The sequence below is a fragment of the Nocardiopsis baichengensis YIM 90130 genome, assembly GCF_000341205.1.
Classification (GTDB): Bacteria; Actinomycetota; Actinomycetes; order Streptosporangiales; family Streptosporangiaceae; genus Nocardiopsis_A; species Nocardiopsis_A halophila.
The window spans coordinates 56639-112522 of sequence record NZ_ANAS01000005.1 but is presented as its reverse complement, the minus strand read 5'-3'; the positions used below and the strand labels follow the sequence as shown (position 1 = coordinate 112522).

Below are 55884 nucleotides of genomic sequence, written 5' to 3'. Positions count from 1 at the left end.
CCGCCCCTTCGGCCCCGCAGCCGCCCTGTCCTGCCGTGAGTGCGGCGAGCGCTACGAGCTCGGCCCCCGCTTCGCCTGTGAGTTCTGTTTCGGCCCCCTCGAGGTCGCCTACGACTTCGGCGAGGTCACCCGCGAGGGGATCGCGGCCGGCCCGAACAACGTCTGGCGCTACGCCCCCCTGCTGCCCGTCCCCGCGCGCGTGGCCGAGCTGCCCAACATGAACCCCGGCCTGACGCCGCTGGTGCGCGCCGACCGCCTCGCCTCCGAGCTGGGGATGGAGGCGCTGCACGTCAAGGACGACTCAGGCAACCCCACGCACTCCTTCAAGGACCGCGTTGTGGCCATGGCCGTCGAGGCCGCCCGCAACTTCGGCTTCACCACCCTGTCCTGCTCCTCCACCGGCAACCTGGCCGGGGCCGTGGGCGCGGCCGCCGCGCGCGCCGGCTTCGAGTCCTGCGTGTTCATCCCGGCCGGCCTGGAGGAGGGCAAGGTCGTCATGGCCGCGGTCTACGGCGGCCGCCTGGTGGCCCTCGACGGCACCTACGACGACGTGAACCGCTTCTGCTCGGAGCTGATCGGCGACCCGGTCGGCGAGGGCTGGGGCTTCGTCAACGTCAACCTGAGGCCCTACTACGCCGAGGGCTCCAAGACGCTGGCCTACGAGATCGCCGAGCAGCTGGGCTGGCGCCTGCCGGAGCAGATCGTGGTGCCCATCGCCTCGGGCTCCCAGCTCACCAAGATCGACAAGGGCTTCCGCGAGCTCATCGCGCTGGGCCTGGTGGAGGACCGCCCCTACAAGGTGTTCGGCGCCCAGGCGACCGGCTGCTCCCCGGTCGCCCGGGCCTACGAGGAGGGCCACGACGTCATCCAGCCGGTCAAGCCGGACACCATCGCCAAGTCGCTGGCGATCGGCAACCCGGCGGACGGCCCCTACGTGCTGGACGTGTGCCGGCGCACCGGCGGCGCGGTCGGCCACGTCGGCGACGCCGAGGTCGTCGAGGCGATCTCCCTGCTGGCGCGCACCGAGGGGGTCTTCGCCGAGACGGCCGGCGGCGTGACCACCGGCGTACTGCGCAAGCTGCTGGCCGAGGGCGCGGTCGACCCGGCCAAGGAGACGGTCGTGCTGAACACCGGCGACGGCCTGAAGACCCTGAACGCGGTGGACGCCGGCGTCACCGCCACCATCAAGCCCTCCCTGGGCGCGTTCCGCGAGGCCGGGCTGGCCTGACCCGGCCGGACCCGCCGCCCCGAGAACCGCCGCACCACCGACACCCGAGGAGTACCCGCACCATGAGCGTGAGCGTTCGCGTCCCCACCATCCTGCGCACCTACACCCAGGACGCCTCCCAGGTCACCGCCGAGGGCGCGACCCTGAAGGAGGTCCTGGCCGACCTGGACGCCAACCACCCGGGCATCCGCGCCCGCATCCTGGACGACGCCGGGAAGATCCGCCGTTTCGTCAACGTCTATGTGGGGGACGAGGACGTGCGCTTCGCGGAGGGCTTGGACACCGCCACCAAGGACGGCGTCGAGGTCTCCATCATCCCGGCGGTGGCCGGGGGCTGACCCGACCGGTCGACCGCGCACGGGCCGCGTCCGGCACTGCCGGGCGCGGCCCGTTCATGTGCTGTTTGACCTGCGGGTCATCAGGAGAGGAACCTTGTCCGGGGCCGTTTGCACTCGCCATGGGGGAGTGCTAAAAAGGGGATCGTTAGCACTCCGATCGAGTGAGTGCTAACCAGGATCGAGACGATGAGGCCGCGGGCGCCGGCGGCCGGACAGCCGGCGGACCGCGGTCGTCCGTCGCGGGCGTCGGCTCGTTCCCTTCGCGTATCAGCCCGTCCCGGGAGGACAGGAAGTCTATGGCAGCCAAACTGATCGCGTTCGACGAGGAAGCCCGTCGCGGCCTTGAGCGCGGCATGAACACGCTCGCTGACGCCGTGAAGGTCACGCTCGGCCCGAAGGGCCGCAACGTCGTTCTGGAGAAGAAGTGGGGCGCCCCCACGATCACCAACGACGGCGTCTCCATCGCCAAGGAGATCGAGCTCGAGGAGTCGTACGAGAAGATCGGCGCCGAGCTCGTCAAGGAGGTCGCCAAGAAGACCGACGACGTCGCGGGTGACGGCACCACCACCGCCACCGTCCTGGCCCAGGCCATGGTGAGCGAGGGCCTGCGCAACGTCGCCGCGGGCGCCAACCCGATCGGCCTCAAGCGCGGCATCGAGTCCGCCGTCTCCCGCATCAGCGAGGAGCTGGCCAAGCTCTCCAAGGACGTGGAGACCAAGGAGCAGATCGCCTCCACCGCCTCCATCTCCGCCGGCGACGCCCAGATCGGCGAGGTCATCGCCGAGGCGATGGACAAGGTCGGCAAGGAAGGCGTCATCACGGTCGAGGAGGGCCAGACCTTCGGTCTGGAGCTCGAGCTCGCCGAGGGCATGCGCTTCGACAAGGGCTACATCTCGCCCTACTTCGCCACCGACCTGGAGCGGATGGAGACGGTCCTCGAGGACCCCTACATCCTGATCGTCAACTCCAAGATCTCCAACAACAACGAGTTCCTTCCGGTCGTCGAGAAGGTCCTCCAGGCGGGCAAGCCGCTGATGGTGATCGCCGAGGACGTCGAGAGCGCCGCCCTGCAGACGCTCATCGTCAACAAGATCCGCGGCACCTTCAAGTCGGTCGCCGTCAAGGCCCCCGGCTTCGGCGACCGCCGCAAGGCCCAGCTCAGCGACATCGCGGTGCTCACCGGCGGCCAGGTCATCACCGAAGAGGTGGGCCTGAAGCTGGAGAACACCGAGCTGGAGATGCTCGGCCGCGCCCGCAAGGTCGTCGTCACCAAGGACGAGACCACCATCGTGGACGGCTCCGGTGACGCCACCGCGATCCAGGGCCGGGTCAACGAGATCCGCGGCGAGATCGAGCGCACCGACTCCGACTACGACCGCGAGAAGCTGCAGGAGCGCCTGGCCCGCCTGGCCGGCGGTGTCGCGGTCATCAAGGCCGGCGCCGCCACCGAGGTGGAGCTCAAGGAGCGCAAGCACCGCATCGAGGACGCCGTCCGCAACGCCAAGGCGGCCGTCGAGGAGGGCATCCTGCCCGGCGGCGGTGTCGCCCTGCTGCAGGCGGGCGTCCCGGCCTTCGAGAAGCTGGACCTGTCCGGCGACGAGGCGATCGGCGCCGACATCGTCCGCCGCGCCATCGAGGCCCCGCTGAAGCAGATCGCGATCAACTCCGGCCTCGAGGGCGGGGTCGTCGCGGAGAAGGTGAAGAACCTGGAGGCCGGCGTCGGCCTGAACGCCGCCACCGGGGAGTACACCGACCTGTTCAAGGACGGCGTCATCGACCCGACCAAGGTCACCCGCTCGGCTCTGCAGAACGCGGCCTCCATCGCCGGCCTGTTCCTGACCACCGAGGCCGTCATCGCCGAGAAGCCGGAGAAGCAGGCCGCCGGCGGCGGCGACCCGACGGGCGGCATGGGCGGCATGGACTTCTAGTCCCCGTCCCGGCCTTCCGGGTACGCGGCGAACAGCCTGCGACGACGAGGGCGGTCCCCGGCCACCGGGGGCCGCCCTTTCGCATGTCCTGGAGGCACGGGGCGAATCGGCGGCCGGTCCCGGGGAACCGGGGCCCCGTGAACGGCGTCGGAGCGGACGGCGCCCCTCGCCGGCCCTCTCGGGCGCCGCCCCGCCGATCACCGATTTGGAGTTCCCCCATGCCCGTCCGATTCGCTCCGGCCGCCCAGCGGACCGTCGCCGCGCTGGCGCTCGCCGGTGCGGCCCTGACCGCCTCCGGGTGCGGCACGATCCTGGCCAATCTGGAGGAGGCGGCCGACCGGGCCGCCCGCGAGCAGGGGAGCGACACGGCCCCGCCGGAGTCCGCGGCCCCCGCAGAGGAGCCGGAGGAGCCGGAGGAGGACGCGCCCGCGTCCTCGCCGCCGCCCGCCGAGGAGGAGGACGTCGCCGCCTTCGACATCTCCGTCGGCGACTGCCTCAACGACGAGACCCTCGAGGGCGAGGTCTCCGAGGTCCCCAAGGTCGACTGCGCGCAGCCGCACGACTCGGAGGTCTACGCCGCCACCGTCTCCTCGGAGCCGGAGTGGCCCGGCGAGCAGGGCATCCTGGACGAGGCGCAGGAGTTCTGCCAGGAGGAGTTCGCATCCTTCATCGGCGTGCCCTTCGATCAGCAGACGGACTACGAGTTCAGCTTCTACACGCCCACCCGGGGCGCCTTCGAGGACCTGGACCGGGACATCTCCTGCGTCGTCTTCGAGCCGGGCGCGCAGACGACCGGAACCCTCAGGGGCGCCGGGGCCTGAGTAGGCTTCCGGCATGGACATGCGCGAGATCGACGCGGCCACCGGGCGCCTGGTGCGCACGGCCGAACGGCTGACCCCCGAGGAGGTGGCCGCCCCCTCCCTGCTCCCGGGCTGGACGCGCGGCCACGTGCTGACCCATGTGGCCCGCAACGCCGACGCCGTGGCGGGCGTACTGGAGGCGGCGCGGGAGGGCCGGGAGGCCCCCATGTACCGCAGCGAGGAGGCCCGTGACGCCGACATCGCGGCCGGCGCCCCCCGCCCCGCCCCCGAACAGGCCGCGGACCTGCGCTCGTCGGCCGACCGGCTGGCCGCGGCGGTGGCCGCGATGCCGGAGGAGGCGTGGGCCTTCGAGGTGCGGCACCGGTCGGGCGCCGTGTTCTCCGCCGCGGAGCTGCTCGGGATGCGGTACCGGGAGCTGGAGTACCACCACGTCGACCTGGACGCGGGCTACACCCCCGGGCACTGGCCGGAGGGCTTCGTCTCCCGCGAGCTGGAGTCCCTGGTCGGGCGGCTCGCCGGCGCGGACCTGCCGGCGGTGGAGATCGCCGGGGCGGGCACCATCGGCTCGGGGCCCGCGGCGCTGCGCGCCGAGGGGCCCGGGGCGGCCCTGCTGGCCTGGCTGTCGGGCCGCTCCGGTCCGGACGGCCTGACCGTGACCCGCGACGGGGAGCGCGTCGGTTTCGAAGCGCTGCCCGTTCCCCCGCCCCTGGCCTGAGAGGGGCGGCCGGACTCAGGCGCGCCGGTAGAGGGTGTAGTCGGCGCCGCCGTCGAAGCGGTGGCTCTCGACCGGGGTGAACGCGGCGGGGGCGAACCCCGCCCCCGCGAACAGGGGCAGCCCTACGCCCGCCACCACCGGGTACCGCTTGAGGAAGACCGCGTCGATCTCCGGCAGCAGCGCCCCGGCCAGCGTCGGGCCGCCGACCAGGCAGACGCCCAGCCCGCCCTCCTCCCGCTTGAGTTCGCGGACCGCCTCCAGTGGTCCTGCTCTACCTGGCGATGACCGGTCTGGCGGTCGAGCAGCTCACGCTGCCCGGCGTGCTCGACGGAGAAGGGGACCCGGACGTGCTCATCGGCGCCCTCGTGCACCGGATCCTGTCCGGTGGCGGGGACGGAGCGGACGGCGTGGACGGCGCCTGAGGGGCGTGGGAACCGTGGCGCCCGCGCGCGCGTCGAAAGCGCTCGTGGACCTCTTCAACACAGTGCCCATCGTGGTGAAGCAGCCGAAGCGCTTCCTCATCGACGAGTCGGAGTACTACTGCTACGACGCGCACGGGCGGCCGGTGGCGCACATCCACGAAGTCGGGCTGGACGGCGGGATGAAGGCCCTGCGCTTCATCGCGGACAACACGGCCGGGTTCGCGCGCAAGCTGATGGTGAACGACGCCTGGGGGTACCCGCGCCTGTACATCGAGAAGTCCTGGGCGATGTTCACCGCAACGACCACCATCGCCTACCCCGACGGCAGGCCGATCGGCTACATCGACCAGGACTTCAAGCTGTTCAAGGCGAGCTTCCGGCTGCTCGACGCCTGGAAGCAGCCGGTGGGCGCGGTCAAGGGCAACTTCGGCGCGTTCGAGTTCCAGATCACCGACAACCACGAGCACGAGGTCGGGCGGGTCGACCGCAACTTCCCCAGCTTCGGCGAGTTCTTCACCGCCGCCGACAGCTACCAGGTCTGGCAGCGCTACCCGAACCTGCCCGACCCGCTCAAGACGCTGGCCGTGGCCTCGGGCATCGCGATCGACCTGGTGCTGCTGGAGGGCAAGCGCTGACCCGGACCGCACACGGGTCGGCCCCTCAGGCCAGGCGGGACATGGCCTGGCGGTCCTCCTCCCCGAAGCGCTCCTCCAGGTCCTCGGGGGAGGCGTCCAGGTCGATGCGGGCCACCGGGACCCCGCGCGCGGTCTCGATCGCCCCCAGCCGCCGCAGGGCCCGGTCGGTGGCGTAGCCGAGCAGTTCCCCCTGCGGAAGCTGGTACTGCTGCTCCTCACCGGTCATGGGCTCGTCGTCGCGCTCGACGGTGGCCTTCAGGTGCGGCATCAGCTCCTCCAGCCGCTCGGTGACCACCGGCCACAGCGCGTCGTCGGCGGCGACGTGCCGGCGGCAGGTGAACGTGCCCCAGGCCATGTGGCGGCGCTCGTCGTCGCCGATGCGGCGGATGATCTCCCGCATGCCGGGGAAGATGCCGCGCACCGTGCAGATGTGGTTCCAGGCGTAGTAGCCGGTCAGGGCCAGGGCGCCCTCGATGACGTGGTTGTAGGTGACCGAGGCGCGCACCTGGTTGTGCGGGCTCGGGTCCTCCAGCAGCGCGTTGAGCGAGGCCGGGAGCTCCTCGTAGAAGAGCGCGCGGTAGCCCTCGTTGCGGTCGACGTGGGCGTGCAGGTCGTGGGTGACGCCCAGGGCGTCCAGCCACAGCCGGAAGGCCTGGACGTGCTTGGCCTCCTCGAAGGCGAACTGGGTCAGGTACATCTCGTCGCCCAGCCGCCCCTCGGCGGCCATGGCGCGCACGAAGGGCTGGATGTCCTCGGTCACCGCCTCCTCCCCGGCGGCGAACTGCGCGCACAGCCGCAGGATCCGCTCCTGGGCCTCGGTGCTCAGCGACTTCCAGTCCTCGGTGTCCCGGGTCAGGTCCACGGCGGCGGGGTCCCAGAACTTGGCGTTGCCCTTGGTGAAGAGCCGGAGCGGGAAGGAGTCCCAGTTCAGACCGCCTCCGCCGATGGAGCGGAAGCCGGTGCGCCCGGACGGGTCGGCCATGGGGGGGTACCTCCTCGGGTCGGGGTGCCCCCTCATGATTCGACGCAACGCGGTGCGGTGTAAAGCGCTCCCGGCGGTATTTCCCCGCCGGGAGCGGTACGGTGCTGGGGCACCCGACCTTCGGACCAGGAGACGACGTGTTCTGTGGCGACCCCGGGGCGCCGGGCTACGCGGAGTGCGCGCACCAGATGACGATCTTCGCCATCGCCTCCACGATCCCCGCGATGCTCGCGATGATCCTGATGGTGGCCGCGTTCGCGACCCCCGCCATGCGCGTCGACGCGGCCCTGCGCTCGCGCACCCTCGTCTACGCCCTGCTGGCCTGGGCGATCGCCGGGGGAACGCTGCTGATGGGGGCGCTGCCCTCGCTGTGAGGGGCGCGACCCCTCCGGGGCGCCGGTCAGTACGCCCCGGCCGGCACGGTGAACGCCGCGATCACGAACGGCAGGATCAGGATCGCCGCGAACAGCAGCACCATCAGGACGATGCCGACGATGGTGGCGATCCAGGAGTACTTGGTGAAGCGCCGGACCTTGTCCGCGTCCTGCTTCTCCACCAGGGCCAGGATCCCGAAGACGATGCCGATGATCCCGCCGAGCGAGCCGCACAGCATCAGGCTGATCGCGCTGGTCACCAGGGCGGCGATGGCCCCGCCCCGCAAAGGCTCGATCTCCGGGTTCTCCATCGGCACGCCGTAGGGCGCGGGCGGAGGCGGGCCCGCCGGCTGCTGCCCGTAGGGGTACTGCGGCTGCCCTCCGGTCGGGTAGCCGGGAGGGGGACCGTACCCGCCGGGCCGGCGGTTCGGGTCGTTCTCCTGGCCGGGCCAGGGTGCGCTCATGGGATGCCTCTCTCGCGGTTCGGGTCGTCGGTGGTCGGCCGGGGCGGTCAGGGCGTGAGCGCGGTGATCAGCGCGGCGATGGCCAGCAGGACGAGCGCGATCAGCAGCAGGTAGCCCAGCGTGCAGGCCCAGGTGCGGGCGATGTTGCGCTCGACCGCCTCGGGGTCGTGCCGGTTGGCCACGGCCAGGGCCCCGAAGACCAGGCCGGGGATGTTGGAGAGCACCGCCAGCACCGGCAGCCCCGCGAGTACCCCCAGGGCGGGGAAGGCCAGGGTCAGCACGGCGCACAGCAGCGCGGCCGCGGCGGCCCCGGTCCGCGGAGGCGGCCCGGCGGGCGGCGCGTGCGGTGGGGCGAAGGGGGCGGCCGCGGGGCCCGGCCGGTGCTGCGGCGGTGGAGGGATGGAGGCGGGCGGTGCCTGCGGCACCGGTGGCGCGTTGTGCGCGGCGGGCGCGCTGTACACGGGGGACGGGTTCGGCCCGGAGTCCTCCCAGAAGCGCTCGATGGCCGAGCGGTGTCCGTGCACGGTCGGTTCCCCCTCCCCCGCGGCGCCGTCGGTGGGCGGCCGTTCCCCCCACGATAACCACGACGCGGTCGGGCGCCCACGGGTTCCGGCCGGGCGTCAGTACCCCACCGGCACGGCGTCCTGGACCCAGGACCCGGCCTGGGTGAAGAGCCAGAGCGTCAGCACGGACATCACGACGAACATGACCGCGGCCGCGCCCAGGCAGTACCAGGAGTACCGGGTGAGGGTCTCGGCCTGCTCCGGCCGGCCGCGGTCGCGCATGTGGGCGGCGCGCACGGCGAACACGATGCCGACGGTCCCGAAGATCCAGTTGGCGCAGCACAGGAAGGTCAGGGCGTGCAGGATGAGCGCCATGGTGGAGCTGGACGCGCCACCGGTCCGCGGGGCGTCCGCGGGGGAGGCGGCGGCCCGCTCGGCCGGGGGGCCGTGGTCGTCGCGGGGGGACGCGGCACCGGGCGGCAGCTGGGGTTCGCTCATGGCGGCCGGGCGATCCTCTCTGGCCTCTCAGGCGTCGGGAGCGTCTGCAGCCTAGCCGCAGCGGCTCCCGGCGGGCCATGCGGGCGCCGCGCCCCCGGTGCCGCGTCCCCGACCGGGGTCAGCCGAAACGCACGTCGACCGAGCGCACCCCCCACAGCGGCGGGATCCACTGGGAGTCGTCACGGCCGCTCCCCACGGGGGTGCCGGTGCAGTCCGGGCCGGGGTGGAAGACGTAGTCGGCGGCGGGTTCGGAGTCGGCCAGGTTCACCATCCGCTTGTCGGGGAAGGTGTGGCAGCCGCCGCCCTCCAGGGTGGTGTGGCCCAGTCCCGGGCCCGAGTACAGGTCCAGGGTGCCGGGGCCGCCGTCCGCGGCCGCGGGGGCCGCGGTCGCCAGCAGCCCGGCCAGGGCGGCGGCCAGGGCCGCCGTTCGGCGTGCGCGCATGCTCTGCCTCTCGCTGTCGGTGGTGGTGGTGCCGCACCGGGGTGCGGGCGGCGGCCTCCATCTATACCTCTCGGAGGGCGACCGTGTGGCCACTTTCGGTCACCGAGTCGTGGATGCGGTGCCCATCCGCAATCCGATGGCCGGGACCGGGCGGCGCGGGCGTTCCGGGCGGTGCACCATGTGTCCATGAGCGAGCAGCCCGACCGCCTTGTGTTGGACTTCCTGTCGCGGGTGGGGGAGGCCGCCTACGGAGCGGTCCCCTCACGGCGGCGCGCCTCCTTCCTGGCCGACGTGCGCCGCCGGGTGGAGGAGGCCCGCCGCGCCTCGGGGGCCCGCACCGCCGAGGAGGTGCGGCGGGTCCTGGAGTCCTTCGGCGACCCGGACGACCTGGTGCGCGCCGAGCTCGACGCCGAGCGCGGCCCGGAGGACGGCGACGGAGAGGACGGGGACGGAGCCGACGGGGACGGAGCCGACGGCGGGGAGCGGGCCGATACCGGCCGCTCGGTCCTGCGCAAGCGCACACCGCCGCCGTGGCGGGGCGGGCCGGACCCCGGCTGGCTGGGCGCCCGGGGCGCGCGGGCGGTGTCGGTGCGTCCGGAGAGCGGCGGCCCCATCACCCCGACCACCCGGATCGCGGCGCAGGGGGACGGCGGGGACGCCGGCCGCCGCCTCCGGCGCTGGTCGGCCACTGCGGCGGCCTTCCGTGACCACCCCTCCGAGCTGCTGGTCCTGCTGCTGTACGCGGCCGGCGCCCTCGCGGCCGAGGCGGCGTTCCTGTGGATCATCGGCGGCGCGATGGTGGTGCTGAGCAAGGTCTGGACGCGCCGCGACAAGTGGGTCCTCGCGGGGGCGCCGCCGGCGGCCACCCTGGTGGCCATGGCGTTCTGGCCGGGGGAGGCGCCCTACATCGACCAGATCGTCCTGGAGTCGCTCACCTCGACCGGGGTGGTCGGGCTGCGGCTGGCCGCGGCGGCCTGCGCGGTGTACCTGGTGGTCCGGATCGCCGCGGTCGCGCCCGCCTCGGGTCATCGGCCGTTAAATCCTCCGGAATATCCTGCTTGACCAGGGGTTTTCGACGCGTTGCGGGCTCGCGGCGCGGGTAATCATGACGGTGCGCCACCGGGTTCGGCGCCGGTCACCGGCCGGGGGCGCAGGGGGATTGACGCCCGCCCCGGTCCCGCCGGGTCCCGTCCCGAAACTCCGCAACCAGCGGCGACGGGGGCGGTCGTCAAAGGAGAGGCCCGGAGATCCGCGTCCGGGCCTCTCGCATGCGCGGGGTGGCCGGTTACGGCCCTCGGGGTTTATCGGCATTTCGGGGAACATGTGGCCTTCGGCCCCTCGCTCGGCGTGTTCGTCGAGCATTAGCCTGGAAAGCCCCCTATGGAAAGATGGATCCGAGAGGCCGAGCGGACATTCGCCCCCATTCGCGGCGGATTCCCCGGCCTCGCCCCTTAGGGTCCGACGGCGAGAGCGTGAGGTCACACGTGCCCACCGGCAAGGTCAAGTGGTACGACGGCGACAAGGGATTCGGCTTCCTCACCCGTGACGACGGCGGCGAGGTCTTCGTGCACTCCTCGGCGCTGCCGACGGGGACCACGTCCCTGCGCTCCGGCCAGCGGGTGGAGTTCGGGGTGGTCGAAGGGCGCAAGGGCGCCCAGGCGCTGCAGGTCAAGCTGCTCGACGCGCCGCGCTCGGTGGCCAAGGCGATGCGCAAGAAGCCCGACGAGATGGTCGTCATCACCGAGGACCTCATCAAGCTCCTGGACGGCGTCTCCTCGACCTACCGCCGGGGCAAGCACCCCGACCGCAAGGAGGCGGCCAAGATCGCCCAAGTGCTGCGCGTGGTCGCCGACGACCTGGAGGCCTGAGCGAGCGCCGCGGTGTGGTCCCCGCCACAGATCGCCTGCGGGGGCGGCGGAGAATCCCCCGTACCTCCCCAATCCGACGTAACGGTCGTCTATCGAGTCGGTGTCGTGGACTCGGCGGTGGTTCCCATCGGCGAAGATGGGGAGTGTGAGCCCTAGCCGTCGTAACCCCGCACCAGACAAGGCATGCATCGAGGCGGTCGACCTCGCGCGGAGCGCCGCCGTCGAGATCTCCCGTCCGGAGTGGGTTGGCGATCACCTGTCCGCGCACGTGGAGGGCGACCGCCTGGTCACCCACCTGTTCGAGTGCCGCGACGCCGCCTACCCGGGTTGGCACTACGCCGTGACCGTCGTGCGCGCGGCGCGCGCCAAGGTCGTCACCGTCAACGAGGCGGTGCTGCTCCCGGGCCCCGAGGCGCTGCTGGCGCCGCAGTGGGTTCCGTGGAAGGAGCGGCTGCGCCCGGGCGACCTGGGCGTGGGCGACCTGCTGCCCACCTCCGCCGACGACGACCGGTTGGAGCCCGGCTTCGCCTACGCACCCGCCGACGCCCTGGAGGAGGAGGCCGACGACCGGACCGCCCCCTGGGAGATGGGGCTGGGCCGGCCGCGCGTGCTGTCCCGGGAGGGCCGCGACGCCGCCGCCGAGCGCTGGTACGAGGGTGAGGCCGGCCCGCGCAGCGCGATCGCCGCCGCCGCTCCGGCCACCTGTTCCACCTGCGGCTTCATGACCCCGCTCGCCGGCGGCCTGCGCCGGATGTTCGGCGTGTGCGCCAACGAGTACGCCCCCGACGACGGCCGGGTGGTCTCCTACGACCACGGCTGCGGGGCGCACTCCGAGGCCGTCCGGGAGGCGGTGCGCAGCGAGCCGTCCCCCGTGCCCGTCATCGACGAGCTCGGATACGACCACATCGTCTTCGACGACACCAGCGAGTTGGAACTGGTCTCCACCGAGGGCTGACCGGGCCGGACGGCACGGCCGAAAACCCCTCCGACGCCCCTCCCGCCGTCGCGTACGGTAGTCCCGCACCCACTCGGGAGGAGCCCCCATGGCCGCCAAGCAGACCGACCCGTTCGGCACCTCGGAGCTGCGGCGCCGTGTGCTCGACGGATGGGCGGCCGCGCCCGCGCGCTTCCGGGAGGACGCCAACGCCGAGGAGGACCACGCGCTCGGCGGGTACCGGGACCGCGCGGTCGTCGAGCTGGCCCAGAACGCCGCCGACGCCGCCGCGCGCGCGGGCGTTCCGGGACGCCTGCTGCTGCGCCTGAGCGGTGACGTGCTCACCGCCGCCAACACCGGCGCGCCGCTGACCGCCGACGGCGTGGAGTCGATGTCCACGCTGCGCGCCTCCGCCAAGAGGGACGGCGAGGGGCACGGGGCGGTGGGTCGGTTCGGCGTCGGATTCTCCGCCGTCGCGGCCCTGTCGGACGAGGTCACCGCCGCATCGGCGGACGGGGCGGTGCGCTGGTCGCGCGCGCTCGCCCGGGAGGAGGTGCGCGCCGGCCTCCTCGGGCCCGGGCGCGCCGACCCCGGCCTGGCCGAGGAGCTGGAGCGGCGCGGCGGCGACCTGCCGCTGCTGCGCCTGCCCTTCCCCGCCGACCCGGCCGCGGGCCAGGGGGCGGTGCCGGAGGGGTACACCACCGCCGTCACCCTGCTCCTGCGCGACGCCGACACCCGGCGGCGGGTCGCCGAGCTCCTGGAGGAGACCGGTGAGGCCCTGCTGCTGGCCCTGCCCGCGCTGAGTGGGGTGCGGGTGGAGATCGAGGGCCGCCCGGCCCGCGTGCTGAGCAGGCGCGCGGCCCCGGACACCGGGGACCGGGCTGAGGAGGACGCCGCGGACGGCGGTGCCGTCGACGTGGTGACCACCTCCGCCGAGGAGGGCGGCCCGGAGCGCACCACCCGCTGGCGCACCGTCACCCGCACCGGGCGCTTCGAGCCCGCCCTGCTGGCCGACCGCCCCACCGAGGAGCGCTCCCGCCTGGAGTGGACCCTCACCTGGGCCACCGCGGTCGGAGAGGACGGCTCGGCCGGCCTGCCCGACGGCGTTGCGCGCGTGGTGCACGCGCCCACCCCCGGCGATGCCGAGCTGGCCCTGCCCGCGCTGCTGATCGGCTCCTTCCCGCTGAGCCCCGACCGGCGGCGGATCGCCGAGGGCCCCGCGGCCGAGGCGCTGGTGGGCGAGGCCGCCGAGGCCTACGCCGACCTGCTGGCCCGGCTGGAGCCGCGCGCCGCGCTGGACCTGGTGCCGCTGCCCTCGCTGGGCCACGGGTCCTTCGACGGGCGCCTCCGCGCGGCGGCGGCCAAGCCGCTGCAGGAGGCGCCGTTCCTGCGCACCGTGCGCGGGCGCCCGGTGCGCCCGATCGACGCGGTGCTGGTCGAGCCCGGCCCGCAGGTCGCCGAGGTGCTCGCCGACGTGCTGCCCACCGCGCTGGGCGCCGGGGCCGACCCGGGCCACCCCGCCCTGGCGCAGCTGCGGGTGCGCTGGGTCGGCCCCGCCGAACTCGCCGACCTGCTGGGCGACCGGGAGGCCGAGCCGTCCTGGTGGGCGGGGCTGTACCGGGCGCTGCGCGCCTCGGCCGCCCGCGGCACCGACCTGGACGAGCTGGGGGCGCTGCCGGTGCCGCTGGCCGACGGCCGCCTGGTCCGCGGGCCGCGCGGGCTGCTGCTCCCGGTGGGGGAGTCCTTCGGGGCGGGCGTGCTGGATCCGGCGGTGCTGGCGCCGCTGGGGGTGCGGATCGTGCACCCGGAGGCCGCCGAGGAGCTGCTGGTGCGGCTCGGCGCGGTGGAGGCCGGTGCGCAGGCGGTGCTGGACGACCCGTCGGTGCGGGCCGCGGTCGGCGGCTCGCTGGACGCCGACGACCCCGAGGCGGTGAGCGGGCCCGTGCTGGCGCTGGTCGCGGCGGTCGGCCCGGGGAGCGGCCCGGACCGGGGACGGCCCTGGCTCGCGGAGCTGGCGCTCCGCGACGACGAGGGCGGGTACTCGGTCGCCGGGGAGCTGCTGCTGCCGGACAGCCCGCTGCGGGAGGTGCTCGCCGCCGACGCGCCGTTCGGGGTGGTCGCGCCGGACCTGGTGGAGCGGCACGGCCGCGCGGTGCTGGCGGCGGCGGGCTGCCTGGACGGCTTCGCGGTGCTGCGCGCCCACGACGTCACCCTGGGCGAGGCGCTGGAGGACTCCCTGGACGACCTGCCGGTGGACGGGCTGGAGGAGTGGGCCGAGGAGGCCGTGCGGCGCGCGGGCGAGGAGGACCTGCCGCCGACGGTGCCCGAGCTGACCGCCGTGGCCGACCTGGAGTTCGTGCGCTCGGACCGGTGGCAGCGCGCGCTGGAACTGATCGCCGGCTCGCCGGCGCGCCGTGCCGTCACCGAGCCCGCCCGGCTGCTGCTGGAGGGCGGGCGCGCCGCCGACGTCCCGTCCTACACCGCCTGGTGGCTGCGGACCGGCGCGCTCATCGGCGGCTCCCGGCCCGGCGACCTGCGTCTGCCCGGCGCCGACCCGGTGCTGGAGGGGCTGTACGAGCAGGCGCCGGAGGGGCTCGACACGGAGCTGGCCCGGGCGGTGGGCGTGCGCGCGTCCCTGGAGGAGCTGCTGGCCGACCCGGACGGCCCGGACGACCTGCTGGAGCGGCTGGCCGACCCGGAGCGGCACGTGGAGCACGCGGCGCTGCGCCGGATCTGGGCGGCGCTGGCCGGGGTGCCGGCCGAGCGCGTGGTGCCCCCGGAGCGGGTGCGGGCGGTCGACGGCGGTGCGATCGTGGTGGCCGACGCCGAGGACGCCCTGGTGGTGGACGCCCCCGACCTGCTGCCGCTGGCGCAGGGGCGGCCGCTGCTGCTCGCCCCGGCCGAGCAGGCCGAGGCGCTGGCGGACGTGCTCGACCTGTCGCTGCTCTCGGAGGCGGTCGAGGGCCGCGTGGAGTCCTCGGGCCGGGTGCGCCCGGTGCCCGACGAGGTCCTGCTCTTCGCCCCCGCCGGGGCGCTGACCTACGTGCACCACGACACGCTGACGGTGGACGGCGCGGAGACCGAGTGGCGCGTGGCCGACGGGGTGGTGCACGCGTCCACCCCCGACGGCCTGGCGCGGGCCCTGTGCTGGTCCGCGGGCACCTGGGCCCGGCGCCACCTGGTCGCCGCGGTCCTGCGGGACCCGGACCGCGCCCCGTTCCTCCTGGCCGAGGCCGACCTGGAGTAGGGCCGCGCCTACCGGGCGACCCGGAAGAAGCCCTCGGCGATCAGGGAGCGCAGCACGTCCGGGGCGTCCTTGCGGACCTGGGCCGCGTCCTGTTCGGTGAGCTGGGCGATGGCGTCCAGCAGCGGGCCGACGGGCATCGTCCCGTCGCACACCCCGGCCAGGGCCGCCTCCACCGTGCCGACCTGGGCGGCGCGGTGCAGCCCGTTCTCCTGGCGGAGCACGATGCGCTGCGGGTCCGGCGCCCCCGGCACCCCGATGCGCTCCTCCACGACGCCGGGCGCCAGGGCCACGTGCGCCGAGAGCAGCGCCGCGTCGGTGAGGCGGTGGGCGGTCATCGCCCCGTCCACCACGCCGGGCAGGTACGGGCCGACCGGCTGCTCGATCTCGTGGCGCAGCTCCTCCACCCGCACCGCCGCGTCCTGGGCGCCGTCGTTGCGCAGGCAGATCCAGCCGAAGCCGACCCCCTTGACGCCCTCGCGCTCGAAGTAGTCCAGCCAGGCGTCGTAGCGGCGGGTGTACTCGGGGCCGCCGTGCTCGCAGGAGTCGCGCAGCCACAGCTCCACGTACTCGGCGGGGTCCTGCACGTCGCGCTGGACCACCCAGCCCGAGCAGCCCGTCCCGGCGACCCAGCCGCCGACCCGGTCGCGCCAGTCCTCCCCCTCCACGTGCAGCCAGTTGCCCAGGAGCTGGCACCAGCCCCCGTCGGTCAGGTGCTCGGGGGCGCGGCGCACCAGCTCGGCGCAGAGCGCGTCCCCGCCCATGTCGGACTCGCGGTAGGTGTAGCGGGCCGGCTCGGGCGTGATGACGAAGGGCGGGTTGGAGACGATCAGCCCGAAGCGCTCGCCTTCGACGGGCTCGTACAGCGACCCCCGCCGCATGGCCGCGTTGTCCACGCCCGACAGGGCGCAGCTGATCTCGGCCAGGTGCAGCGCACGGGGGTTGAGGTCGGTGCCGACCACCTCGCCGGCGCGGGAGGAGAGGTGGAGCGCCTGGACGCCGCACCCGGTCCCCAGGTCCAGCGCACGCTCGAACGGGCCGTCCACGATGAGCTTGGAGAGGGTGGAGGAGGCGCCGCCCGCGCCCACCACGTGGTCGGGGCGGGGCACGCCCTGTCCGGGGCGGACCGTCGGGTCGCTGACGACATAGCCGGGACGGCCGTCCTCCAGTTCCCACGGCCCCAGGTGGACCCGCGCGCGCACCTCGCCGCCTGCGGCCGAGAGCAGGCCGTGCTCGGCGAGTTCGTCGACCGGGAGCAGGGCGCGCGCGGCCTTGTCGGCGATGGGCTCCTGGAGCCACCACAGGCGCAGCAGCAGTCCCAGGCCCTCTTCGCCGCCGGTGGCGCGCAGCGCGGGCACCAGCTGCTCGCGGGCCAGGGCCCGGGCGGCGGTGCCGCCGAGCCGGTCGCGCACACCGGAGACGGTGTAGTCGGCGTCGATCAGGATGCGCCGGAGCCGGTCGGCGAGCCGGCGCGGGAAGGGGCGGAGCGATTCAGGCACGGGGCCCATTATCGGTCGCCTCAGAGCCGCTCGCACGTTCCCCGTCGCGGCGGCGCTCGGCGGCCTCCCGCCTGCCCAGCAGGAAGGGGACGTAGAAGAAGCCGAACACCCCCAGGGCGATGCCCGCGGCGCAGACCCAGATCCACCACCGCTCGCCGTCCGCGAGGCCCTCGCCGCGGACGAGCAGCACGACGAGCGCGACCGTCCAGGCCAGCGTGCCCAGCGCGGTCGGGACGCGGTAGTCGCTCTCCATGACCTCGGGGTCCGGGCGTCGGGGTGTGCGCACGCCTCCAGGCTAGGACACCGGGGAAGGGGGCCGGGCGCCCGGCGGCCGCCGGGCGGCCCCGCCCGGGAAGGGGAGAGACGGGTCACAGCGGCGGTTCCCGAACCCGTGCCGCTGCGGCGGGCTTGGAGATTCCTATGAATCTCGCTCGCCTGAGATGTCCGCATTCGTGTGAATATGCAACTAATCTGATTCCGTCAGGCAACCCAGGAGCCATCCCCGACATGCCAAGGTCGAGCGAGTGAACGCACCACCACCCCCGGCGCCCTCCGCCGCAGACAGCCCCACCGCCCCGAGCGGCCTCCGCGGCCGCATCGACCGCTACTTCGAGGTCAGCGCGCGCGGGTCCACCTTCGCCCGGGAGATCCGCGGCGGACTGGCCACCTTCTTCGCGATGGCCTACATCATCGTGCTCAACCCGCTGATCATCGGGACCGCGCCCGACGCGGCCGGCGACGAGCTGGGCATCGCCCGGGTCGCCGCCACCACCGCGCTGGTCGGCGGCGTGATCTCCATCCTCATGGGCGTGGTCAGCCGCTACCCGTTCGCGGTGGCCGCCGGCATGGGGCTGAACGTGATCGTCGCCTACTCGCTCGCCCCCCAGATGACCTGGGCCGACGCCATGGGCCTGGTGGTGCTGGAAGGCATCGTGCTGCTGGTGCTGGTGCTCACCGGCTTCCGCACCGCCGTCTTCCGCGCCATCCCCGCCGGGCTGAAGACGGCGATCGCGGTCGGCGTGGGCATGTTCCTGGCCTTCGTCGGCTTCGTGAACGCCGGGTTCATCACCCGCGTGCCCGACGCCGCGAACAGCACCGTCCCGGTGCAGCTGGGCGACGGCGCGCTCTCCGGCTGGCCGATCGCGGTGTTCGTGCTGGGCCTGGCGCTGACCATCGCCCTGATGGTGCGCCGGGTCAAGGGCGCCATGCTCATCGGGATCGCCGTGGCGACCGCGGTGGCGATCGTCGTGGAGACCACCGCCCGGCCCGAGGGGTGGTCGCTGACCGCGCCCGCGGTGCCGTCCTCGCTCGGCGACGTGCTCTCGGTGCCCGACTTCAGCCTGGTGGGGCAGTTCAACCTGTTCGGCGGCTTCGCCGATGTCGGCGCGGTGCTGGTGATCCTGCTCGTCTTCACCCTGCTGCTGGCCGACTTCTTCGACACCATGGGCACCATGGTCGGCGTCGGCGGGCAGGCCGGGATGCTCGACGAGGACGGCAACGTCCCGCGCGCCCGCGAGGTGCTCGTGGTGGACGCGCTGGGCACGGTCGCCGGCGGCGGCGCCTCGGCCTCGGTCAACACCGTCTTCGCCGAGTCCTCGGCGGGCGTGGGCGAGGGAGCCCGGACCGGCATCGCCCCGGTCGTGACCGGCCTGCTGTTCCTGGCCGCCACGCTGTTCGCCCCGCTGGTGGAGCTGGTGCCCTTCGAGGCCGCCACCCCGGTGCTCATCATCGTCGGCTTCATGATGATGACCCAGGTCACCAAGATCGACTTCTCCGACCTGGGGATCGGCGTCCCGGCGTTCCTCACCATCGCGACGATGCCCTTCACCTACTCGATCACCAACGGCATCGGGTTCGGGTTCATCGCCTACACCTTCATCCGCACGGTGCAGGGGCGCGTGCGAGAGGTGCACCCGCTGCTGTGGGTGGTCTCCGCGGCCTTCCTGGTCTTCTTCTGCCTGGGGCCGATCGAGGCGCTGCTCGGGCTGTAGGGCCGGTGGCGGGGCGCCGTGGGGGTAGGGTGCCCTGTCCGCCCGAAGGGAAGACACGGGCGCGCGATTTCGTTAGCAAGAGTAATGAGTCCCGCTGATGACGAACCCCGACCCCTCCGAGCGGATGGACGATCAGACACCCGGCCTGGAGGCCGACCTGCGCGTGGCCGTGGGGCGGCTGGCCCGGCGGCTGCGGGCGCAGCGCCCGGACACCTCGCTGTCCCTCGGACAGGGGGCCGTCCTGTTCGCGCTCGCCCGGCAGGGCCGGATGACCCCGCGGGCCCTGGCCGACCACGAGAAGGTCCAGCCGCCGTCGATGACCCGGATCATCAGCGCGCTGGAGGAGCGCGGCCTGGTGCGCCGGGAACCGCACCCCCAGGACCGGCGCCAGCAGCTGGTGGACCTGACGGACCAGGGCCGCGCCCTGGTCCGTCAGGACACGCGGCGCCGGGAGGAGTGGCTGGCCCGGAGGCTGGGCGAGCTGGAGCCCCACGAGAGACAGGTGCTGCGGGAGGCGGCGGAGATCCTGGACCGGCTGAGCCGGAGTTAGCCGGACGCCGCGGGCCGGCGATGTTCCGATCCCTGGCGGTGCGCAACTACCGGCTCTTCGCGGCCGGCCAGGTCGTCTCCAACACCGGCACCTGGATGCAGCGCATCGCCCAGGACTGGCTGGTGCTCCAGCTCAGCGGCGGCAGCGGCATCGCCCTGGGCGTCACCACCGCCCTGCAGTTCCTGCCCATGCTGCTGCTGGGCCTGTGGGGCGGGACCGTGGTCGACCGGGCGGGCAAGCGGCGGCTGCTCATCGCCACCCAGGCCGCCATGGGCGTGCTCGCCCTGGGGCTGGGTGTGCTCGCCACCGCCGGGGCGGCCCAGGTCTGGCACGTCTACGTCTTCGCCCTGGGGCTCGGACTGATCACCGTGCTGGACAACCCGGCCCGGCAGACCTTCGTGGTGGAGATGGTGGGCAAGCGCGACCTGCCCAACGCCATCGCCCTGAACAGTGCCAGCTTCCAGCTGGGGCGCGTGGTCGGCCCGGCCGTGGCAGGGGTGCTCATCGCCGCCGTCGGCAGCGGCCCGGTCTTCCTCATCAACGCGCTCTCCTTCCTGGCCGTGCTCACCGGGCTGTGGATGATGCGCCCGTCGGAGCTGGAGACCACCGAACCCGCCCCCCGCTCCAAGGGCCAGACCCGGGAGGGGCTGCGCTACGTGGCCGGGCGCCCGGACCTGGTGCTGCTGCTGGTGATGACCGCCTTCCTGCAGATGTTCGGGTCGAACGTGCAGAACCAGATCGCGCTGATGACCAACAACGTCTTCGCCGCGGGGGCGGCCGCGTTCGGCGTCTCCGCGGCGGCGCTCGCGGTGGGCGCGCTGGCCGGGGCACTGCTGTCGGCCCGGCGGGAGCGGCCGCGGCTGCGCACCGTGCTGGTCGGCGCGTTCCTCTTCGGCGCCACGGAGGTGGTGGCCGCGCTGGCGCCCGGCTATGCCTGGTTCACGCTCGCGCTGCTGCCGATGGGGATCGCCTTCCTCACCTTCACCGCCACCCAGAACGCGTTCTTCCAGCTCAGCGTCGACCCTCAGCTGCGCGGGCGGGTGATGAGCATGTACATGCTGGTCTTCCTCGGCATGGCCCCCATCGGCGCGCCCATCGTGGGGGTGCTGGCCGACACGCTCGGCCCGCGGGTCAGCCTGGCGACCGGCGGCGCCGTCACCCTGGTGGTCACCGCCGTGGTCGGGGTGCTTCTGGCCCGCCGCCTGAAGGCCCGCGTGCGGCTGAGCGGCCGGAGCCCGTTCGTCGCGGTCACCCGCGCCCCCGTGGGGCCCACGGCTGACAGGGTGGCGACATGCGCCTGTTCATCGCGGTGACCCCTCCGGAGCACGTGCTGGACGCGGCCGAAGAGGCCGTCCGCGAGGCCCTGGGCGAGCATCCCGACCCGGGACTGCGGTGGACGCGGCGCGAGGACCGGCACATCACCCTGCTGTTCCTCGGGGAGACCGCCCCCGGACGGCTGCCCGCCCTGGAGCAGGCCTTCACCGACGAGCTGGCCCGCCACGGCCCCGAACGGGTCGCGCTGCGCGGGGCCGGGACCTTCCCCGGGGACGACTCCGCCGCGACCGTGCTGTGGGCGGGCGTGCAGGGCGAGCACACCGCCTCCCCGCTCGCCGGGCCCGCCGCCGGCCTGCGCCGGGCGGCCCGCACGGGCGGGGTGCGGGTCGAGCGCCGCCCCTTCGTGCCGCATCTCACCCTGGCCCGCAGCCGCCGCCCCGCGCACCTGTCGGCGCTGCGGACCGCCCTGGGCGCCCTGGCCACGCCGTTCTGGGAGGCCGGCGAGGTGCACCTGGTGGAGAGCCGCCCCCGGGACCGCGGGCGCCGGTACCGGACCGCCGCGACCTGGGCGCTAGGCTGATGAGTGCCATGAGCATGCTGACCAACAACAGAAAGCAGCGCTGGCTGCTGCCGACGATCCTCGCGGCGATCATGCTGATCGTCGTCATCGGCGCGCTCGTGAGCTGACCCGCTCCGCCGCCGCCTGCACCAGCGCCGCGTTGCCGGCCGCCTCCCCGCCGTCCGGTCCCCGCAGCGTGTCCTCCAGCCCGATGCGCACGTCGTGCCCGGCCGCGGCCGCCGCCTCCAGCACGGGCCAGGCCGCCTCCCCGACCCCGTGCAGCAGGCGCGGCAGGCCGATCCCCGCCCGGTCCAGCACCGCCTCGATGCGCTCGGCCTCGGCCAGCGCCCGGTCCGGGTCGGTGTCCTGCGGCGCCACCAGCACCCGGCCGAACTCCGCGGCCATCCCGATCGCCGCCAGCAGCCGGGCCGCGTCGACGTCCGCCACCCCGGCCTCCACCCGCACCCTGCGGTCCACCAGCATCCGCGCCACCTCCACCGCGCCCGGCTCGTGCAGGTTCACCGTCGCCGAGTCCGGCAGCGAGCCCCAGCGCTGCACCAGGTCGTAGCGGCGCCAGGGGTCCGGTTCGGCGCTCAGCGCGGTGGTCACGCTCACCGGCACGCCCGGCACGGCGGCGTGCAGCCGCTCCAGCATCGGGGACAGCACCTGCGGCTCCAGGGCCCCGCCCCCGGAGCCGTCCCTGGGGTGGACGTGCACCTCGTCGGCCCCGGCGGCCACCGCGGCCGCGGCGTCCAGGGCGATCTGCTCGGCCGAGACCGGCAGCGCCGGGTGCGCGCCGGGCCTGCGGTCGCCGTTCAGGCAGGCGATGATCCTCATGGGGGCCTTCCTCTCCGGCGGAGGCGACGGTGGTACGCGGAACATGCCCGCAACCGGACCCGTCCTCACCCGGGGTGCTCACGGGATGCGCCGCGGCGGTGATGGCAGGATGGCGGCATGCACCACCGCGCCGCCGCCGCGGCCTGCGCCCTGCTCACCGCGGCGGCCGGGGCCGCCGCCGTCCCCGCCGCCCCGCCCGCGGCGGCCGAGCCGTCCCCCGACCCGTCCGCAGTGCCGGGGGGTGCGCAGGTCCGCTTCCGGATCCAGGACCCCCGCATCGCCGAGTCCAGCGGGCTCGCCGCCTCGGCCGCCCACGAGGACGTGTACTGGACGCACAACGACAGCGGGGACTACGCGCCCGAGGTCTTCGCCGTGGACGGCCAGGGCAGCACACAGGCCGTCCTGACCCTGACCGGGGAGGGCGTGGAGCTGCGCGACTGGGAGGCGGTGGCGGTCTCCGAGGGCCCGGACGGGCGGTCCGCCGTGCACATCGGCGACATCGGCGACAACTTCGAGGGCGGATGGCCCAGCATCCGGGTCTACCGCTTCCCCGAGCCCGGGGACCTGGCCGACGCGACCGTCGAGGCCGAGGTGTTCACCTTCACCTACGCCGACGGCGGCCGCAACGCCGAGGGCATGATGATCGACCCGCGCGACGGCCGCCTGTACGTGGTGAGCAAGGAGGTCGCCGGAGGACTGTACGCCGCCCCGGAGGAGCTCGACCCCGACGGCACCAACAGCTTGGAGCGCGTGGACTCGGCGCCGCTGTACGCCACCGACGCGGCCTTCGCCCCGGACGGGTCGCACTATGCCATCCGCACCTACTGGGGCGTGACGTTCTACGACGCCTCAGAGGGCGTGCCGGGAAAGAGCGTGGGGCGGATCGGGCTCCCCGAGTCCGAACAGGGCGAGTCGCTGACCTTCACGCCCGGCGGGGAGTCGGTCCTGGTCGGGACCGAAGGCCTGGAGAGCCCCGTCTGGGAGGTGCCCGTGCCCGGCCACATGCGCGGCGCGGGCGGACCGAGCGCCGACGATGCCGAGAGCTCCCCGTCCGGGGACGCGTCCTCGGAGGCCGACGGCGCCACCGCCGACACGACCCCCGGAGCGCTGACGTTCATCCTCAGCGGCGCCGGCGTGGCCGCCGCGGTCATCGCCGGAATCGTCCTCCTGGTCCGCAGAACCTGAACACGCGGCTCAGCCCTGGTCGGCGTGGATCTCGCGGGCCAGGAAGGCGTGCCGGGAGAAGTCGGTGAACACCCCGTCCACGCCCGCGGCGAAGAACGCCGCGTACTCGGCGGCGAAGGAGCCGTAGTCGCGCTCGGAGCCCTCCGAGCGCAGGTCCGCCGGGAGGAAGTGGTTCTCACTACGGAAGGTGTAGGGGTGCACCAGCAGCCCGGCCTCGTGCGCGGCCTCCACCAGGCCGGTCGGCTCCCCGAGCGAGCCGTCCTCCTCTCGGGCCACCACCATGTTCTTCTCCGGGCCGATGGCGTGCGCGAAGGACGCCGCCTCGGCCAGGCCGGCCTCGTCGGTGTAGGCCCGCCAGGGCTCGGCGTCCTCCATGAGGAAGACCAGCGGGACCTCCAGTTCGGCGAGCTTCTTCAGGCTGCCGCTCTCGAAGGACTGCAGGAAGACCGGGACCTCCGGCTCCGGGCCGGCCAGGCCGTGCGCGCGCAGCGCCTCGCCCAGCGGCGGCTCCAGCTCCAGGCCGGCGGCCTCGTGGTAGGCCGGGCTCTTGGTCTCGGGGTAGATCCCGATCGGCCGGCCCAGCTCCGCGGTGAGCTCCTTGGCCAGCGCGATGATCTCCTCCAGTGTGGGGACGGCGAACTCGCCGTCGTAGGAGGCGTTCTCCGGCCGCACGCCGGGGATGCGCTCGGTGGCGCGCAGCGTCTTGAGCTCGGCCAGGGAGAAGTCCTGCACGAACCAGCCGGTGTGCTCGGCCCCGTCCACCGTGCGGGTGGTGCGCCGGTCGGCGAACTCGGGGCGGTCCGCCACGTCGGTGGTGCCGCCGATCTCCGGCTCGTGCCGGGCCACCAGCACCCCGTCGGCGGTGGCCACCAGGTCCGTCTCGATGAAGTCGCCGCCGTGCCGCGCCCCCAGCCGGTAGGAGGCCAGGGTGTGCTCGGGCCGGTGCCCCGGCGCGCCGCGGTGGGAGACGATCAGCGTGTCGGGCTGCCGCTTGTTCCTGCGCACTGGGCGATCCACTCCCGGCCTGGGGCTTGTCAGGGAAACGAAGGGGGCCGGCCCCGGACGGGCCGACCCCCATGTCTACCGGGTCCGCAGAGCCTAGGCCAACTCGCCGACCACGTGCTCGATGCAGGAGGTCAGCGCCTGCACGTCGGCCGGCTCCACCGCCGGGAACATGCCGATGCGCAGCTGGTTGCGGCCGAGCTTGCGGTAGGGCTCGGTGTCCACGACGCCGTTGGCCCGCAGCGCCGCGGCGACCTCGGCGGCGTCCACCGACTCGTCGAAGTCGATGGTGCCCACCACCTGCGAGCGCTGCGCCGGGTCGGTGACGAACGGGCTGGTGTAGGAGGTCTTCTCCGCCCAGGTGTAGAGGGCCTGGGAGGACTCGGCGGTGCGGGAGACCGCCCAGTCCAGCCCGCCCCGGGCGTTGATCCACTCGATCTGCTCGGCGAAGAGCAGCAGCGTGCCCACCGCGGGGGTGTTGTAGGTCTGGTCCTTGCGGGAGTTGTCGATCGCGGTGGTGAGCGAGAGGAACGTCGGGATGTAGCGCCCCGAGTCGGCGATCGCGGCGGCGCGCTCCAGCGCCTTGGGGGACATGATCGCGACCCACAGCCCGCCGTCGGCGGCGAAGCACTTCTGCGGGGCGAAGTAGTAGACGTCGGTCTGGGCGATGTCGACCGGCAGGCCGCCGGCGCCGCTGGTGGCGTCGACCAGCACCAGGGAGTCGGCGTCGGCGCCGTCCGGGCGGCGGATCGGGGCGGCCACGCCGGTGGAGGTCTCGTTGTGGGTGAGCGCGTAGGCGTCCACGCCCTCCTCGGCGCGGGCCTCGCCGTGCGTGCCGGGGTCGGTGGTGATGACGGTGGGCTCGCCCAGCCAGGGGGCGCCCTGGGCGACCTTGGCGAACTTCGAGGAGAACTCCCCGAAGTTCAGGTGCTGGGAGCGCTCGCGGATCAGGCCGTGCGCGGCGATGTCCCAGAACGCGGTGGTGCCGCCGTTGCCGACCACCACCTCGTACCCCTCGGGCAGGGAGAACAGCGACGCCAGTCCGCTCCGCACCCGCCCGACGAGCGACTTGACCGGCTTCTGCCGGTGCGAAGTGCCGAAGTAGGCGGATCCGGAATCGGCGAGGGCCTTCAGTTGCTCGGGGCGGACCTTCGAGGGGCCGCACCCGAATCGTCCGTCTGTGGGCAGCAGGTTCGCGGGGATCTGAATGTCGCTCACCCGGGTCATGGTAGTGGGCGGGCCGATCGCGCCGCAGGTGAGGGGTGTCCCTCGGGAAATCCGCGCTCTGACCGGCGGATGTGATCAGACCCCCTGGGCGAGCGCCGCCTCCGCGCCCGCGACGTCCTCCAGCGGGCGCGGAGGCGGCCCGGTGTACTCCGCGCTCGGCCGCACCAGCCGGCCGGTGAGGCGCTGCTCCAGGATGTGCGCCGACCACCCGGCGACCCGGGCGGCGGTGAACATCGGGGTGAACAGGTCGGCGGGGACCCGGGCGACGTCGAGCACGACCGCCGCCCAGTACTCCACGTTGGTGGCCAGCACCCGGTCCGGCTTGCGCTCGGCCAGTTCGGCCAGGGCCGCCTCCTCCAGCGCAGCCGCCGCCTCGTAGCGGGCCGCGCCCAGCTCGCGGGCGGTGCGCCGGAGCACCCGGGCGCGCGGGTCCTCGGCCCGGTAGACCCGGTGCCCGAACCCCATCAGCCGGTCGCCGCGGTCCAGGGCCCGGCGCACGTAGGTGCGGGCGTCGCCGACCCGCTCGGTCTCGTCCAGCATGTGCAGCACCCGGGCCGGGGCGCCGCCGTGCAGGGGCCCCGACATCGCCCCCACCGCCCCGGACACCGCCGCGGCCACGTCGGCCCCGGTGGAGGCGATCACCCGGGCGGTGAAGGTGGAGGCGTTCATCCCGTGCTCGGCCGCCGAGGTCCAGTAGGCGTCCACCGCCCGCACGTGGTCGGGGTCGGGGTCGCCGCGCAGCCGGATCATGAACCGCTCCACCGCGGTGGCGCCCTCGGCCACGCGCGCGTCGGGGACCCGGGTGCGCTCGCCCGAGCCGGCGCGGGCGGCGTCGGCGATCACCGACAGAGCCGTGGCGCCCACCCGCGCCACGTCCTCGCGCGCCTGGGCCGGGTCGGTGTCCAGAAGCGGCCGCAGCCCCATCGCGGGGGCGAAGGCGGCCAGGCCGGCCTGCACGTCCACCCGCACGTCGCCGGTGTCCACCGGCGGGGGCAGCGGGTCGGCCGAGGGCAGGCCCGGGTCCAGGGCGTCGTCGACCAGCAGCCCCCAGACGCGGCCGTAGGTCACCCGCCCCACGAGCTGTTCGATGTCGACCCCGCGGTAGCGCAGGGCCCCGCCGTCCTTGTCCGGCTCGGCGATCTCGGTCCGGAAGGCCGTGACTCCTTCGAGTCCGGGCGTGAACTCGGGCATGGCGCCATCCTTTGCGCTCGACGGGCGAACCGTGGAGGATGCACGATCGTGAACCATTGTGACCCTGCTGAACTGCGCGAACCCTATTCCGGTGAACCGCTGGGCCGCTCCGGTCTGCCGGGACGTCCGATGGACCTGTTCGACCTGTGGTTCTCTCAGGCCGCGGAGGCCGGACTGGCCGAGCCCAACGCGATGGTGCTGAGCACGATCGACCCCGGCGGGGCGCCGCGCTCGCGCACCGTGCTGCTGAAAGGGTTCGACGCGTCGGGGCTGCGCTTCTTCACCAACCGCCGCTCGCGCAAGGCGCGCGCGCTGGAGCGGGAGCCGCGCGCGGCCCTGCTCTTCCCCTGGCACGCGATCCGTCGCCAGGTGTCCTTCATGGGGCGCGTGGAACCGCTCGGGGACGCGGAGAACGACGTCTACTTCCGTTCGCGTCCCCGGGGGTCCCAGATCGGTGCGTGGGCGAGTGCGCATCAGTCCTCCCCTGTCAGCGACCGTTCCCTGCTGGAAGAGCGGTATGCCCATTGGGCGGCGGTTTGGGAGGATGAGGAGGAGGTGCCGCGCCCCGACTACTGGGGCGGCTACCGGCTCGTCCCCGAAGAGGCCGAGTTCTGGCAGGGAGGGACCGACCGCATGCACGACCGGTTCCGCTACCTTCGCACCGGCCAGGGTCAGGACGGCCGCTGGAGCATCGACCGGCTCTCGCCGTGAGGGCGCCGAGGCCCGGAACCGGTTCCTTTCCGGACGCTATGATGGAGGCCATCGGCAGGCAGTTCGACTCCGCTCGGTGCGGGGAATCCGTCGCCGCCGAACGGTGTTGAGAGTCCTGCGGCGGCCGGCTCTCAACGGCCGACCGAGGGGAGGAGAGCGTTGACCGCACACGGGCTCATCGACACCACGGAGATGTACCTGCGTACCATCTTCGAACTGGAAGAGGAGGGCATCGTCCCGCTCCGCGCGCGCATCGCGGAGCGTCTGCACCAGAGCGGCCCCACCGTGAGCCAGACGGTGGCGCGCATGGAGCGCGACGGCCTCCTGCGCGTGGAGAACGACCGGCACCTGGTGATGACGGACGAGGGCCGCCGGCTGGCCATGCACGTCATGCGCAAGCACCGCCTGGCCGAGCGCCTCCTTGTCGACGTGATCGGCCTGGCCTGGGAGGACGTGCACGTGGAGGCGTGCCGCTGGGAGCACGTCATCTCCGAGGCGGTCGAGGAGCGCCTGGTCGGCCTGCTCAACGCCCCGTCGGTGTGCCCGCACGGCAACCCCATCCCGGGCCTGGACGAGCTGGGCCTGGCCGATTACGCGCCCGAGCCCTTCTCCGACGAGTCCATCGCCCCCATGACCGAGATCGCCAACGGGGCCGAGACCAGCGTCACCGTCCGCCGGATCAGCGAGCACCTGCAGACCGACACCGAGGTCATGCGGGAGTTGAAGGACGCCGGGGTGCGCCCCGGCGGCGAGGTCCGCCTGACCGCCACCGAGGACGGCGTGCGGGTGCTCCCCGCGCCCGGCGACGGCACCGCCAGTGAGCTGTCACGGGAGGTCGCCGGCCACGTCTTCGTCGCCAAGCACTGACCGTGCCCCCGCGCGGCGACCGGGGCGCCCCTGTCCCCGAAATGTCGCGTTGCTCTGCGGATTTTCGCCCTGTGGGGCTATGCTCGGGCGAAAGCGGGGGCGATCCGGAGGACGCGCGGGTCGGCATGGTGCGGATCCTTGACGGCAAGGTGGCGGCTGAATGAAGCGGTGGGGGGAAGCCTTTTACGACGACAGCGCGATCACCGGGGAGACGGTCGTCGAGCAGGCGCAGATCGCCGTCATCGTGGCCGACCGCTTCAGCCACCTGCGCTACTGGAACGGCTATGCCCGCCGGCTGTTCGGATTCACCGGCCGCGCCGACCCGATCGGCTCCTCCCTGCTCGACATCGGGGTGCACGAGGCCGACCGCGAGCGCGCCTCGCAGCTCGCCCGTCAGGTGCTGCGCGGGCAGACCTGGGAGGGCACCTTCGCCGTGGTGCGCGCCGACGCCGCCTGGATGCACGTACGCGCCCAGGCGGTGCCGATGTGCGACGCCGACGGCGCCGTCGAGGGCATGGCGATCTTCGCCTACGAGGCGATGCGCAGCGGCCGTGTGGAGGAGCAGTACGGGCTGCTGGAGCGGATCGGCGCCCGGCTGGCCGGGTCGCTGCAGTTCGACAGCGCGCTGAAGGCCGTCGCCGAGACCCTCGTCCCCCAGTTCGCCGACCACTGCTTCATCGACCTCTACGACCACGACCGGCTGGTGCGCCGGGTCTCGGTGCACGCCGAGGGCTGGTCCCCTCCCCCCGGCACCTGGCCCGACGTCGGGCAGGAGGTGCGCTATGCCGAGCGGCACTTCGCCGCCCGGGCCATGCGCCGTCTGGAGACGGTGGCCGTCGGGGACCTGCGCCACCCGCCCGGGATGGTGGACGAGCGCTCGGCCCGGGTCGCCGACCAGGTGGGGGTGGCCTCGGCGGTGGCGGCGCCGCTGCGCGCCCGCGGTGAGCTGCTGGGCGTGCTCACCCTGGCGCTGTCCCGGCTCACCCCCCGGGACAAGGCCGCCTACGACGGCTTCGACTGCGACCTGGTGGGGGCCCTCGCCTCCCGGGTGGCGCTGGCCATCGACAACGCCCGGCTCTTCGAGGAGGAGCGCAGCACCGCGCTGGCCTTCCAGAACAGCCTGCTGCCCGCCTCCTTCCCGCCCTTCGACGGGCTCTCCATCGCCCACCGCTACGTACCGGCCAAGCCGCTGGAGGCGCACGGGCACGGCATCCAGACCCAGGTCGGCGGGGACTTCTACGACGTGGTGCCGCTGTCGGCGGGCCGGGTGGGCATCGTCGTGGGCGACGTGGAGGGGCGCGGCCCGCACGCCGCGGCGGTGATGGGCCAGCTGCGCGCCGCGCTGCGCGCCTTCGCCCAGGCCGACCGCGAGCCCGCGGACATCCTGCGCGAGCTGGACGAGTGGGTGCGCAGACTGGGCCGCCCGGACGGCCGGGGCGGCACCTGGGTGCCCAGCGTCAGCTGCCTGTACATGGTCTACGACGCCTGGTCGCGCCGGCTGTCCTACGCCAACGCCGGCCACCAGTCGCCGCTGCTCATCGCCGCGGGCGAGGTCGGCGAGCTGGCGCTGGAGGTCACCGACTCGCTGCTGGGCGGCAAGGCCCGCGGCGTCCCCTACGACGAGGCCGTCTACCACCAGGCCGACGTGACCCTGCCGCCCGGTGCGGCGCTGCTGCTCTACACCGACGGGCTGGTCGACCGCCGCCCGGTGGGCGGGCAGGCCGACCCCCGCCGCTCCCTGGAGCGGCTGCGCGACCGGGTGCGCCGGGTGGCCGACCGGGACGTGGAGCGGATCGCCGACACCGCGCTGGCCGCGGTCCCCGGGGAGAGCGACGACGACGCGGCGCTGCTGGTGGTGCGCACCCACCCCGAGGAGCTGGCGCTGCGCGAGGAGCGGTACCGGGCCGAGGCGCCCACCGTGGCCCAGGCGCGGCACCTGGCCGCCTCCACCTTCGCCGAATGGGGCATGGACGCGGGCCAGGCCGAGCTGGCCTGCCTGCTGGTCTCCGAGATCGTCACCAACGTGGTCATCCACGCCGCCCCGCACCCGGTGCGCCGCGAGTTCACCTCCGGAGGGGTGCGCGACTCCTCCTCGGTGGAGGCGGCCGCGCCGGGCGGGGGCGGCGCCGACGGGGCGGTCGAGGACTTCTCCGAGGACTGGTCGGACCTGCTGGAGGAGCTGGCCGAGGAGGAGCCCGAGGAGCCGGAGAGCACCTTCTGGCTGCGCCTGCGGCGCGGCGCCGCCTCGGTGTGGGTGGAGGTCTTCGACAACGACCTGCGCCTGCCCCGGATCCGCAGCGCGGGCGCCGACGACGAGGGCGGCCGCGGGCTCTACCTCGTCGACCAGCTCGCCTCCCGCTGGGGCTCGCGCCCCACGCCGACCGGCAAGGCGGTCTGGTTCGAGATCCCGATGAAGGCCGAGTAGGCGCCCCCGCTCAGCGCCAGGACCAGGCCCACAGCAGCAGGACCAGGAACACGAAGAACAGCACGATCCCCCCGGTGGTCCAGGGGATGTGCATCCTGGGGCGCAGCCTGCGCACCCCGATCACCAGGAGGAGGACGAGAAGGCCGAGGACGATCAGGCCGTCCCATGCACCGGTCATGCCGCCGATCCCTTCCCTAGGGGGGTGGTGCGCACCGGGGGCGGTCGGCCCCCGGCGGCGCCCCCGGAGTCACAGGCCCAGCGACCGGCCCACGATCTCCTTCATGATCTCGGTCGTGCCGCCGAAGATCGACTGGATCCGGGCGTCCTGCCAGGCCTTCGCCACGGGGTATTCCATCATGTACCCGTACCCGCCGTGCAGCTGCAGGCACCGGTCCATCACCTTGTTGGCCAACTCCGAGCACCACCACTTGGCCTTGGCGGCGTCCTCCACGGTCAGCTCGCCCCGGTTGAGCAGGGTGATCGCGCGGTCCACGTAGGTGCGGGCCAGGTCCACCTCGGTGGCCAGCTCGGCCAGCAGGAACCGGGTGTTCTGGAAGCGCGAGATGGGCCGCCCGAAGGCGGTGCGCTCCTTGCAGTACGCGATGGTGGCGGCCAGCATCTGCTCGGCCCCGGCGGTGGAGGCCACCGCGATGGACAGCCGCTCCTGGGGCAGGCGCTCCATGAGGTGGACGAAGCCCTGGCCCTCCTCGCCGAGCAGGTTGGCGGCGGGCACCCGCACGTCGGTGAAGCTCAGCTCGGCGGTGTCCTGGGCCTTGAGCCCGATCTTGTCGAGGTTGCGGCCGCGCTCGAAGCCGGGCATGCCGCGCTCGACGGCCAGCAGCGAGATGCCGTGCGCCCCGGCGTCGGGGTCGGTGCGGGCCACCACCACGACCAGGTCGGCGTTGATGCCGTTGGTGATGAACGTCTTCTGGCCGTTGAGCACGTAGTCGTCGCCGTCGCGGACCGCGGTGGTGCGCACGCCCTGCAGGTCGCTGCCGGCGCCCGGCTCGGTCATGGCGATCGCGGTGATCAGCTCGCCGCTGCTGAACCCGGGCAGCCAGCGCCGCCTCTGCTCCTCGGTGGTCAGCTCCACCAGGTAGGGGGCCATCACGTCGTTCTGCAGGGTGAAGCCCAGGCCGCTGGCGTGGGCGCGGCAGATCTCCTCGGAGACGACCGCGTTGAAGCGGTAGTCCTTCACCCCGCTGCCGCCGTACTCCTCGGGCACTCCCAGGCCGAGCAGCCCCACCTTGCCCGCGGCGGTCCACACCTCGCGGGGGACGATGCCGTCCTTCTCCCACCGGTCGTGGTGCGGGACCACCTCTCGGGCCAGGAATGCGGCGACCGACTCGCGGAAGAGGTCGTGCTCCTCCTCGAAGATCTCCCTCTGCATGGGCGTGCTCCTCCTCAGGGCGGTGGCCGGATGGCACCACGGTAACCGAATCAGATTCGGTTTTACAGCGCCGGGTCCGGCCCAAGGCACCGTAAAGTCCGGCGGGGCGGCGGAGCGGCAGCGTGCGCCACCGGTGCCGCCGTCCCAGCCTTGGGGGCATGGGCAGGCACGAGGCTCCGTCGCGCACCCGCGGCCGCCAGGGCGAGGGCGCGCCCCGGCTGGCCGTCATCCTGGCGGCCCTGCTGCTGGCGGTGGCGCTGGCCGCGCTCGACCAGACGATCGTCGCCACCGCCCTGCCGGTGATCGCCTCGGAGCTGGGCGGGCTGAGCCACATCTCCTGGATGGTCACCGCCTACCTGCTGGCGGTCACCGCCACCACGCCGCTCTGGGGCAAGCTGGGCGACCTGCTGGGGCGCAAATGGGTGCTGATCACCTGCCTGGGGGTGTTCCTGCTCGGCTCGGCGCTGTGCGGCACCGCGCAGACCTTCGTGCAGCTCGTGCTCTTCCGCGCGGTGCAGGGCATCGGCGGGGGCGGGCTGATGGTGCTGGCCCAGTCGGTCATCGGCGACGTGGTCCCGCCGCGCCGCCGCGGCCGCTACATGGGGTTCTTCGGCGCGGTGTTCGGGGTGACCAGCGTGGCCGGGCCGCTCATCGGCGGGTTCATCGTGGACCACCTGTCGTGGCGGTGGGTGTTCTACGTCAACCTCCCGCTGGCGGCGGTGGCGCTGGTCGCCCTGGTGGCGGCGCTGCCCCGGGGCGGCGGGCGGCCCACGGTCCGGGTGGACTACGCCGGCATCGCCCTGGTCGCCCTCGTGGCGGTCTGCCTGGTGCTGGTGACCTCCTGGGGCGGGACCACCTACGACTGGACCTCGTGGCCGATCCTGGCGCTGGTCGCGGCGGCGCTGGCGGGCGGCACCGCCTGGTGGTTCAGCGCCCGCCGCGCCGCCGACCCGGTGCTGCCGCTGGGGCTGTTCCGCAGCCCGGTGGTGGTCGTCGGCGGGCTGGTGAGCTTCGCGGTCGGCTTCGCGATGCTGGGCGCGATGACCTACCTGCCGCTGTTCCTGCAGATCGTGCACGGCTACACGCCCACCGAGTCGGGCCTGCACCTGCTGCCGATGGTGGCGGGGATGCTCCTGTGCTCGATCGGCAGCGGGCAGCTGGTCACCCGCACCGGGCACTACAAGATCTACCCGGTGGTGGGCACCGCGCTGGTCGCGGCGGCGCTGTACCTGCTGTCGACCCTGCGCCCGGACACCCCCTTCGGGGTGATGGCCGCCTACCTGTTCCTGCTCGGCGCCGGCCTGGGGCTGACCATGCAGGTGGTGGTGCTGGCGGTGCAGAACGCCGCCGCCCAGCGCGACCTGGGCGCGGCCACCTCGGCGGCCACCTTCTTCCGGTCCATCGGCGGCTCCTTCGGCGCGGCGGCGTTCGGCGCGGTGTTCGCCTCCCAGCTCGGCGGGAACATCGCCGAGCGGCTGCGGGGCGTGCCGGTCCCGCCGGGGTTCGACGCCTCGGTGCTGGAGTCCGACCCGCAGCGGCTCCGGGAGGCCCCGGCGGCCGTGCGCGATGCGGTGCTGGCGGCCTACGCCGACTCGGTGGACACAGTCTTCCTGTACGCGGTCCCGGTGGCGGCGGCCGCGTTCGTGCTGGCGCTGTTCCTGCGCCAGGTGCCGCTGCGCACCACCCTGGAGCCGCCCGAACTGGACGAGGCGCTGGCCCCGGTGCGCGCCGAGGGGCCCGACCGGGGCGTGCTCGGGGCGGCCGAGCGGGCGGTCTACCGGGCCTGCGGGGTGGAAGGGGCGCGCGCCATGTACGCCCGGCTGGCCGAGGCCGCCCACCTGGACCTGTCGCCGGGGTCCTGCTGGGTGCTGACCCACCTGGCCGAGACCGGGCCGATGGCGCCCGGCGAGCTGGAGGAGCTGTCGGGCGGGGAGGCGTCCCCGGCGCGGGGCCTGCGCGACGAGCTGGAGACGGCGGGCCTGGTGGAGGCGGGGGAGGACGCGGAGGCCTGGCGCCTCACCGGGCGCGGCCGGGACGCCGCCCGCCGCCTGTTCGACGCCCAGGAGGAGGCGCTGCGCGCGCTGGTGCGCGGCTTCGGCCCGGACGCCGACCCGGAACTGGCGGCCGAACTGCACCGGCTGGCCCGCAGCACGCTCGGCGACGAGGAGGACGCCGGCCTCGCCGGTCAGGAACCCGACCGCCGGCCGCTGTAGGGCCCTGCGGGCCGCGACGGCGACCCCGGTGGTGGGCGCGGAGAGGGAAACCGAATATGGTTCGGTTAGAACCGTCCGAGTCGGCCGCGACCCCCTGGAGGACAGCATGGCCGAGGCATACATCGTCGGGGCCGTCCGAACCCCCGTCGGTACCAAGAAGGGCGCGCTCGCCGGGGTGCACCCGGCGGACCTGGGCGCCCACGTGCTCAAGGAGCTCATGGAGCGCACCGGCGCCGACCCCGGGGCCGTCGAAGACGTGGTCATGGGCTGCGTCAGCCAGGTCGGCCCGCAGTCGCTCGACCTGGCGCGCACCGCCTGGCTCTCGGCCGGGCTGCCCGAGACCGTCGCCGGGGTGACCATCGACCGCCAGTGCGGCTCCTCCCAGCAGGCGATCCACTTCGCCGCGCAGGGCGTCATGTCCGGCACGCAGGACCTGGTGGTCGCCTCCGGCGTGGAGAACATGGGCATGGTCCCCATGGGCGCCAGCGTCAAGTTCGCCCTGGACCAGGGGCTGCCGCTGTTCGGCGACGGCTGGACCGGCCGCTACGGGGACCAGGAGATCTCCCAGTTCCGCGGCGCCCAGCTGATGTGCGAGAAGTGGGGCTTCAAGCGCGCCGAGCTGGAGGAGTTCGCGCTGCAGAGCCACCGGCGCGCGGCCGCCGCCCTGGAGGCCGGGCGCTTCGACGACGAGACCGCGCCCCTGGCCGGGGTCGGGCGCGACGAGGGCGTGCGCCCGGACACCACGCTGGAGAAGATGGCCGGCCTGGACCCGCTGCGCGAGGGGTGGGAGCTGACCGCGGCGGTGGCCAGCCAGATCTCGGTCGGCGCCGGCGCGGTGCTGATCGCCTCGGAGCAGGCGGTGGAGCGGCACGGCCTGACCCCGCTGGCGCGCATCGTGCAGCTGTCCCTGCTCGGCGACGACCCGGTCTACATGCTCACCGCGCCGATCCCGGCCACCCGCCTGGCGCTGGAGAAGGCCGGGCTGTCCATCGGCGACATCGACGTCACCGAGATCAACGAGGCCTTCGCCCCGGTCCCGCTGGCCTGGGCCCGCGAGCTGGGCGCCGACATGGCCACGGTGAACCCCAACGGCGGCGCGATCGCGCTGGGGCACCCGCTGGGCGCCACCGGCGCGGTGCTGATGACCAAGCTGGTGCACGAGCTGCGCCGCTCGGGCGGCCGCTACGGGCTGCAGACCATGTGCGAGGGCGGCGGCCAGGCCAACGTCACCGTCATCGAGCGTGTGTGACCCCCTGCTCCAGGCCGAGCCAGCCGGCCATCGACTCCAGCTCGGCCTGGAGGGCCGCTGACGTCTCCTCGGGCGCGTCCGGCTCCAGCGTGGTGCGGCGCGCCAGCAGCCGCCCGGCGGCCCGGTCGGCCTTCAGGTCGACCCGGGCCACCAGGCGGTCGCCCAGCAGGAACGGCAGGACGTAGTAGCCGTGCACCCGCTTCGCGGCGGGGACGTAGATCTCCAGCCGGTAGCGGAAGCCGAACAGGGCCTCGGTGCGGTCCCGCTCCCAGACCAGGGAGTCGAAGGGGCTCAGCAGGGCGCGGGCCCCGATCCGCCGCGGCACCCGGGCGTCGCGGTGCAGGTAGGCGGGGGAGCCCCAGCCCTCCACCCGGACGGGGACCAGTTCGCCGGAGTCGGCCAGGTCGGCCACGGCGGCCCGGCCGTGGGCGGCGTTGAGGCGGAAGTAGTCGCGCAGGCAGCGCTCGGTGGCCACGCCGTGGGCGCGGGCGGCGATGCGCACCAGTTCGCGGCGGGCCTCCTCCGGGTCGGGGTCGGGGGCCGCGTGCACCTCGGCCGGCAGGACCCGGGAGGGCAGGTCGTAGCGGCGCTCGAACTGCGCGGTCCGGCCGTCGGCGGTGACCTCGCCGGACCAGAACAGGTACTCCAGCGCGCGCTTGACCAGGGACCAGTTCCACCCCCAGTGCTCCTTGGCGCGCGGTGCGTCGTGCTCCAGGGCTGCCTCGATCTCGCGGGAGGTGGCCGGCCCCGCGCGCTCGACCTCCTCCCGGACGGCCTTGACGAGGTCGCCGTGGTCCCGGGCGACCTCGCGCATGCCGCCCCAGGCCTCGTCCCGGGCCCGCGCCATCCGCCAGCGCAGCAGCCGGTGGGTCGCCGGCGGGACCAGGCTGGCCTCGTGCGCCCAGTACTCCACGAGGCGGCGGCCCCCGCGGCGGGACGCGGCCCGGTCGGGCAGGGCCCGGTCGTAGGGCCCCAGCCGGGAGAAGAACGGCAGGTAGTGGCTGCGGGAGAGCACGTTCACGCTGTCGATCTGGACGACGCCCACCCGGTCCACGACCCGCTGCACGTGCCGCAGGGTGGGCGCCCCGGAGGGCCGCCGGTCGGCGAACCCCTGCGCGGCGAGCGCGATGCGCCGGGCCTGCGCCGAGGAGACGGTGGAGTCGCGCCGGGGGTGCGGCGCAGGGGGCGTTTCGTACATGAGTGCTAACGTACACCCGCCCCCGGCCGTCAGCCCATCGTGCGGTGCTGGTCCTCGGCCTCGGAGGGGCCCGGCTCGGACGGGCCGATCATCGGCCCGGGGAGCGACGGGTCGAGGACGCCCTCCTCCAGCCAGGTGTAGCGGTCCTCCATGAGGCGGCGGGCCAGCTTGCCGTCGGTGTCGTCGGAGTTGTCCCACAGGGCGGCGAAGTGCCGCTCCACCCGCAGCCGGGACTGGCGGCAGAAGGCGTCGGCCAGCTCCATCCCGGCCGTGCCGCGCCCGTCGGGCCCCGTCTCGTGCTCGTGGCGGGCGCGCACCACCGCCGCGCTCATCGCGAACAGCTCGGCGCCGATGTCCACGATCCGCGCCAGGAACGCCTGGCGGGTCTCCATTCCGCCCTGCCAGCGGGACATGCCGTAGAAGGTCGAGCGCGCCATCCGCCGCGAGGCCCGCTCCACGAAGCGCAGGTGCCCGGCCAGCGGGCCGAACTCCGCGTAGGACCCCGGGCGCTGCCCCTGCCCGACCACCAGCGACGGCAGCCAGGACGCGTAGAACCCGCCCGCCTTGGCCAGGGCCCGCGCCTTGGCCCGCGGGTCGGCGTCCGGGTCGATCAGGTCGCCGGCCACCGACAGATGCGCGTCCACCGCCTCGCGGGCGATGAGCAGGTGCATGATCTCGGTGGAGCCCTCGAAGATGCGGTTGATCCGCAGGTCCCGCAGCAGCTGCTCGGCGGGCACGCCCCGCTCGCCGCGGGCCGCCAGCGAGTCGGCGGTCTCGTAGCCGCGGCCGCCGCGGACCTGCACCAGCTCGTCGGCGATCTCCCAGGCGCGCTCGGAGGCCCACAGCTTGGCGATGGCCGCCTCGATCCGGATGTCCTTGCGCCGGTCGTCGGCCATCTGGCCGGCCAGCTCCAGCATCGCCTCCATCGCGTAGGTGGTGGCGGCGATGAAGGCGACCTTCTTGGACACCTCCTCGTGGCGCCCCACCGGGCGCCCCCACTGCACGCGCTCGCGCGCCCACTCCCGCGCGATGCGGGTGCACCACTTGCCGGCGCCCACGCACATGGCCGGGAGCGACAGCCGCCCGGTGTTCAGCGTGGACAGGGCGATCTTGAGGCCCTTGCCCTCGCCGCCGATCAGGTTCTCGGCCGGGACGCGCACCCGGTGGAAGCGGGTCACGCCGTTCTCGATGCCGCGCAGCCCCATGAACCGGTTGCGCCGCTCCACGGTGATGCCCGGGGAGTCGCCCTCGACGACGAACGCGCTGACGCCGCCGCGGTGCCCCTCGCCCTCGGGCACCCGGGCCATCACCACCAGCAGGTCGGCGACCACCCCGTTGGTGGTCCACAGCTTGACCCCGTCGAGCAGGTAGGCCGCCCCGTCCTCGGTGGGGACGGCGGTGGCGTGCAGCCGCGCCGGGTCGCTGCCCACGTCCGGCTCGGTGAGCAGGAAGGCGCTGATGTCGGTGGCGGCGCAGCGGGGCAGGAGGGCGCGCTTCTGCTCCTCGGTGCCGAACATCGCCACCGGCTGGGGCACGCCGATGGACTGGTGGGCCGAGAGCAGCGCGCCGATCGCCGGGCTGACCGAGCCCACCAGGGTCAGCGCGCGGTTGTAGTGCACCTGGCCCAGGCCGAGCCCGCCGTAGGCGCGGGGGATCTTCATGCCGAGCGCGCCCAGCTCCTTCAGGCCGCGCACCACCTCGTCGGGGATGCGCTCCTCGCGCTCGATGCGCTGGGCGTCGATGGTGGCGCAGAAGTCGCGCAGCCGGGCGAGGAACCGCTCGCCCTCCTCCTCGGCCCCGGCGTCCGGACGGGGGTAGGGGTGGATGAGGTCGAGCCGGAACCGGCCCAGGTAGAGCTCCTTGCCGAAGCTGGGCAGGCGCCACTCGCTCTCCCGCGCGGCCTCGGCGACCGCCCGCGCCTCCCGCTCGTCCGCGCCCGCCGCCGACGGGCGGCCGTTGACCGTGGTCATCGTGGGGATCACCTCACCGGTGGATACGGGGTATGGCCTCCATCACACCTCTACCCGCGGGTAGGGGCGACCACGCCTCACCCCGGCTCCTCGGGGGCGAAGGGGAACCGGACGGTGACCGCCGTCCCGGTGCCCCGCTCCGACTCGATGCCCGCGTCCCCGCCGTGCGCGGCGGCGATCGCCGCCACGATGGACAGCCCCAGCCCGCTGCCGCCCCCCGGCGACCGGGTCCCTCGGTGGAACCGGTCGAAGGCCCGGTCCAGGTCCGCGGTGCCCATCCCCGGCCCCTCGTCGCGCACCCGCAGCGCCGCGTACGGCCCGGACGCGCTCAGCCGCACCTCGACCGGGGTGCCCTCGGGGGTGTGCTCGGCCGCATTGGCCAGCAGGTTGGCCACCACCCGGCGGAACCGGGCCTCGTCCACCCGGCACTCCAGCGCGTCCGGCGCCCGCAGGACCACCGGCCGCTCCGGGTGCACCACCCGGTGGTCCTCCACCATGTCGCCGACCACCCGGACCAGGTCGGCCCCGTCCAGGTGGAGCGCGCCGGTGCGGTCCAGCCGGGCCAGCTCCAGCAGCTCGGCGACCAGGGTGCCCATCCGCTCGGCCTCGTCCTCGATGCGCTGCATCGCCCCGGACAGCTCCTGCTCGGGGATGGCGCCCTGGCGGCCCAGTTCGGCGTAGCCGCGGATGGTGGTCAGCGGGGTGCGCAGCTCGTGCGAGGCGTCGGCGGCGAAGGCCCGCACCCGCTCCTCGGAGGCACGCTGGGCGGCGAAGGCCCGCTCCAGCCGCCCCAGCATGGTGTTGATCGCCGACGCCAGCCGCCCCACCTCGCTGCCGCCCTCGGCCACCGGCATCCGCGCCGACAGGTCCGAGCCGGTGGAGATGCGGTCGGCGGTGGTGGCCATCCGGTCCAGCGGGTCCAGGCCGCGCCCGATCAGCCACCGCCCGGCCAGCAGCAGCCCGCCCAGCAGCAGCACCGCCGTGACCAGCTGCGTCAGCACGAGGTTCCAGGGGTACTCCTCGCGCTCGTTGGTGGGCACCGCGGTGACCATGAGCCCGTTCGCGCGCTGGCGCACCGTGGCCCGGTAGGGCGGGACCGAGGACTCGCGCCCGTCCAGGTCGACGATCTCCTCGGTCGCGCCCAGCCGGCGCAGTTCGCGCACCGGCACCTCCTCCAGCCGCGCCAGCACCACGTCGTCGCGCTCGAGGTCGCCGTAGACCTGGTTGACCCGGCCGGTTCCCCGGTCCACCAGCACCACCAGGTAGGGGGAGGGGCTGGGCGCCTCCACGCCCACCGGAGGGGTGTCGTTGTCCAGCCGCGCCATGGCCCGCTCGGCCGCCAGCACCACCTGGTCGTCGATCCGGTCGGTGATGTAGCCGCGCAGGGTCACGAACCCGACCACGCAGGTGACCAGCAGCCCGGCGGCGGTGACCGTGAGCAGGCCGACCAGCAGCCGGAAGCGCAGCCGCCCCGGGGCCATCTAGGAGCCGTCCGGGGACTGCAGCACGTAGCCCACGCCCCGGCGGGTGCGGATCAGCGGCGGCCCCAGCGGGTCGAGCTTGCGGCGCAGGTAGCTGACGTAGGTCTCCACGATCTGCGACTGGCCGGCGTAGTCCCAGCCCCAGACGTTCTCCAGCAGCTGGCGCCGGGTGACCACCTGCCCGGCGTTGTTCACCAGGTAGGCCAGCAGCCGGAACTCGGTGGGCGAGAGCTCCACCGGCACCCCGGCGCGCTCCACGCTCCACTTGCGGTCGTCCAGCACCAGGTCGGCGTAGCGCAGGAGGCCGCCCTGGTCGCGCACGGCGGCCCCGGCCCCCGCCGGGTCGCGGCGGGCGCGGCGCAGCAGGGCGCGGATCCGGGCGACCAGCGCCTCCACCGAGAAGGGCTTGGTGACGTAGTCGTCGCCGCCGAGGGTGAGCCCGGTGACGGTGTCGGCGGGGGTGTCCCGCGCGGTCAGGTAGATCACCGGCACGTCGTCGCCGTCCTCGCGGAGCTTGCGGCAGACCTCGAAGCCGCTGATGTCCGGCAGCAGCACGTCCAGCAGGATCAGGTCGGGGCGGGCGCCGCGGGCCGCCGCGAGCCCGCTCTGGCCGTCCTCGGCGTCGTCGACGGTGAACCCGTGGAACTGCAGGGCGGCGCGGACCAGGTCCCGGATGTTCGGCTCGTCGTCGATGACGAGGATGCGCTGGTCGGGGGAGTCGTCGGTCATGGCTGCTACCTCGGTGGCCGCACGGGTTCGGGTCCGGCCCTCCATGATGCCCCAGGCGCGGTGCGGCGCCGGTGCGCAGCGGGCGGGGCCGGTGCGGAGGACGGCCGCACCGGACCCGCCCGCTGCCCGCACTATGGCAGCGCCGCGGCGCCTTGTCCTCCCCGACACACGCCCGCCGGGCCGTTCTGCCGCATCCGGCCATGTCGCCCCCGAGCACTAGGCTGGTCGCCGTGCGTATAGCAACGTGGAACGTCAACAGCATGAGGGCCCGCAAGGACCGGGTCGCGGCCTGGCTGGAGCGCAGCGACGTCGACGTGGTCGCCGTCCAGGAGACCAAGTGCCGGGACGACCAGTTCCCGGTCGGGGTCTTCACCGAGGCCGGGTACGAGGTGGCCCACTTCGGCCTCTCCCAGTGGAACGGGGTCGCCATCGCCTCCCGTGTCGGACTGGAGGACGTGCGCACCTCCTTCCCCGACCAGCCCGGATGGGGCGACCCCGAGCAGGTCGAGGCGCGGGCGCTGTCCGCGGAGTGCGGCGGCGTGCGGGTGTGGAGCCTGTACGTGCCCAACGGGCGGGAGATCGACGACCCGCACTACGACTACAAGCTGCGCTGGCTGGAGGCGCTGCGCGCGGAGGGCGCGGCGCGGCTGGCGGAGGACCCCCGGGCCCAGATCGCCCTGTGCGGGGACTTCAACATCGCCCCGCAGGACGACGACGTGTGGGACATGGCCGAGTTCGAGGGCAAGACGCACGTCACCGACAAGGAGCGTGCGGCCTTCGCGGCCCTGGAGCAGGCCGGCTTCACCGACACGGCCCGCGCCTACACGCCCGGCCCCGGCGTCTACACCTTCTGGGACTACCAGGGCCTGTCCTTCCCCAAGAAGAAGGGGATGCGGATCGACTTCGTCCTCGCCTCGCCCGCGCTGGCCGAGCGGGTCTCGGGGGCGCGGGTCGACCGGGAGGAGCGCAAGGGCAAGGGCGCCTCCGACCATGCGCCGGTCATCGTCGAGGTCGACTGACCGGACCTGGGTAGAGTCGGCTCCGTGACATCGACATCGGCATCCAGAGCCGTCCCGCGCATCGCGGTCTACGGCAGCATCAACATGGACCTGGTCGCCTACGTGCCGGTGCGGCCGGCCAGCGGGGAGACCGTGGCGGGCACCGAGTTCCGCCAGGTTCCCGGCGGCAAGGGCGGCAACCAGGCGATCGCCGCGGCGCGGGCCGGAGGGGACGTGGCCTTCCTCGGCGCCGTGGGCGAGGACGCGTTCGGCGCGCAGATGCGCAGCGCCCTGGTGGACTCGGGGGTGGACGCCTCCGAGCTGCGCACCGTTCCCGGCTCCTCCGGGGTGGCGCACATCGTGGTCGAGGGCGACGGGGCCAACTCCATCATCGTGGTCCCCGGCGCCAACGGGGCGATGACCGGCCTGACCGGCGGCGAGCGGCGGATGCTCGCCGGGTGCGACGCGCTGCTGCTGCAGCTGGAGCTGCCGATGGAGGGCGTGGTCGCCGCGGCCCGCGCCGCCCGCGAGGCCGGGGTGCGCACCGTGCTCACCCCGGCGCCGGCCCGGGAGCTGCCCGACGAGCTGCTGGACCTGGTCGACCTGCTGGTGCCCAACCAGCACGAGGCGGCGGCGGTCACCGGCGAGCAGGACCCGCACCGGGCGCTGGAGGCGCTGCTGCGGCGGGTGCCCGAGGCGGTGGTCACGCTGGGCGGCGACGGGTCGCTGCACGGCGAGCGCGGCGGCGAGCCGGTGCACGTGCCCTCCCGGCCGGTGGAGGCGGTGGACACCACCGCGGCCGGGGACACCTTCTGCGGCGCCTTCGCGGTGGCCCGCGCCGAGGGGCGGGGCGCCGAGGAGAGCATGGAGTTCGGGGCCGCGGCGGCGGCGCTGTCGGTGCAGCGCCAGGGCGCCAGCACGTCGATGCCCCACCGCACCGAGATCGAGGCCCTGCTGGCCGGGTAGAGCACGCGGCCGGGTCCGCGGGACGGTCCTCGGGCCGTCCCGGGGCCCGGTGGTTCCTACTGCAGGTGGCCGATCTGGCGCAGCCATTCGGTCGGGTCGGCGTTCTGCACCCGCACCTCCAGGACGATGTCGACGGTGTCGCCGATGACGCGGGCGCCCCACGGGGACGGGCCGACGTCGGCGATGCCGAAGTCCGACAGCGTGATGGAGCCGTTGGCGGCGAAGAAGTGCGCGTGCACGCCCTCGGGGTCCTGCAGGTCGGGGGCCTCGCCGCCCCACTGGCAGTCCAGCTCCAGCGGCCGTGTGGTGCCGTGCACCGTCAGGTCGCCGTACATCCGGAAGGCGTTGCGGCCGCGCCCGCGGGCCTCCAGCGCGGTGGAGGTGAAGCGCATCTCCGGGTAGGCCGCGGTGTCGAGCAGGTCGGGGGAGCGCAGGTGGGCGTCGCGGGCCCGGACGCCGGTGCTGAGACTGTCGGTGCGCACCGTGGCGTCGACCTTGGAGGCGAGCGGGTCCTCGGCGACGTCGACGGTCCCCCAGGCGTCGCCGAAGGTGCCCTGCACCCGGCCGAAGCCCAGGTAGCGCGCGACGAAGATGATGCAGGAGTGCGCGGGGTCGACGTACCAGGTCCCCGGCTCCGGCCGCGGCGGCCGCGCGTCGGGCGGCGGTCCGGCCCCGTGATCGTGCACCATGTCTGATTCCCCCTATTGACACTGTTTTGTCGCTTTCCAGGCTAAACCCCGTAGCCGGGTGGCGACCGGCACAATGTTCAGGATGCCCGCGAATCAGCAGGTCACGACCGCGACGGCCGGAACCGGTCCCGGGCGGCCGCTTGAGTGCTGGGACGTCGGCGCCCTAACGGGCCGGATCCGTGTCGATCTCAGATGGGCCCCGAGTTCGCCGGTAAGGGCCCTACGTCCCGAGCCCAACGACGAGGGGGCGCCGGGCGAGAGGGGAGCGGCACCGCTGGCGGACGAGGCCGGGGCGTCGCTTTCGTCACATGCGTGAGCGGCCATCGTTCCCGAACGTCCCTTGACACGGGGGTTGGGGGGATCTGGGGGCGGGTGGGCGACATGGGGCGGGTATCGCAGAGCGCGAGCGGTTCTTTACAGTTCCTTCTGGCGCGCCCTCCCCACCGGCGCCCTACCGAGCCGGCGCCGCCGGCCCTCCCCGTTCCGGAGCGCGTGATCCCCATGGACCCAGACCCCACCAGGCCACCCGAGCGCGAAGAGCGCAACGAGCGCACGGCGTCCGCCGGGGACGGCTTCGCTTACACCGTGCCCCTCGGCGGCGCGCCGTCCAGGTCCGGCCGCTCCTCCGACCGTGAAACGGTCTTCACACCCCGCGTCCCTGCCGAAGAGCGGCCCGGCGGGTTCGCCGCCGGGGCGACCGAGGTCGTCGAACCCGCCGATGTGGTCGAGGTCCCCGGGGACGGCGCCGAAGCGCCGCTGTCGCGCTCCGAGCGCCGCCGCATCGAGCGGCGCCGGTCGCGCAACCGGAAGATCGCCGCGGGCGCGGTGGCCGGGGTGCTGGCGGTCGGCGCGTTCGCCGCCGTAGGGGCGGGGCTGTCCAAGGCCCGGCAGGAGGTCGGCGTGGACGTTCCCCCGGCCCCCACCGGTCTGCCGGGCGCCGAGACCACCGGGGGCGGGAGCGGCACGCCGTCCGGATCCGGCCGCGGCGAGGGCCCGAACGCCTCGGCCGATGCGGAGTCCGGCGTCACCGGGAGGGCCGAGCCCGGGGACGCGCCCGCGACCTCGGGCACCGGGCGGCCCGGTTCCTCCGGCGGCGGCGAGGGGGACCGGGAGCGGGACGGCCGCGAGGACGGCCGCGAGGACCGGCGCCCGGAGCGTCCCACGCGGGAGCCGGAGCCGCCGTCCACCCCGCCCGGCCAGGAGAGCCCCGACCCGCGGCCGACCGACCCCGGGCCCACAGGGGGGCCGGAGGAGCCGGACCCCGGCCCGGAGCCGTCCGAGTCCCCCGAACCGGGCGGCCCCTACATGACGGATTTCCACTGACGGTGGTGTCGGCCCGCCGCCCGGGCCGGGGCCGCGCCTACATCTGCTCCGGGGCGCGGACGCCCAGCAGCTCCAGGCCCTGCACCAGGATCCGGAGCGCGGCCGCGCACAGGGCGAGGCGGGAGGCGCGCCGCTCCTCGGTGTCGGCGGTGAGCACCGGGCAGTGCTCGTAGAACGTCGTCAGCTCCTGGGCCAGGTCGAACAGGTACCCGCACAGCCGGTGCGGCTCCAGCTCGTCGCCGACCAGCGCCACCGTCGGGCCGAAGCCCAGCAGGCGCAGCGCCAGGTCCCGCTCGGCCTTCTCGCCGATGGCGATGGCCCCCGACGCGGCCTCCTCCGGCGCCACCCCGCCCTTGCGGAAGATGGAGCGCAGCCGCGCCTGGGCGTACTGCAGGTAGGGGCCGGTGTTGCCGGTGAGCGCCAGCATCCGGTCGAAGTCGAACACGTACTCGGTGTCGTGCGAGACCGACAGGTCGGCGTACTTGACCGCTCCGATGCCCACCTCGCGCGCGATGTGCGCGCGGGTGTCGGCGTCCAGGTCGGGGCGGTTCTGCTCGACCACGGCGGAGGCGCGCTCGACCGCCTCGTCCAGCAGCTCCACCAGCCGGATCGGCTTGCCGCTGCGGGTGCGCAGGATCTTGCCGTCGGACCCCAGGACGTTGCCGATCTGCACATGGATCGGCTCGGTGCCCTCGGGCACCCACCCGGCCTTGCGGGCGGTCTCCCACACCATCCGGAAGTGCAGGTTCTGCGGGGCGCCGACGACGTAGAGCACGCGGTCGGCCTCGAGCTCCCGGGCGCGGTAGCGGATGGTGGCCAGGTCGGTGGTGGCGTACCCGTAGCCGCCGTCGCTCTTGCGGATGATCAGCGGCACCGGCCTGCCCTCGCGGCCGGTGTAGCCGTCGAGGAACACGCACAGGGCGCCGTCGCTCATCACCGCCAGGCCCTGGTCCTCCAGCTCCTGGCAGACCTCTTCGAGCATGTCGTTGTACATGCTCTCGCCGGCGAGGTCGGCGTCGGTGAGGGTGACCTCCAGCGTGGAGTAGACCCGGTTGAAGTAGGCCTTGGACAGCTCGATGAGGTCGCGCCAGATCTGCAGCGTCCCCTCGTCCCCGGCCTGCAGGGACACCACCCGCTTGCGGGCGCGCTCGGCGAACTCCTCCGAGCCGTCGAACTTGCCCTTGGCGGCCTGGTAGAAGGCGTTGGGGTCGCTCTTGAGCAGCTCGGCCTCGGCCGAGTCCTCGCCGACGTCGAGCAGGTGCTCGATGAGCATCCCGAAGGGGGTGCCCCAGTCGCCGACGTGGTTCTGCCGGACGACGTTGTGCCCGAGGAACTCCAGGGTGCGCGCCAGCGCGTCCCCCACCACGGTGGTGCGCAGGTGCCCGACGTGCATCTCCTTGGCGACGTTGGGCGCGGAGTAGTCGATCGGGATGTTCTGCCGCCGCTGCACCGGAACGCCCAGCCGGGCGTCGTCGAGCAGGGCGCGGGCCTGGGCGGCGATCCAGTCGTCGCGCAGGGTCAGGTTCACGAAGCCGGGGCCGCTGATCTCCACCTCGCGGCACAGGTCGTCGGAGTCCAGGTGCTCGACGATCTGCGCCGCGACCTCTCGCGGCTTTCGCCCCAGTCGCTTGGCCAGCGCCAGCGCGGCGTTGGCCTGGAAGTCGGCGAACTGGGAGGGGCGGATGACGGGGTCGGCGTCGGCGTACTCGGGCCCGAAGGCGGCACCGAGGGCGGACTGGACCCGTCGCGCGAGGATCTCTTGCGGGTCGGCCATGGGCCAAGCCTACCGACCGCCGTCACCTGGATTCCGTGACCTGCGCGGATGCGCCGCCATCCAGGCGACCCACCACGCGGCGGCCGTCACGAGCCCGGCGAGGGCGTACCAGGGCGCCCGCCACCAGGCCGGGGGCGCGTGCGCGGAGGGCGAGGCGCCGTCCGGCGGCGGGAGGGGGTCCGGGTGCGTGCCCTGGGCCGTGAGCGACCACACGAGGAACGCGTCGCCGACCGGGAGCGCGCCGCCGAGGTACCGGCGCTCCCCGCCGGCGGCGACCGGCAGTCCCAGCGCCTCGGCGAAGCCGGTGAGGGCGGCGGCCGAGGCGGTGTCGCCGTAGACCACGGCGTCGCCGAGGGCCACCGTGCTCGCCGACGCCGACAGCCCCAGGACCAGGGGGCCGGAGTCCACGTCGCCGGGGGAGTCGTCGCCGTGGGGGTGCTCGCGCACCCCGGGCAGCGGGGCGACGGGGGAGGCGAAGGCCTCCTGGAAGGCCGCGCGGTCGCGGGCCGCCCACGCGGGGTCGATGTCGGGGAGGAAGCGGAGCAGGAGCGCCTGCGAGCTGCCCCGGGCGCCTTCGGCCGGTGCGCCGGTGGCGGCGTCGGCCCGGTGCGGGATGAGTCCGGTGGCCGGGTCGGTGTGCGCGGCCGCGGCCTCCTTCCAGGCCGCCAGCAGGGAATCGTGGCCGTCGGTTCCGCGCACCCGGGCGTCCCGGGCCAGGGCGGCCGCGGCGACCACGCTGTCCACCGGCCAGGCCTGCCCGGGATAGGCCTCCAGGTAGGGGGTGCCGCGGTCGAGGGAGGCGGAGAAGGCGGAACGGAGCTCGGCGGTGTCCTCGGCCAGGCGCCCGGCCTCCTCGGGGGCGGCGTCCGGGCCTCCGGCCAGTTCGACGATGCGCACCCGCAGGTAGGTGCTCCATCCGGCGTGGAAGACGCCGTACGCGGGTTCGGCGCCGGCGGGGAAGGCGGCGGTCCCCTCGGGGGACTCCAGCCGGTCCAGCGCCCACCGGGCCTCCCACAGGGCCTCGTCGCGCAGGCGCGCATCGAGGGTGCCCGTGTCGGCCCGGGCGAGGCCGTAGAGGGCGTGGGTGAAGAAGTACCCCTCGGGGAAGAGCGCCTGCATGTCGGCTCCGGCGCCGTCGCGCAGGGCGGACCGCAGGAACGCGAGCCGGGGCGCGGCGTCGGCGGCGACCTCCTCGGGGGTCCGCTCCAGCGGGGAGGGGGAGTGCGAGCGCACCGCGCCGAGCACCGCGAGGGCGGTCACGGCGAGCGCGGTGAGGAGCGCGAGGAGGCGGGGGGCGGCCATGCGGCCGATGGTACGGGGCGGCCCTTCAGTGGTCGTCCGGGTGGCCCAGGCGGTGCAGCCAGCCCGCGCTCCGGCCCGCGGGGGAGACGCGGCGGCGGATCTGGTCGACGATGCGGCCCGCGGCCAGGTCGGCGGCGAGCAGGCAGGCCCGCTCGATGCCGCGGGCGCGGCTGGCGCCGTGCGCGATGACCACCGTGCCGTTGAGCCCCAGCAGCACCGCGCCGCCGGTGCTCTCGCTGTCCAGGTTCTCGCGCAGCTCCCGCAGCGCCCTGCGCTGGAGCAGGGCCCCGGCGCGGGCGCGGCGGGTGGAGGTCAGGGCGTCGTGCACGGCGTCGAAGGCGAACCGCACGGTCCCCTCCACGGTCTTCAGCGCCACGTTCCCGGTGAAGCCGTCGGTGACCACCACGTCCACCTGCCCGGCGAGCAGGTCGTGGCCCTCGACGTTGCCCCGGTAGTCCAGCCGGGGCGGCTCGGAGGCGGTCGCCGCCAGCAGCTCGGAGGTCTTGCGCGCCAGCCGGTTGCCCTTGCCCGGTTCGGCGCCGATCGTCAGCATGCCCACCCGGGGGTCGGCCACCCCGTGGGCGGTGTGCGCGTAGGCGGCGCCCAGCTGGGCGAACTGCACCAGCATCTCCGGCTTGGCGTCGGCGTTGGCGCCCGCGTCCAGCAGCACCGTGGGGCGCGGGCGGGTGGGCAGCACCACCGCCAGCGCCGCCCGCAGCACCCCCGGCTGGGTGCGCAGCCGGACCGTGGAGGTGGCCACCACGCCCCCGGTCGACCCGGCCGACACCAGCGCCGAGGCGTCCCCCTGGCGGATCAGCTTGCAGGCCACCGCGACGCTGGAGCGCGGGCGGCGCCACCCGGCCAGGGCGCCCTCGTTCATGGCCAGGGTGTCCTCGGCGTGCACCACCGGGACCTCGCCGGTGGCACCGTGCTCGGCCAGCAGCGCGGTGAGCTCGGAGAGCCGCCCCACCAGCACCACCCGCAGTCCGTGCCCGCGCACCGCGGCCACCGCGCCGGCCACCGTCTCGGCGGGACCGTGGTCGCCGCCCATGGCGTCCAGGGCGATGACCGGGCCGCCGCGCGGCGCCGCGGCCGTCGCCTCCGCTCCGGACCGGGTCTGGTTCACGTGTGGATCCTCACTGTTCCGCGGGGGCCGGCGGTGGACCGCCGCGCCCGGGGCCGACGTCTTCGCGCACGTGGTGGGGGTGTGCCCGCTCCCCGGGCAAGGCTATGCCGGATCGGCGGGCGCGTGCCGGGCGCCCGGAGGAACCGGAGGTCAGGAGGGTATTTGCGGAAAGTGGGTAAGAATCAGCGAAGATCGGGTATATCGGTCGGCTGGTCAGGAGGGTGACCACTCCGGGCCCGACAACACACATGTATGTGATCTCGCCGGGCGCCCCCGCTCTGCCGGGGGCGCCCGGATCAGGCCTGTCCTGCCGCCGGCGGGGCGCGCCTGCCGCACCCTGAAGGGAGACGCGTGAGCTTGACGCAAGACGCGGCACTGTCCCCGTCCGCGGGACGTCGCTTCCGTGCCTACACCTCGAAGCACCTGGACGAGTTGACGGCGCGGGCCGGCCTCGGCGAGGACGAGCGGCTCGCCGTTCGCGCTGTCGCCACGGTGCTGCCGTTCCGTGTCAACAGCTACGTCATCGACGAGCTGATCGACTGGGACGCCGCCCCCGACGATCCGATCTACCGGCTCGTCTTCCCCCAGGCGGACATGCTGCCCGCCGAGGACGTCGCACGGATGGCGGATCTTCTGCGCCAGGACGCGCCGAGGAAGGAGATCAACCAGGCGGCCAACGAGATCCGGGCCAAGCTCAACCCGCATCCGGCCGGCCAGATGGATCTCAACGTGCCCAAGGTCGACGGGCAGGACCCGTTGGAGGGCATGCAGCACAAGTACCGCGAGACGGTGCTGTTCTTCCCCAAGCAGGGGCAGACCTGCCACGCCTACTGCACCTACTGCTTCCGGTGGGCGCAGTTCGTGGGCGAGCCCGATCTGAAGTTCGCCTCCGGCGAGGTGGACCACCTGGTCCGCTACCTCAAGGAGAACCCGCAGGTCACCAGTGTCCTGTTCACCGGCGGCGACCCGATGATCATGGGCGAGGGGGTGATCTCCAAGTACATCGAGCCGCTGCTGGAGGTCGAGACCCTCGAGTCCATCCGGATCGGCACCAAGGCGCTGGCCTACTGGCCGCAGCGGTTCGTCACGGACCCGGACGCCGACGACACCCTGCGCCTGTTCGAGAAGGTCACCGAGTCGGGCAAGAACCTGGCCTTCATGGCCCACTTCAGCCACCCCAACGAGCTGGAGCCCGAGCTGGTCCACGAGGCGGTGCGCCGCATCCAGGCCACCGGGGCCGTGATCCGCACCCAGGCGCCGCTGATCCGCACGATCAACGACGACCCGGCCGTGTGGGAGCGCATGTGGCGCATGCAGCTGCGGATGAACATGGTCCCCTATTACATGTTCGTCGAGCGCGACACCGGCCCGCAGGACTACTTCGCCGTCCCGCTGGCCGAGGCCTACGAGATCTTCCGCAACGCCTACAAGAACGTCTCGGGCCTGGCGCGGACCGTGCGCGGCCCGTCCATGTCGGCCACCCCGGGCAAGGTGTGCGTGGACGGCGTCACCGAGATCGCCGGGGAGAAGGTGTTCGTGCTGCACCTGATCCAGGCGCGCGACCCCGAGCTGGTGGGCAAGCCGTTCTTCGCCAAGTACGACGAGAAGGCGGCCTGGCTCTTCGACCTGGAGCCCGCCCTGGGGGCGACCCACTTCCCCTACGAGGAGGCCCCGCCCGAGGACGTCTCCGAGCTGGTCGACCAGGCCCGCGCCTGACCCGCGGCGGCCCCGCCCTCCGCGCGCGGGCGGGGCCCTAGCCGTCGGTGCGCCGGCCCGCGGCCGGCACGGGCGAGGAGCGGGGCCCGTGCATGTTGCGGGAGAAGGCGGTGGCCGCCAGCCCCGCGGCCATTGCGGCCACCGCCACCCAGCCGACCTCCCGGAACGTGTCGGTGAAGGCCTGGGAGAAGACCTGCCCGGCCAGCTCGGACAGGCGGTCGGCCACCGCGTCGGGCATGCCCTCGGGGGGCTGGGACGGGGCCGGCCCGCCCAGCTCCACCCCGGCACCGTGCTCGGGCTCGACCGCCTCGGCGAACGGCCCGCGCGCCTCGGGCGGCAGGTCCTGGGCCGCCTCCCGCGCCTCGCGCACCGTGTTCTCCGCGAGCGAGGCCTGCATCAGCGCCCCCACCACGGCGCCGCCCAGCACCGAGCCCAGCTGCCGGACGGTGTTCAGCACCCCGGAGGCGGCGCCGGCCATCCGCGGGTCGACCCGGTACACCGCCAGCGAGTTCATCGGCCCGAACACCGACGCCACCCCCAGCCCCATCAGGGCGAGCGGCAGCACGAACGCCCACCACGGCGAGTCCGGGCGGGCGATCAGCAGCAGCCACGCCAGCCCGCCGGCGAACACCGCGAACCCGGCCATGAGCAGGTACTTCCCGCCGAGCCGGTCCACCCAGCGGCCCACCACGGGCGCGGCCACCATGGACAGCACCGACATCGGCGCCATCGTCAGCCCGGCCGCGAGCGCGGTCATCCCCAGCGCCGACTGCAGGTAGATGGTGAACAGCAGCGAGTGGCCGATCAGCGCCACCGACACCAGCGCCGCGCTCAGGCTCATCAGGCTGAAGTTGCGGTCGGCGAACAGCCCGAACGGGATCAGCGGGTCGCGCCCCTGCCGGGCGCGCTGCTGTACCAGCAGCGCGGCGAACAGCAGCGCGCTCAGGGCGAACAGCAGCGGGATGCTCACCGGGCCGTAGACCGTCCCCCACCGGAAGCGCTCGCCCTCGACCAGGGCGAAGGCGAGCAGTCCCAGCGCGGCGGTCGCCAGGGCCACGCCGGCCGGGTCGAACCGCGGACGGTGCTCGGGCCGGGGGTCGGGCGGGATGAGCACGGCCCCCAGCACCAGGGCCAGGGCGCCGAAGGGGATGTTGACGAAGAAGATGGAACGCCAGTCGAAGGCGGTCACCAGCAGCCCGCCCAGGGTCGGCCCGGCGACCGTGGCCAGGCCCGCCACGGCGCCCCACACCCCCATCGCGGTGCCGCGCCGCTCCGGCGGGAAGACCCGCACCAGCAGCGCCATGGTCTGCGGCATCATCACCGCCGCCCCGACCCCCTGCAGGGCGCGGGCCGCGATCAGCCACCCGGCGCCCGGGGCCAGCCCGCACAGCACCGAGGCGCCGGTGAAGGCGGCCACCCCGACCAGGAAGAGGCGGCGCTGGCCGAACAGGTCGCCCAGCCGCCCGGACGTGATGATCAGGACCGCCAGGGCGAGCGTGTAGACGTTGACGACCCACAGGACCTCGTCGGCGGCCGCGCCCAGGCGCCGGATCATGTCCGGGATCGCGATGTTGACGATCGTCAGGTCCAGCAGGGTCATGAAGAACCCCAGGCACAGGGCCGCGAGGATGGCCCACGGGTTCCCCCGGATCGATCGCATGCGCGCCTCCCTGCGGACCCGGTCATCCTATGTGCCGGACCCCGGTGTTCCCCGGCCGGATTCCGCCGAACCGGGCGTGCCGGGCGCCGCGGCGTGCATAATCGGTCGGCGACGCGGCAGATCGGGAGAGTCGGCGCATGGCCGGTTGGTTCGACGGGACGGTGGTGGACGCCGGGCGGCTGCCCCTGTTCACCTTCTTCGTGGCGTTCGTGGCGGGGTTCCTGCTGATCCGGGCCAGCGTCCGGATGATCCGCGCGGGCGTGCGGTGGTGGCCGGGCAACGTCCGGGCGGGCGGGGTCCACGTGCACCACGTGGTGTTCGGGGTCGGGCTGATGCTGCTCGGCGGCCTGGGGCTGCTGGTGGTGCAGGAGCGGGCGGGCGCGCCGGTCGTCGCCGCGGCGGCCTGCTTCGGGCTGGGGGCGGCGCTGGTGCTCGACGAGTTCGCGCTGATCCTGCACCTGCGCGACGTGTACTGGACCGAGCGGGGGCGGGCCTCGGTGGACGCGGTCTTCGTCGCGGTGGGGCTGACCGGGCTGCTGCTGACGGGGCTGCGGCCGTTCGGCTGGAGCGGAGCCGGGGTGGCCGGCGACGCGCTGCCGGCGCTGGCCGCGGTGAACCTGGCCGGGTCGGTGGTGAGCCTGCTCAAGGGCAAGATCTGGACCGGGCTGACGGGGGTGTTCGTGCCCGGGCTGTCGGTGGTGGCGGCGGTGCGGCTGGCGGTCCCGGGGTCGCCGTGGGCGCGCCGGCGCTACCCGGAGGGCTCGGCCAAGCTCGCCGCGGCCCTGGCGCGCGACCGGCGCCTGCGCCGCCCGGTGATCCGCGCCAAGATCCGGGTCCAGGAGTTCATCGCGGGCCGGCACGACCTGCCCGAGGCGCCCGCGGTTCCCGAGCCCCGGGGGCCGCGCCGTCCCGCCCCGGCACGGCGGCCGACCTGAGCGCCTGTTGTCCTGACAAGCGCACATCACGACCGATGGCCGCCGTGTGCGGGCGGCGGCGGTAGGGTGGCAGGTCATGGCACTCACCGGCAGGAGCAGGGGGCGTCGGCGCGGGCTCGTCATCGGCGTCGACATCGGCGGGACCAAGGTCGCCGCGGGTGTGGTCAACCCGGCGGGGCGGGTGCTGGCCCGCGAACGCGGGGAGACCCCGGAGCGCAGCAAGAGCCCCAAGGTGGTCGAGGACACCATCGCCGAGGTGGTCGAGCGGCTGCGCCGCCGGTACCCGGTCACGGCGGTCGGCGTGGGCGCGGCGGGGTTCGTCGACCGGAACCGCTCCTCGGTGCTGTTCGCGCCGCACCTGTCGTGGCGGGGCGAGCCGTTGCGGACGGCGCTGACCGCGCGGTTGGGGCTGCCGGTCGCGGTGGAGAACGACGCCAACGCCTCGGCCTGGGCGGAGATGCGGCTGGGCGCCGGGCGGGGGGCCTCGGACGCGGTGGTGGTGAACCTGGGCACCGGCATCGGCGGCGCGGTGGTGCTGGACGGTGCGCTGTACCGGGGGCGGCACGGCATCGCCGGGGAGTTCGGGCACATGGCCGTGGTGCAGGACGGGCACCGGTGCGAGTGCGGCAACCGGGGGTGCTGGGAGCAGTACGCCAGCGGCAACGCGGTCACCCGCGAGGCGCGCGAGCTGGCGGCGGCCGACTCGCCGGTGGCCCGGGGGCTGCTGCAGGCGGTCGGCGGGGACCCGGCGCGGATCACTGGCCCGTTGGTCGCCGAGCTGGCCGCCGGGGGCGATCGGGCCTGTGTGGAGGTGTTGGAGGATGTGGGCCGCTGGCTGGGCAAGGGGCTGGCCGACCTGGCGGCCGCTTTCGATCCGGAGCTGTTCATCATCGGCGGTGGTGTGTCCGAGTGCGGCGATCTGCTGCTCGGTCCGGCGCGCAGTGCCTTCCGGAGGCACCTGGCCGGGCGCGGGTACCGGCCCGAGGCCGGGATCGTGCAGGCGCGGCTGGGAAACGAGGCAGGGCTGGTCGGCGCGGCCCTCCTGGCCCGCGAGGAGCCGCCCCGGCGTGTCCGCGGGGGCGGGAGCGCCACGGGCGGGAAGGGCACGAAGGCGAGGGGCCCCCGCCACCTCGTCCACCGGAGGAGCCCGCGCCGCAGGGCGTAGCGATCCCGGCCGGTGGGCCCTTCCTCGTCCGGGGCCGTGACCCCTGACGTTTGGAACCGGTGGCCTATGCGGCCTCGGTTAGTGGCCCGTCATCGTCGTCCCCGCCGGGCCCTCGCCCCGGTCGGCGGGTGGTGTCCCGGTGGCCTCCGGCCCCGGTGCGCGCCCCCGGGGGCGGCCGGGGCCTGCAGAGTTCCACCACGCCGGCGGACACGACCGGGGCGCCCCGCTCATCCGTCGCCGCCCCTTCCCTGCCCTGAGACGGTCGGGCGGTCGATGGGCACGCCGATGGGTACCGTTCCCGGCCGTCGCCCCCTGCGTACGGTCCCCTTCGGTCTCCACGAGCGGTTCACCAGGGGCTGGGTGTGCCGCCGGGGTCGCCGGGATTTGTGCGGTGTGGACAGACGACCGCGGTGAATGCGCCGTTCCGGGACCTTGATCCCGAGTCGGGGCCGGTGGTTTAAATGACCCCTCATCACCGTCCACACCCCCGAGACGGAGGGGATCCCCCCATGTCGGACGCCCCGAACACCCCCGGCGCCCCGGGCGCCTCCAGCAGTCCCGAGCCCTCGCCCGGCGCCTCGCCCGAGCCCTCGTCCGCCCCATCCCCCGGCACCGGGCACCACGGCTTCCTGAAGGTCCTGGGCCGCGGGGACGTGCTCGCGCTCGCCTTCGGGGCCATGATCGGCTTCGGCTGGATCGTGCTGACCGGGGACTTCATCGACGCCGCGGGCAGCGTCGGCGCCGCTCTCGCCTTCGTCCTCGGCGGCGTGGTCATCGCCCTGGTCGGGCTCACCTACGCCGAGCTGGTGGCGGCGATGCCGCGGGCCGGCGGCGAGCACCACTACGCGCTCCGCGCCCTGGGGCCGCGCGGCGCCTTCACCGCCTCCTGGGCGATGGTGCTCGGCTACATCTCGGTCGTCGCCTTCGAGGCCGTCGCCGTCCCCCAGACCGTCGGCTACCTGGTCCCCGAGGCGATGGAGGCCGGCCACCTGTGGACGGTCGCGGGGTACGACGTCTCCGCCGCCCAGGTCGCGGTCGGCGTGCTGGCGGCGGTCGTGATGACCGGGGTGAACTACGTGGGCATCCGCCCCGCGGGGGTGTTCCAGACCATCGCCGTGCTGTTCCTGCTTGCGGCCGGGGCGGCCATGGTCGCCGGCGCCGCGGTGGGCGGTTCGGCCGCCACCATGGAGCCGCTGTTCACCGGCGGCGTCTCCGGCGTGTTCGTGGTGCTGGTGGCGGTTCCGTTCCTGTTCGTCGGGTTCGACGTCATCCCGCAGTCGGCCAG

At 74.3% G+C, this 55884-nt stretch carries 51 protein-coding genes and 1 pseudogene (2 of these 52 only partly in view); 29 read left to right on the top strand and 23 right to left on the bottom strand.

The genetic code is table 11. The features are described 5' to 3' along the window. The 5 genes from thrC to C892_RS0104075 all read left to right on the top strand — a co-directional run. Positions 1-1228 carry the 3' portion of a threonine synthase gene (gene thrC, locus C892_RS0104095; RefSeq protein ID WP_017556183.1) on the top strand. Its footprint begins 44 nt before the window's first position, so only the last 1228 of its 1272 coding nucleotides appear in the window; the start codon falls outside the window, past its left edge; its stop codon occupies positions 1226-1228. Positions 1229-1290: 62 nt separating this feature from the next. Beyond that, positions 1291-1566, top strand: coding sequence for a MoaD/ThiS family protein (locus C892_RS0104090; protein ID WP_017538666.1), 276 nt, complete (start codon positions 1291-1293; stop codon positions 1564-1566). Positions 1567-1862: 296 nt separating this feature from the next. Then, positions 1863-3494 (top strand): chaperonin GroEL, encoded by a 1632-nt coding sequence (gene groL / locus C892_RS0104085; RefSeq protein ID WP_017538667.1) that lies wholly within the window; start codon positions 1863-1865, stop codon positions 3492-3494. 218 nt (positions 3495-3712) lie between these two features. Continuing rightward, a complete protein-coding gene (locus C892_RS0104080; protein ID WP_017556182.1) occupies positions 3713-4315 on the top strand; it encodes a septum formation family protein in 603 nt (200 codons plus the stop codon). Positions 4316-4328: 13 nt separating this feature from the next. Then, positions 4329-5030 (top strand): maleylpyruvate isomerase family mycothiol-dependent enzyme, encoded by a 702-nt coding sequence (locus tag C892_RS0104075; RefSeq protein ID WP_017556181.1) that lies wholly within the window; start codon positions 4329-4331, stop codon positions 5028-5030. 15 nt (positions 5031-5045) lie between these two features. On the opposite strand, the pseudogene C892_RS30335 reads toward C892_RS0104075, so the two are convergent. After that, positions 5046-5294: pseudogene (locus C892_RS30335) on the bottom strand (dihydrofolate reductase family protein); the annotation flags it as partial. Here C892_RS30335 and C892_RS31725 point away from each other — a divergent pair. Together C892_RS31725 and C892_RS0104060 are read left to right on the top strand one after the other, a co-directional pair. Next, a complete protein-coding gene (locus C892_RS31725) occupies positions 5291-5452 on the top strand; it encodes a hypothetical protein (protein WP_017556179.1) in 162 nt (53 codons plus the stop codon). The pseudogene C892_RS30335 and the gene C892_RS31725 sit on opposite strands and share 4 nt — an antisense overlap. Positions 5453-5496: 44 nt before the next feature. Further along, on the top strand, positions 5497-6087 hold the full coding sequence (locus C892_RS0104060) for a phospholipid scramblase-related protein (protein WP_017556178.1): 591 nt from the start codon (positions 5497-5499) through the stop codon (positions 6085-6087). A gap of 25 nt (positions 6088-6112) precedes the next feature. Here C892_RS0104060 and C892_RS0104055 read toward each other — a convergent pair whose 3' ends face one another. Then, positions 6113-7069 (bottom strand): R2-like ligand-binding oxidase, encoded by a 957-nt coding sequence (locus C892_RS0104055; protein ID WP_017556177.1) that lies wholly within the window; start codon positions 7067-7069, stop codon positions 6113-6115. 137 nt (positions 7070-7206) lie between these two features. Between C892_RS0104055 and C892_RS0104050 the strand changes: the two genes are divergently transcribed. Next, a complete protein-coding gene (locus C892_RS0104050) occupies positions 7207-7443 on the top strand; it encodes a hypothetical protein (RefSeq protein WP_017538674.1) in 237 nt (78 codons plus the stop codon). 26 nt (positions 7444-7469) lie between these two features. Here C892_RS0104050 and C892_RS0104045 read toward each other — a convergent pair whose 3' ends face one another. The 4 genes from C892_RS0104045 to C892_RS0104030 form a co-directional block, all read right to left on the bottom strand. Further along, entirely contained in the window at positions 7470-7907 is a 438-nt protein-coding gene (locus C892_RS0104045; RefSeq protein ID WP_017538675.1) for a hypothetical protein, read from the bottom strand. Positions 7908-7954: 47 nt separating this feature from the next. Continuing rightward, complete coding sequence (locus tag C892_RS0104040; RefSeq protein ID WP_017556176.1) at positions 7955-8431, bottom strand: hypothetical protein; 477 nt, start codon at positions 8429-8431, stop codon at positions 7955-7957. 96 nt (positions 8432-8527) lie between these two features. Then, on the bottom strand, positions 8528-8908 hold the full coding sequence (locus C892_RS0104035; protein ID WP_017556175.1) for a CD225/dispanin family protein: 381 nt from the start codon (positions 8906-8908) through the stop codon (positions 8528-8530). 118 nt (positions 8909-9026) lie between these two features. Next, positions 9027-9350: a hypothetical protein gene (locus C892_RS0104030; RefSeq protein WP_017538678.1), complete on the bottom strand. Its 324-nt coding sequence runs from the start codon at positions 9348-9350 to the stop codon at positions 9027-9029. Between the two features lie 186 nt (positions 9351-9536). Here C892_RS0104030 and C892_RS0104025 point away from each other — a divergent pair, with 186 nt between their 5' ends. The 4 genes from C892_RS0104025 (at position 9537) to C892_RS0104010 (ending at position 15399) form a co-directional block, all read left to right on the top strand. Then, positions 9537-10412, top strand: a complete 876-nt coding sequence (locus C892_RS0104025; protein WP_026124127.1) for a hypothetical protein — start codon at positions 9537-9539, stop codon at positions 10410-10412. A gap of 422 nt (positions 10413-10834) precedes the next feature. Next, on the top strand, positions 10835-11218 hold the full coding sequence (locus tag C892_RS32540; RefSeq protein WP_017556174.1) for a cold-shock protein: 384 nt from the start codon (positions 10835-10837) through the stop codon (positions 11216-11218). A gap of 136 nt (positions 11219-11354) precedes the next feature. Next, on the top strand, positions 11355-12173 hold the full coding sequence (locus C892_RS0104015; RefSeq protein WP_193374740.1) for a DUF3027 domain-containing protein: 819 nt from the start codon (positions 11355-11357) through the stop codon (positions 12171-12173). 88 nt (positions 12174-12261) lie between these two features. Beyond that, the gene (locus C892_RS0104010) at positions 12262-15399 is read left to right on the top strand and encodes a sacsin N-terminal ATP-binding-like domain-containing protein (RefSeq protein ID WP_017556172.1); all 3138 of its coding nucleotides are present in this window, start codon (positions 12262-12264) and stop codon (positions 15397-15399) included. Between the two features lie 8 nt (positions 15400-15407). On the opposite strand, the gene C892_RS0104005 is transcribed toward C892_RS0104010, so the two are convergent. Continuing rightward, positions 15408-16904 carry a DUF7059 domain-containing protein gene (locus C892_RS0104005; RefSeq protein WP_017556171.1) on the bottom strand — a complete coding sequence of 499 codons (1497 nt, stop codon included), beginning with the start codon at positions 16902-16904 and terminating at the stop codon, positions 15408-15410. Continuing rightward, positions 16888-17148 (bottom strand): DUF2530 domain-containing protein, encoded by a 261-nt coding sequence (locus tag C892_RS0104000; protein ID WP_017556170.1) that lies wholly within the window; start codon positions 17146-17148, stop codon positions 16888-16890. Before C892_RS0104000 ends, C892_RS0104005 begins: the two co-directional genes overlap by 17 nt. Before the next feature lie 271 nt (positions 17149-17419). On the opposite strand from C892_RS0104000, the gene C892_RS0103995 reads away from it, so the two are divergent. From C892_RS0103995 to thpR, 4 genes are all read left to right on the top strand, one after another. Then, positions 17420-18886: an NCS2 family permease gene (locus tag C892_RS0103995; RefSeq protein WP_017556169.1), complete on the top strand. Its 1467-nt coding sequence runs from the start codon at positions 17420-17422 to the stop codon at positions 18884-18886. Between the two features lie 97 nt (positions 18887-18983). Beyond that, entirely contained in the window at positions 18984-19436 is a 453-nt protein-coding gene (locus tag C892_RS0103990) for a MarR family winged helix-turn-helix transcriptional regulator (protein ID WP_017538686.1), read from the top strand. Between the two features lie 20 nt (positions 19437-19456). After that, a complete protein-coding gene (locus tag C892_RS0103985) occupies positions 19457-20749 on the top strand; it encodes an MFS transporter (protein WP_017556168.1) in 1293 nt (430 codons plus the stop codon). Continuing rightward, positions 20728-21291: an RNA 2',3'-cyclic phosphodiesterase gene (gene thpR, locus C892_RS0103980; RefSeq protein ID WP_017556167.1), complete on the top strand. Its 564-nt coding sequence runs from the start codon at positions 20728-20730 to the stop codon at positions 21289-21291. Before C892_RS0103985 ends, thpR begins: the two co-directional genes overlap by 22 nt. Positions 21292-21375: 84 nt before the next feature. Here thpR and C892_RS0103970 read toward each other — a convergent pair whose 3' ends face one another. Next, on the bottom strand, positions 21376-22107 hold the full coding sequence (locus tag C892_RS0103970) for a 3-keto-5-aminohexanoate cleavage protein (RefSeq protein ID WP_017556166.1): 732 nt from the start codon (positions 22105-22107) through the stop codon (positions 21376-21378). A gap of 117 nt (positions 22108-22224) precedes the next feature. On the opposite strand from C892_RS0103970, the gene C892_RS0103965 reads away from it, so the two are divergent. Beyond that, a complete protein-coding gene (locus C892_RS0103965) occupies positions 22225-23292 on the top strand; it encodes a YjiK family protein (protein ID WP_017556165.1) in 1068 nt (355 codons plus the stop codon). 9 nt (positions 23293-23301) lie between these two features. Here the strand turns inward: C892_RS0103965 and C892_RS0103960 are convergent, their stop codons facing one another. The 3 genes from C892_RS0103960 to C892_RS0103950 all read right to left on the bottom strand — a co-directional run bounded on the left by C892_RS0103960 (position 23302) and on the right by C892_RS0103950 (position 26712). After that, the gene (locus tag C892_RS0103960; RefSeq protein WP_017556164.1) at positions 23302-24297 is read right to left on the bottom strand and encodes a glycerophosphodiester phosphodiesterase family protein; all 996 of its coding nucleotides are present in this window, start codon (positions 24295-24297) and stop codon (positions 23302-23304) included. Between the two features lie 93 nt (positions 24298-24390). Further along, a complete protein-coding gene (gene serC / locus C892_RS0103955; protein ID WP_017556163.1) occupies positions 24391-25521 on the bottom strand; it encodes a phosphoserine transaminase in 1131 nt (376 codons plus the stop codon). Between the two features lie 75 nt (positions 25522-25596). Then, positions 25597-26712 (bottom strand): citrate synthase 2, encoded by a 1116-nt coding sequence (locus C892_RS0103950; protein ID WP_017538694.1) that lies wholly within the window; start codon positions 26710-26712, stop codon positions 25597-25599. A gap of 48 nt (positions 26713-26760) precedes the next feature. Between C892_RS0103950 and pdxH the strand changes: the two genes are divergently transcribed. The 3 genes from pdxH to C892_RS0103935 all read left to right on the top strand — a co-directional run bounded on the left by pdxH (position 26761) and on the right by C892_RS0103935 (position 30715). Further along, positions 26761-27423: a pyridoxamine 5'-phosphate oxidase gene (gene pdxH, locus C892_RS0103945; protein ID WP_026124126.1), complete on the top strand. Its 663-nt coding sequence runs from the start codon at positions 26761-26763 to the stop codon at positions 27421-27423. A gap of 159 nt (positions 27424-27582) precedes the next feature. Further along, on the top strand, positions 27583-28290 hold the full coding sequence (locus tag C892_RS0103940; RefSeq protein WP_017538696.1) for an iron-dependent transcriptional repressor DtxR: 708 nt from the start codon (positions 27583-27585) through the stop codon (positions 28288-28290). A gap of 160 nt (positions 28291-28450) precedes the next feature. Further along, on the top strand, positions 28451-30715 hold the full coding sequence (locus tag C892_RS0103935) for an ATP-binding SpoIIE family protein phosphatase (protein WP_017556161.1): 2265 nt from the start codon (positions 28451-28453) through the stop codon (positions 30713-30715). Between the two features lie 10 nt (positions 30716-30725). Here the strand turns inward: C892_RS0103935 and C892_RS31720 are convergent, their stop codons facing one another. Both C892_RS31720 and C892_RS0103925 read right to left on the bottom strand, forming a co-directional pair. Then, a complete protein-coding gene (locus C892_RS31720) occupies positions 30726-30893 on the bottom strand; it encodes a hypothetical protein (RefSeq protein ID WP_017538698.1) in 168 nt (55 codons plus the stop codon). Between the two features lie 69 nt (positions 30894-30962). After that, positions 30963-32105, bottom strand: a complete 1143-nt coding sequence (locus C892_RS0103925) for an acyl-CoA dehydrogenase family protein (RefSeq protein WP_017538699.1) — start codon at positions 32103-32105, stop codon at positions 30963-30965. 158 nt (positions 32106-32263) lie between these two features. Between C892_RS0103925 and C892_RS0103920 the strand changes: the two genes are divergently transcribed. Both C892_RS0103920 and C892_RS0103915 read left to right on the top strand, forming a co-directional pair. Continuing rightward, positions 32264-34318, top strand: coding sequence for an MFS transporter (locus tag C892_RS0103920; protein ID WP_017556160.1), 2055 nt, complete (start codon positions 32264-32266; stop codon positions 34316-34318). A gap of 106 nt (positions 34319-34424) precedes the next feature. Further along, positions 34425-35567, top strand: coding sequence for an acetyl-CoA C-acetyltransferase (locus C892_RS0103915; RefSeq protein WP_017538701.1), 1143 nt, complete (start codon positions 34425-34427; stop codon positions 35565-35567). Here the strand turns inward: C892_RS0103915 and C892_RS0103910 are convergent. From C892_RS0103910 to C892_RS0103895, 4 genes are all read right to left on the bottom strand, one after another. After that, on the bottom strand, positions 35551-36765 hold the full coding sequence (locus C892_RS0103910) for a winged helix-turn-helix domain-containing protein (RefSeq protein ID WP_017556159.1): 1215 nt from the start codon (positions 36763-36765) through the stop codon (positions 35551-35553). The genes C892_RS0103915 and C892_RS0103910 overlap by 17 nt on opposite strands. 29 nt (positions 36766-36794) lie before the next feature. Continuing rightward, a complete protein-coding gene (locus C892_RS0103905; RefSeq protein WP_026124125.1) occupies positions 36795-38735 on the bottom strand; it encodes an acyl-CoA dehydrogenase family protein in 1941 nt (646 codons plus the stop codon). 77 nt (positions 38736-38812) lie between these two features. After that, entirely contained in the window at positions 38813-40216 is a 1404-nt protein-coding gene (locus C892_RS0103900) for a sensor histidine kinase (RefSeq protein ID WP_017556157.1), read from the bottom strand. Next, on the bottom strand, positions 40217-40945 hold the full coding sequence (locus tag C892_RS0103895; protein WP_017538705.1) for a response regulator transcription factor: 729 nt from the start codon (positions 40943-40945) through the stop codon (positions 40217-40219). Between the two features lie 230 nt (positions 40946-41175). Between C892_RS0103895 and C892_RS0103890 the strand changes: the two genes are divergently transcribed. Together C892_RS0103890 and C892_RS0103885 are read left to right on the top strand one after the other, a co-directional pair. Beyond that, complete coding sequence (locus tag C892_RS0103890) at positions 41176-41964, top strand: exodeoxyribonuclease III (RefSeq protein ID WP_193374739.1); 789 nt, start codon at positions 41176-41178, stop codon at positions 41962-41964. A 24-nt stretch (positions 41965-41988) separates the two neighbouring features. Next, positions 41989-42909, top strand: a complete 921-nt coding sequence (locus tag C892_RS0103885; protein WP_083934313.1) for a ribokinase — start codon at positions 41989-41991, stop codon at positions 42907-42909. 56 nt (positions 42910-42965) lie between these two features. On the opposite strand, the gene C892_RS0103880 is transcribed toward C892_RS0103885, so the two are convergent. Continuing rightward, a complete protein-coding gene (locus C892_RS0103880; RefSeq protein WP_017556155.1) occupies positions 42966-43598 on the bottom strand; it encodes a YceI family protein in 633 nt (210 codons plus the stop codon). Positions 43599-44099: 501 nt separating this feature from the next. Between C892_RS0103880 and C892_RS29910 the strand changes: the two genes are divergently transcribed. Beyond that, positions 44100-44921 (top strand): hypothetical protein, encoded by an 822-nt coding sequence (locus C892_RS29910; protein ID WP_017556154.1) that lies wholly within the window; start codon positions 44100-44102, stop codon positions 44919-44921. Positions 44922-44958: 37 nt separating this feature from the next. On the opposite strand, the gene argS is transcribed toward C892_RS29910, so the two are convergent. Genes argS through plsX form a run of 3 tightly spaced genes read right to left on the bottom strand, consistent with a single transcriptional unit; the run spans position 44959 to position 49123 of the window. Next, positions 44959-46695, bottom strand: coding sequence for an arginine--tRNA ligase (gene argS, locus C892_RS0103870; RefSeq protein WP_017556153.1), 1737 nt, complete (start codon positions 46693-46695; stop codon positions 44959-44961). Between the two features lie 9 nt (positions 46696-46704). Next, a complete protein-coding gene (locus C892_RS32535; protein ID WP_017556152.1) occupies positions 46705-47997 on the bottom strand; it encodes a hypothetical protein in 1293 nt (430 codons plus the stop codon). 25 nt (positions 47998-48022) lie between these two features. Next, positions 48023-49123 carry a phosphate acyltransferase PlsX gene (gene plsX, locus C892_RS0103860; RefSeq protein ID WP_017556151.1) on the bottom strand — a complete coding sequence of 367 codons (1101 nt, stop codon included), beginning with the start codon at positions 49121-49123 and terminating at the stop codon, positions 48023-48025. A 432-nt stretch (positions 49124-49555) separates the two neighbouring features. Between plsX and C892_RS0103855 the strand changes: the two genes are divergently transcribed. Next, positions 49556-50839, top strand: coding sequence for a KamA family radical SAM protein (locus C892_RS0103855; protein ID WP_017556150.1), 1284 nt, complete (start codon positions 49556-49558; stop codon positions 50837-50839). 37 nt (positions 50840-50876) lie between these two features. Here the strand turns inward: C892_RS0103855 and C892_RS0103850 are convergent, their stop codons facing one another. Beyond that, positions 50877-52499 (bottom strand): MDR family MFS transporter, encoded by a 1623-nt coding sequence (locus C892_RS0103850; protein WP_017556149.1) that lies wholly within the window; start codon positions 52497-52499, stop codon positions 50877-50879. Between the two features lie 137 nt (positions 52500-52636). Between C892_RS0103850 and C892_RS0103845 the strand changes: the two genes are divergently transcribed. The 3 genes from C892_RS0103845 to C892_RS0103835 form a co-directional block, all read left to right on the top strand. Next, a complete protein-coding gene (locus C892_RS0103845; RefSeq protein WP_017556148.1) occupies positions 52637-53434 on the top strand; it encodes a hypothetical protein in 798 nt (265 codons plus the stop codon). A gap of 76 nt (positions 53435-53510) precedes the next feature. Next, entirely contained in the window at positions 53511-54599 is a 1089-nt protein-coding gene (locus C892_RS0103840) for an ROK family glucokinase (protein ID WP_017556147.1), read from the top strand. 509 nt (positions 54600-55108) lie between these two features. Continuing rightward, positions 55109-55884, top strand: partial view of an APC family permease gene (locus tag C892_RS0103835; protein ID WP_017556146.1) — the 5' portion only. The gene runs 742 nt beyond the window's last position; 776 of the gene's 1518 nt are visible here — the first part of the coding sequence; the start codon lies at positions 55109-55111; its stop codon lies beyond the right edge, outside the window.

Excerpts from the sequence above, each read along its gene's own strand:
- C892_RS0104090 (WP_017538666.1), top strand. The coding sequence starts at position 1,291 with ATGAGCGTGAGCGTTCGCGTCCCCACCATCCTGCGCACCTACACCCAG.
- groL (WP_017538667.1), top strand. The coding sequence starts at position 1,863 with ATGGCAGCCAAACTGATCGCGTTCGACGAGGAAGCCCGTCGCGGCCTT.
- C892_RS0104080 (WP_017556182.1), top strand. The coding sequence starts at position 3,713 with ATGCCCGTCCGATTCGCTCCGGCCGCCCAGCGGACCGTCGCCGCGCTG.
- C892_RS0104075 (WP_017556181.1), top strand. The coding sequence starts at position 4,329 with ATGGACATGCGCGAGATCGACGCGGCCACCGGGCGCCTGGTGCGCACG.
- C892_RS0104055 (WP_017556177.1), bottom strand. The coding sequence starts at position 7,069 with ATGGCCGACCCGTCCGGGCGCACCGGCTTCCGCTCCATCGGCGGAGGC.
- C892_RS0104045 (WP_017538675.1), bottom strand. The coding sequence starts at position 7,907 with ATGAGCGCACCCTGGCCCGGCCAGGAGAACGACCCGAACCGCCGGCCC.
- C892_RS0104035 (WP_017556175.1), bottom strand. The coding sequence starts at position 8,908 with ATGAGCGAACCCCAGCTGCCGCCCGGTGCCGCGTCCCCCCGCGACGAC.
- C892_RS0104030 (WP_017538678.1), bottom strand. The coding sequence starts at position 9,350 with ATGCGCGCACGCCGAACGGCGGCCCTGGCCGCCGCCCTGGCCGGGCTG.
- C892_RS0104025 (WP_026124127.1), top strand. The coding sequence starts at position 9,537 with ATGAGCGAGCAGCCCGACCGCCTTGTGTTGGACTTCCTGTCGCGGGTG.
- C892_RS0104015 (WP_193374740.1), top strand. The coding sequence starts at position 11,355 with ATGGGGAGTGTGAGCCCTAGCCGTCGTAACCCCGCACCAGACAAGGCA.
- C892_RS0104010 (WP_017556172.1), top strand. The coding sequence starts at position 12,262 with ATGGCCGCCAAGCAGACCGACCCGTTCGGCACCTCGGAGCTGCGGCGC.
- C892_RS0104005 (WP_017556171.1), bottom strand. The coding sequence starts at position 16,904 with ATGGGCCCCGTGCCTGAATCGCTCCGCCCCTTCCCGCGCCGGCTCGCC.
- C892_RS0104000 (WP_017556170.1), bottom strand. The coding sequence starts at position 17,148 with ATGGAGAGCGACTACCGCGTCCCGACCGCGCTGGGCACGCTGGCCTGG.
- C892_RS0103990 (WP_017538686.1), top strand. The coding sequence starts at position 18,984 with ATGACGAACCCCGACCCCTCCGAGCGGATGGACGATCAGACACCCGGC.
- C892_RS0103985 (WP_017556168.1), top strand. The coding sequence starts at position 19,457 with ATGTTCCGATCCCTGGCGGTGCGCAACTACCGGCTCTTCGCGGCCGGC.
- thpR (WP_017556167.1), top strand. The coding sequence starts at position 20,728 with ATGCGCCTGTTCATCGCGGTGACCCCTCCGGAGCACGTGCTGGACGCG.
- C892_RS0103970 (WP_017556166.1), bottom strand. The coding sequence starts at position 22,107 with ATGAGGATCATCGCCTGCCTGAACGGCGACCGCAGGCCCGGCGCGCAC.
- C892_RS0103965 (WP_017556165.1), top strand. The coding sequence starts at position 22,225 with ATGCACCACCGCGCCGCCGCCGCGGCCTGCGCCCTGCTCACCGCGGCG.
- serC (WP_017556163.1), bottom strand. The coding sequence starts at position 25,521 with ATGACCCGGGTGAGCGACATTCAGATCCCCGCGAACCTGCTGCCCACA.
- C892_RS0103950 (WP_017538694.1), bottom strand. The coding sequence starts at position 26,712 with ATGCCCGAGTTCACGCCCGGACTCGAAGGAGTCACGGCCTTCCGGACC.
- C892_RS0103935 (WP_017556161.1), top strand. The coding sequence starts at position 28,451 with ATGAAGCGGTGGGGGGAAGCCTTTTACGACGACAGCGCGATCACCGGG.
- C892_RS31720 (WP_017538698.1), bottom strand. The coding sequence starts at position 30,893 with ATGACCGGTGCATGGGACGGCCTGATCGTCCTCGGCCTTCTCGTCCTC.
- C892_RS0103925 (WP_017538699.1), bottom strand. The coding sequence starts at position 32,105 with ATGCAGAGGGAGATCTTCGAGGAGGAGCACGACCTCTTCCGCGAGTCG.
- C892_RS0103920 (WP_017556160.1), top strand. The coding sequence starts at position 32,264 with ATGGGCAGGCACGAGGCTCCGTCGCGCACCCGCGGCCGCCAGGGCGAG.
- C892_RS0103915 (WP_017538701.1), top strand. The coding sequence starts at position 34,425 with ATGGCCGAGGCATACATCGTCGGGGCCGTCCGAACCCCCGTCGGTACC.
- C892_RS0103910 (WP_017556159.1), bottom strand. The coding sequence starts at position 36,765 with ATGTACGAAACGCCCCCTGCGCCGCACCCCCGGCGCGACTCCACCGTC.
- C892_RS0103905 (WP_026124125.1), bottom strand. The coding sequence starts at position 38,735 with ATGACCACGGTCAACGGCCGCCCGTCGGCGGCGGGCGCGGACGAGCGG.
- C892_RS0103900 (WP_017556157.1), bottom strand. The coding sequence starts at position 40,216 with ATGGCCCCGGGGCGGCTGCGCTTCCGGCTGCTGGTCGGCCTGCTCACG.
- C892_RS0103895 (WP_017538705.1), bottom strand. The coding sequence starts at position 40,945 with ATGACCGACGACTCCCCCGACCAGCGCATCCTCGTCATCGACGACGAG.
- C892_RS0103880 (WP_017556155.1), bottom strand. The coding sequence starts at position 43,598 with ATGGTGCACGATCACGGGGCCGGACCGCCGCCCGACGCGCGGCCGCCG.
- C892_RS29910 (WP_017556154.1), top strand. The coding sequence starts at position 44,100 with ATGGACCCAGACCCCACCAGGCCACCCGAGCGCGAAGAGCGCAACGAG.
- argS (WP_017556153.1), bottom strand. The coding sequence starts at position 46,695 with ATGGCCGACCCGCAAGAGATCCTCGCGCGACGGGTCCAGTCCGCCCTC.
- C892_RS32535 (WP_017556152.1), bottom strand. The coding sequence starts at position 47,997 with ATGGCCGCCCCCCGCCTCCTCGCGCTCCTCACCGCGCTCGCCGTGACC.
- C892_RS0103850 (WP_017556149.1), bottom strand. The coding sequence starts at position 52,499 with ATGCGATCGATCCGGGGGAACCCGTGGGCCATCCTCGCGGCCCTGTGC.
- C892_RS0103845 (WP_017556148.1), top strand. The coding sequence starts at position 52,637 with ATGGCCGGTTGGTTCGACGGGACGGTGGTGGACGCCGGGCGGCTGCCC.
- C892_RS0103840 (WP_017556147.1), top strand. The coding sequence starts at position 53,511 with ATGGCACTCACCGGCAGGAGCAGGGGGCGTCGGCGCGGGCTCGTCATC.